At 61.8% G+C, this 57,671-nt stretch carries 50 protein-coding genes (2 of these 50 running past the window's edge); 35 read left to right on the top strand and 15 right to left on the bottom strand.

The genetic code is table 11. The annotated features are described in order from the left end of the window. Window positions 1-228: the final stretch of a helix-turn-helix domain-containing protein gene (locus ACQUSW_RS05355; protein WP_428931197.1), read on the top strand. 633 nt of this gene lie to the left of the window's left edge; the window shows 228 of its 861 coding nt (coding positions 634-861); the start codon falls outside the window, past its left edge; it ends in the stop codon at window positions 226-228. Here the strand turns inward: ACQUSW_RS05355 and ACQUSW_RS05350 are convergent. Continuing rightward, the gene (locus tag ACQUSW_RS05350; RefSeq protein WP_428931196.1) at window positions 203-1,252 is read right to left on the bottom strand and encodes a MauE/DoxX family redox-associated membrane protein; all 1,050 of its coding nucleotides are present in this window, start codon (window positions 1,250-1,252) and stop codon (window positions 203-205) included. The two genes, ACQUSW_RS05355 and ACQUSW_RS05350, sit on opposite strands and share 26 nt — an antisense overlap. Window positions 1,253-1,494: 242 nt before the next feature. Between ACQUSW_RS05350 and ACQUSW_RS05345 the strand changes: the two genes are divergently transcribed. The 3 genes from ACQUSW_RS05345 to ACQUSW_RS05335 all read left to right on the top strand — a co-directional run bounded on the left by ACQUSW_RS05345 (window position 1,495) and on the right by ACQUSW_RS05335 (window position 4,888). After that, on the top strand, window positions 1,495-2,118 hold the full coding sequence (locus tag ACQUSW_RS05345; protein ID WP_428931195.1) for a hypothetical protein: 624 nt from the start codon (window positions 1,495-1,497) through the stop codon (window positions 2,116-2,118). A gap of 233 nt (window positions 2,119-2,351) precedes the next feature. Next, entirely contained in the window at window positions 2,352-3,815 is a 1,464-nt protein-coding gene (locus tag ACQUSW_RS05340; protein WP_428931194.1) for a tyrosine-protein kinase domain-containing protein, read from the top strand. A gap of 5 nt (window positions 3,816-3,820) precedes the next feature. After that, window positions 3,821-4,888 carry a hypothetical protein gene (locus tag ACQUSW_RS05335; protein ID WP_428931193.1) on the top strand — a complete coding sequence of 356 codons (1,068 nt, stop codon included), beginning with the start codon at window positions 3,821-3,823 and terminating at the stop codon, window positions 4,886-4,888. 6 nt (window positions 4,889-4,894) lie between these two features. Here ACQUSW_RS05335 and ACQUSW_RS05330 read toward each other — a convergent pair whose 3' ends face one another. After that, window positions 4,895-5,872: a helix-turn-helix domain-containing protein gene (locus tag ACQUSW_RS05330; protein WP_428931192.1), complete on the bottom strand. Its 978-nt coding sequence runs from the start codon at window positions 5,870-5,872 to the stop codon at window positions 4,895-4,897. Window positions 5,873-5,944: 72 nt separating this feature from the next. Next, the gene (locus ACQUSW_RS05325; protein WP_428931191.1) at window positions 5,945-6,883 is read right to left on the bottom strand and encodes an arsenate reductase/protein-tyrosine-phosphatase family protein; all 939 of its coding nucleotides are present in this window, start codon (window positions 6,881-6,883) and stop codon (window positions 5,945-5,947) included. A gap of 32 nt (window positions 6,884-6,915) precedes the next feature. On the opposite strand from ACQUSW_RS05325, the gene coaA reads away from it, so the two are divergent. Both coaA and glmS read left to right on the top strand, forming a co-directional pair. Further along, window positions 6,916-7,866, top strand: a complete 951-nt coding sequence (coaA, locus tag ACQUSW_RS05320) for a type I pantothenate kinase (protein WP_428931301.1) — start codon at window positions 6,916-6,918, stop codon at window positions 7,864-7,866. Window positions 7,867-8,343: 477 nt separating this feature from the next. Next, window positions 8,344-10,263 carry a glutamine--fructose-6-phosphate transaminase (isomerizing) gene (gene glmS, locus ACQUSW_RS05315; protein ID WP_428931300.1) on the top strand — a complete coding sequence of 640 codons (1,920 nt, stop codon included), beginning with the start codon at window positions 8,344-8,346 and terminating at the stop codon, window positions 10,261-10,263. Between the two features lie 386 nt (window positions 10,264-10,649). Here the strand turns inward: glmS and ACQUSW_RS05310 are convergent, their stop codons facing one another. Further along, window positions 10,650-11,495, bottom strand: coding sequence for a DUF559 domain-containing protein (locus tag ACQUSW_RS05310; protein WP_428931190.1), 846 nt, complete (start codon window positions 11,493-11,495; stop codon window positions 10,650-10,652). A gap of 565 nt (window positions 11,496-12,060) precedes the next feature. Between ACQUSW_RS05310 and ACQUSW_RS05305 the strand changes: the two genes are divergently transcribed. Genes ACQUSW_RS05305 through ACQUSW_RS05275 form a run of 7 tightly spaced genes read left to right on the top strand, consistent with a single transcriptional unit; the run spans window position 12,061 to window position 16,839 of the window. Continuing rightward, window positions 12,061-12,420: a holo-ACP synthase gene (locus tag ACQUSW_RS05305; protein WP_428931189.1), complete on the top strand. Its 360-nt coding sequence runs from the start codon at window positions 12,061-12,063 to the stop codon at window positions 12,418-12,420. Further along, on the top strand, window positions 12,417-13,550 hold the full coding sequence (alr, locus tag ACQUSW_RS05300; protein ID WP_428931188.1) for an alanine racemase: 1,134 nt from the start codon (window positions 12,417-12,419) through the stop codon (window positions 13,548-13,550). Before ACQUSW_RS05305 ends, alr begins: the two co-directional genes overlap by 4 nt. Further along, entirely contained in the window at window positions 13,550-14,146 is a 597-nt protein-coding gene (gene tsaE / locus ACQUSW_RS05295; RefSeq protein ID WP_428931187.1) for a tRNA (adenosine(37)-N6)-threonylcarbamoyltransferase complex ATPase subunit type 1 TsaE, read from the top strand. The genes alr and tsaE overlap by 1 nt, the downstream gene beginning before the upstream one ends. Before the next feature lie 57 nt (window positions 14,147-14,203). Continuing rightward, a complete protein-coding gene (gene tsaB, locus ACQUSW_RS05290) occupies window positions 14,204-14,836 on the top strand; it encodes a tRNA (adenosine(37)-N6)-threonylcarbamoyltransferase complex dimerization subunit type 1 TsaB (RefSeq protein WP_428931186.1) in 633 nt (210 codons plus the stop codon). Further along, a complete protein-coding gene (rimI, locus tag ACQUSW_RS05285) occupies window positions 14,833-15,306 on the top strand; it encodes a ribosomal protein S18-alanine N-acetyltransferase (RefSeq protein WP_428931185.1) in 474 nt (157 codons plus the stop codon). Before tsaB ends, rimI begins: the two co-directional genes overlap by 4 nt. Continuing rightward, window positions 15,303-16,370 (top strand): tRNA (adenosine(37)-N6)-threonylcarbamoyltransferase complex transferase subunit TsaD, encoded by a 1,068-nt coding sequence (gene tsaD, locus ACQUSW_RS05280; RefSeq protein ID WP_428931184.1) that lies wholly within the window; start codon window positions 15,303-15,305, stop codon window positions 16,368-16,370. Before rimI ends, tsaD begins: the two co-directional genes overlap by 4 nt. After that, window positions 16,363-16,839: a hypothetical protein gene (locus ACQUSW_RS05275; RefSeq protein WP_428931183.1), complete on the top strand. Its 477-nt coding sequence runs from the start codon at window positions 16,363-16,365 to the stop codon at window positions 16,837-16,839. Before tsaD ends, ACQUSW_RS05275 begins: the two co-directional genes overlap by 8 nt. On the opposite strand, the gene ACQUSW_RS05270 is transcribed toward ACQUSW_RS05275, so the two are convergent. The 3 genes from ACQUSW_RS05270 to ACQUSW_RS05260 all read right to left on the bottom strand — a co-directional run bounded on the left by ACQUSW_RS05270 (window position 16,832) and on the right by ACQUSW_RS05260 (window position 19,180). Beyond that, entirely contained in the window at window positions 16,832-18,076 is a 1,245-nt protein-coding gene (locus ACQUSW_RS05270; RefSeq protein WP_428931182.1) for a class I SAM-dependent methyltransferase, read from the bottom strand. The two genes, ACQUSW_RS05275 and ACQUSW_RS05270, sit on opposite strands and share 8 nt — an antisense overlap. Window positions 18,077-18,115: 39 nt before the next feature. Beyond that, window positions 18,116-18,328: a hypothetical protein gene (locus ACQUSW_RS05265; protein ID WP_428931181.1), complete on the bottom strand. Its 213-nt coding sequence runs from the start codon at window positions 18,326-18,328 to the stop codon at window positions 18,116-18,118. Between the two features lie 306 nt (window positions 18,329-18,634). Then, on the bottom strand, window positions 18,635-19,180 hold the full coding sequence (locus tag ACQUSW_RS05260; protein ID WP_428931180.1) for a hypothetical protein: 546 nt from the start codon (window positions 19,178-19,180) through the stop codon (window positions 18,635-18,637). 422 nt (window positions 19,181-19,602) lie between these two features. Between ACQUSW_RS05260 and groES the strand changes: the two genes are divergently transcribed. From groES to ACQUSW_RS05245, 3 genes are all read left to right on the top strand, one after another. Next, the gene (gene groES / locus ACQUSW_RS05255) at window positions 19,603-19,899 is read left to right on the top strand and encodes a co-chaperone GroES (RefSeq protein WP_378831166.1); all 297 of its coding nucleotides are present in this window, start codon (window positions 19,603-19,605) and stop codon (window positions 19,897-19,899) included. Between the two features lie 661 nt (window positions 19,900-20,560). Beyond that, on the top strand, window positions 20,561-21,544 hold the full coding sequence (rarD, locus tag ACQUSW_RS05250) for an EamA family transporter RarD (RefSeq protein WP_428931299.1): 984 nt from the start codon (window positions 20,561-20,563) through the stop codon (window positions 21,542-21,544). 112 nt (window positions 21,545-21,656) lie between these two features. Next, window positions 21,657-22,916, top strand: a complete 1,260-nt coding sequence (locus ACQUSW_RS05245) for an ABC transporter substrate-binding protein (RefSeq protein WP_428931179.1) — start codon at window positions 21,657-21,659, stop codon at window positions 22,914-22,916. 600 nt (window positions 22,917-23,516) lie between these two features. Here the strand turns inward: ACQUSW_RS05245 and ACQUSW_RS05240 are convergent. The 4 genes from ACQUSW_RS05240 to ACQUSW_RS05225 form a co-directional block, all read right to left on the bottom strand. After that, a complete protein-coding gene (locus ACQUSW_RS05240; RefSeq protein ID WP_428931298.1) occupies window positions 23,517-24,239 on the bottom strand; it encodes an ABC transporter ATP-binding protein in 723 nt (240 codons plus the stop codon). 83 nt (window positions 24,240-24,322) lie between these two features. Beyond that, window positions 24,323-25,270 carry an ABC transporter ATP-binding protein gene (locus ACQUSW_RS05235; protein ID WP_428931297.1) on the bottom strand — a complete coding sequence of 316 codons (948 nt, stop codon included), beginning with the start codon at window positions 25,268-25,270 and terminating at the stop codon, window positions 24,323-24,325. A gap of 70 nt (window positions 25,271-25,340) precedes the next feature. Beyond that, window positions 25,341-26,318 carry a branched-chain amino acid ABC transporter permease gene (locus ACQUSW_RS05230; protein WP_428931178.1) on the bottom strand — a complete coding sequence of 326 codons (978 nt, stop codon included), beginning with the start codon at window positions 26,316-26,318 and terminating at the stop codon, window positions 25,341-25,343. A gap of 3 nt (window positions 26,319-26,321) precedes the next feature. Then, on the bottom strand, window positions 26,322-27,629 hold the full coding sequence (locus ACQUSW_RS05225; RefSeq protein ID WP_428931177.1) for an ABC transporter permease subunit: 1,308 nt from the start codon (window positions 27,627-27,629) through the stop codon (window positions 26,322-26,324). Between the two features lie 363 nt (window positions 27,630-27,992). Between ACQUSW_RS05225 and guaB the strand changes: the two genes are divergently transcribed. The 8 genes from guaB to guaA all read left to right on the top strand — a co-directional run bounded on the left by guaB (window position 27,993) and on the right by guaA (window position 39,626). After that, the gene (gene guaB / locus ACQUSW_RS05220) at window positions 27,993-29,495 is read left to right on the top strand and encodes an IMP dehydrogenase (RefSeq protein WP_428931176.1); all 1,503 of its coding nucleotides are present in this window, start codon (window positions 27,993-27,995) and stop codon (window positions 29,493-29,495) included. A gap of 90 nt (window positions 29,496-29,585) precedes the next feature. After that, window positions 29,586-31,079 (top strand): MFS transporter, encoded by a 1,494-nt coding sequence (locus ACQUSW_RS05215; protein WP_428931175.1) that lies wholly within the window; start codon window positions 29,586-29,588, stop codon window positions 31,077-31,079. Continuing rightward, the gene (locus ACQUSW_RS05210; protein WP_428931174.1) at window positions 31,076-32,542 is read left to right on the top strand and encodes a pyridoxal phosphate-dependent decarboxylase family protein; all 1,467 of its coding nucleotides are present in this window, start codon (window positions 31,076-31,078) and stop codon (window positions 32,540-32,542) included. Before ACQUSW_RS05215 ends, ACQUSW_RS05210 begins: the two co-directional genes overlap by 4 nt. A 38-nt stretch (window positions 32,543-32,580) precedes the next feature. After that, window positions 32,581-33,699, top strand: coding sequence for a GuaB3 family IMP dehydrogenase-related protein (locus ACQUSW_RS05205; RefSeq protein WP_428931296.1), 1,119 nt, complete (start codon window positions 32,581-32,583; stop codon window positions 33,697-33,699). A gap of 81 nt (window positions 33,700-33,780) precedes the next feature. Continuing rightward, a complete protein-coding gene (locus ACQUSW_RS05200; RefSeq protein ID WP_428931295.1) occupies window positions 33,781-34,560 on the top strand; it encodes an SURF1 family protein in 780 nt (259 codons plus the stop codon). 190 nt (window positions 34,561-34,750) lie between these two features. Continuing rightward, complete coding sequence (locus ACQUSW_RS05195; RefSeq protein WP_428931173.1) at window positions 34,751-37,156, top strand: 5'-nucleotidase C-terminal domain-containing protein; 2,406 nt, start codon at window positions 34,751-34,753, stop codon at window positions 37,154-37,156. A gap of 332 nt (window positions 37,157-37,488) precedes the next feature. Beyond that, on the top strand, window positions 37,489-38,031 hold the full coding sequence (locus tag ACQUSW_RS05190; protein ID WP_428931172.1) for a DUF3817 domain-containing protein: 543 nt from the start codon (window positions 37,489-37,491) through the stop codon (window positions 38,029-38,031). Then, window positions 38,028-39,626, top strand: a complete 1,599-nt coding sequence (guaA, locus tag ACQUSW_RS05185) for a glutamine-hydrolyzing GMP synthase (protein WP_428931171.1) — start codon at window positions 38,028-38,030, stop codon at window positions 39,624-39,626. The genes ACQUSW_RS05190 and guaA overlap by 4 nt, the downstream gene beginning before the upstream one ends. Before the next feature lie 374 nt (window positions 39,627-40,000). Here the strand turns inward: guaA and ACQUSW_RS05180 are convergent, their stop codons facing one another. Further along, window positions 40,001-40,918 carry a Bax inhibitor-1/YccA family protein gene (locus ACQUSW_RS05180; protein ID WP_428931170.1) on the bottom strand — a complete coding sequence of 306 codons (918 nt, stop codon included), beginning with the start codon at window positions 40,916-40,918 and terminating at the stop codon, window positions 40,001-40,003. Between the two features lie 88 nt (window positions 40,919-41,006). Between ACQUSW_RS05180 and ACQUSW_RS05175 the strand changes: the two genes are divergently transcribed. From ACQUSW_RS05175 to ACQUSW_RS05155, 5 genes are all read left to right on the top strand, one after another. Further along, window positions 41,007-42,029 carry a glycerophosphodiester phosphodiesterase family protein gene (locus ACQUSW_RS05175; RefSeq protein WP_428931169.1) on the top strand — a complete coding sequence of 341 codons (1,023 nt, stop codon included), beginning with the start codon at window positions 41,007-41,009 and terminating at the stop codon, window positions 42,027-42,029. 4 nt (window positions 42,030-42,033) lie between these two features. Further along, a complete protein-coding gene (locus ACQUSW_RS05170) occupies window positions 42,034-43,050 on the top strand; it encodes an ABC transporter ATP-binding protein (protein WP_428931168.1) in 1,017 nt (338 codons plus the stop codon). Beyond that, window positions 43,047-44,072, top strand: a complete 1,026-nt coding sequence (locus tag ACQUSW_RS05165; protein ID WP_428931167.1) for an ABC transporter permease — start codon at window positions 43,047-43,049, stop codon at window positions 44,070-44,072. Before ACQUSW_RS05170 ends, ACQUSW_RS05165 begins: the two co-directional genes overlap by 4 nt. Before the next feature lie 126 nt (window positions 44,073-44,198). Beyond that, the gene (locus ACQUSW_RS05160) at window positions 44,199-46,679 is read left to right on the top strand and encodes an ATP-dependent helicase (protein WP_428931166.1); all 2,481 of its coding nucleotides are present in this window, start codon (window positions 44,199-44,201) and stop codon (window positions 46,677-46,679) included. 66 nt (window positions 46,680-46,745) lie between these two features. Then, window positions 46,746-47,981: an SseB family protein gene (locus ACQUSW_RS05155; RefSeq protein WP_428931165.1), complete on the top strand. Its 1,236-nt coding sequence runs from the start codon at window positions 46,746-46,748 to the stop codon at window positions 47,979-47,981. Between the two features lie 483 nt (window positions 47,982-48,464). Here ACQUSW_RS05155 and ACQUSW_RS05150 read toward each other — a convergent pair whose 3' ends face one another. The 3 genes from ACQUSW_RS05150 to ACQUSW_RS05140 form a co-directional block, all read right to left on the bottom strand. Next, window positions 48,465-49,079, bottom strand: a complete 615-nt coding sequence (locus ACQUSW_RS05150; RefSeq protein WP_428931164.1) for a MarR family winged helix-turn-helix transcriptional regulator — start codon at window positions 49,077-49,079, stop codon at window positions 48,465-48,467. After that, window positions 49,072-50,922, bottom strand: coding sequence for an MDR family MFS transporter (locus ACQUSW_RS05145; RefSeq protein WP_428931163.1), 1,851 nt, complete (start codon window positions 50,920-50,922; stop codon window positions 49,072-49,074). The genes ACQUSW_RS05150 and ACQUSW_RS05145 overlap by 8 nt, the downstream gene beginning before the upstream one ends. 130 nt (window positions 50,923-51,052) lie before the next feature. Then, window positions 51,053-51,733, bottom strand: a complete 681-nt coding sequence (locus ACQUSW_RS05140; RefSeq protein ID WP_428931294.1) for a YqaJ viral recombinase family protein — start codon at window positions 51,731-51,733, stop codon at window positions 51,053-51,055. 331 nt (window positions 51,734-52,064) lie between these two features. On the opposite strand from ACQUSW_RS05140, the gene rplJ reads away from it, so the two are divergent. The 6 genes from rplJ to ACQUSW_RS05110 form a co-directional block, all read left to right on the top strand. Beyond that, the gene (gene rplJ / locus ACQUSW_RS05135; protein ID WP_428931162.1) at window positions 52,065-52,580 is read left to right on the top strand and encodes a 50S ribosomal protein L10; all 516 of its coding nucleotides are present in this window, start codon (window positions 52,065-52,067) and stop codon (window positions 52,578-52,580) included. 51 nt (window positions 52,581-52,631) lie between these two features. Continuing rightward, window positions 52,632-53,024, top strand: coding sequence for a 50S ribosomal protein L7/L12 (gene rplL, locus ACQUSW_RS05130; RefSeq protein WP_428931161.1), 393 nt, complete (start codon window positions 52,632-52,634; stop codon window positions 53,022-53,024). Window positions 53,025-53,346: 322 nt separating this feature from the next. Beyond that, a complete protein-coding gene (locus tag ACQUSW_RS05125) occupies window positions 53,347-54,675 on the top strand; it encodes an ABC transporter substrate-binding protein (protein ID WP_428931160.1) in 1,329 nt (442 codons plus the stop codon). Window positions 54,676-54,844: 169 nt separating this feature from the next. After that, entirely contained in the window at window positions 54,845-55,978 is a 1,134-nt protein-coding gene (locus tag ACQUSW_RS05120) for a carbohydrate ABC transporter permease (RefSeq protein ID WP_428931159.1), read from the top strand. After that, window positions 55,975-56,949, top strand: coding sequence for a carbohydrate ABC transporter permease (locus ACQUSW_RS05115; protein ID WP_428931158.1), 975 nt, complete (start codon window positions 55,975-55,977; stop codon window positions 56,947-56,949). The genes ACQUSW_RS05120 and ACQUSW_RS05115 overlap by 4 nt, the downstream gene beginning before the upstream one ends. Before the next feature lie 152 nt (window positions 56,950-57,101). Next, window positions 57,102-57,671: the start of a multidrug effflux MFS transporter gene (locus ACQUSW_RS05110; protein ID WP_428931293.1), read on the top strand. 720 nt of this gene lie beyond the right edge of the window; only the first 570 of its 1,290 coding nucleotides appear in the window; its start codon is at window positions 57,102-57,104; the stop codon falls past the right edge of the window.

Genomic DNA, 57,671 nt, shown 5'->3' with positions numbered 1-57,671 from the left:
ATCTCACGCCGTCAACTGCAGCGCCTGTTCGCCGCAGAAGACAGCTCGCCCGCCGACGAACTACGCCGCATGCGCGTCGACCTGGCGCGAGAACTGCTCGCCGACGCAACCTTCAGCCCGCTGTCGATCGAAGCGATAGCCGGTCACGCCGGGTTCCGTACCGCGGCAGGGCTGCGCCGCGCCTTCTCGGCCTACGGCCTGCCTAACCCTCGCGTGGTTCGAAAGTAGGCGCGGCAGCGGCCACAGCATCAATAAGCTCGGCAATCTCATCGGCACCCTGCGCGACGGGCTGTACCACCGAGCCATCGGTCGCCAACAGCACACCCTGCGGGCGCCGCGAACCCAGCCCCAACTGGCGAGCCGAAGCATTCGCCGGGTCGAGCGTCGTCAACCGCTCGTCACCGCCCGTCGCCTCAGTACCCGAACGACCCGGCCACACACCCGCCACCACCGAAAGCTCGGCAACCTGCTCTACCGCATCGCGGGCCTCAGCAACCTTCGCCAACACCTGCTGACACGAGCCGCACCCCGCCTGCACAAACAACACCAGCTGAGCCTTTTGCCGTGCCTGCATCGTTAGATCGCGAGCCACCCCGGTGGCTGCATCGAGCACCGGCAGCGGGCCCAGAGCAGGGGAGGGGTTCGCGGCATCCGAAACCCCCGAATGCCCCGGATGCTCCGGATGCTCCCGATCTGCCGGCTGCACGCGGCCCGCCCACTCGGCCGCAAAAACACTCACCGCCAACGCCGCCAACACAACCGCCGCGACAAGAGGTAACCACCCCGACAGCGGATCATTCGACACCTGCAACGCCCGCACAAACCACACCACGTTCAGCGGCGACACAAACGTCAACGCCACAAGCGCGGCCGTCGTTGCCACCAGCACCGCATTGCGCACAATCAGCCACGGCCCCACCCGCGCAGAACTGGCACCAAAACACCCGCACTCATCGGCCGAACCCAGCCGATACGCCCGCACCACCAGCACGAGAAACACTGCAGCACACACGAACGCCGCAATCGCCGCACCCTGCACAACCACACCGTTGCCCAAAAGCGCGACAGCAATCAGCACCTCGACGCAGGCAAAAATAACCACCGCAAACCCTGGCACCCACGCCGGCAGCCGCAGCGCAGTAATCGTCGACTCAGCCGACCGCCAATGACGCAATTTGCCCACACCACTCCGCGCAAAAAGCACGGAAAGCGCCAGCGACAACAGCACAGCAGACTGCAATATCCCCAGCATCCGAAGCCCCTCTCCCCGGCGACGCGCCACCGCACCCGCCCCACGTTCACGTTAGCGCGATGGGGCCCGCATCGCGTCAAGTAACACTTTGCGACACGTTTGCGCACAAAAGCGACATTGCCATTTTCTCGCCCCCGACCAGCAACGCACCATGTGTGTGGCCCGCAAACGAGCCACTCGGCGCATCATGCGCAGGCCACGGCACAGTTCGTGGCCATCTGGGGAAACACACTGGGAGAAAAATGACCGATAACAAACGCACCATCGATGGTGCGGGCCTCGACCGCCGCACCGTACTCCGCGGAGCAGCATGGTCGGCACCCGTGATCGCCGCCGCTGTCGCGATGCCACTGGCCGCAGCCAGCGATAACCAGGCAAACATCACCATCGACTCCGGCTGCCTCCAGGTGTTCGGAGGCAGCGTGCTGCCCGGCTTCACCGTGCGCAACAACGGCACCGACGCCTACTCGGGCACCATCACCATCGTCGAAACCATCGACCTCAGCTCGATCGGCCTCTCTGCCGCGCGCAGCCTCCTGTGGGCAGGAATTGGCCTCGGAAGCCTCGGCGGCATCCTCGAAGGCCACGATCGCGGCGTAACAGTGGGTCGCTGGCAGGGCTCTGGCGGAAGCGGCTGGCTCGGCGACGGCATCTTCTTTAAGTCGCACACGAAGGCAACCCGCACCATCACAATCACCGTGCCCCTCGACGCCGGTGCACGCAAACACTGGGGCCAACTCGTACAGATCAACATCTCACAGCTGCTGGGCGGTTCATGGACGGCCGTCATCACCGACCCGAGCGGAAACCCGCCCGTTAGCAAGTCGGCCGCCAACCTCCCATTCCAAATCATCGGCGGCTGCTGATCCTCCCTCACTAACGGGACGGAAATAGGGGACGCACCCTTCCACGTGGGTGCGTCCCCTATTTTTTGTGTCTTTATATGTATTTGTCGCTCACCATCTCCGGTGGGGGAGAGACGAGCCCGAACACGGCGAATATAGACAAAGCATCCGCCATTGTCGGATGCGCACTGTAGTAATCTCATAGGGTTGAGTAACGGCCCGAACGGCGGGGAACTCTAGGGGGAAACAAATCGATGGAACTTCGTGAATACCTGCGCGTATTTCGAGCGCACTGGTTGGGAATGATTCTCATCACCCTCGCCGGAATTGGCCTGGCATTCGGATGGGCCACCATTCAGCCCAAAGTTTATGCCGCCGACGCCTCGGCCGTCGTGCAAGCAACCCGCACCAGCGACGACCTCGGAAGCGCCATGGTCGGCAACCAACTCGCGTCGTCGCGCGTAAAAACCTACGTGGTGCTGGGCCAATCGCGGTCGGTCGCCGAACGCGTAATTGAAGAACTCGGCCTCGACACCTCGCCCGAAAGCCTTGTGCGCCGCATCACGGTCACCAACCCCATCGACACCCTCTCGCTGCAGGTAACAGCGCGCGCTGGCACCCCCGAAGCCGCACGCGACGTGGCAGAAGCCTGGGTGCGCGCCATGGCCGCCGAAGTCGACGCTACCGAAAGCGACGACCCCGAAGTGCGCGGTCCCGTCTACCTCAGCCCCGTCGACTCCGCACGCCTACCCTCCAGCCCCGCATCACCCAACATGCGCCTTGCCCTGGCAATCGGTGCCCTCGCGGGCCTGGCCGTCGCGGTCGGCTACGGGCTACTGCGCTACACGCTTGACCGCCGCATCCGGTCAGTGGAACAGGTCGAAAAAGAAACGGGCGTTGCCGTCGTCGGCACAATTCCCGAAGAAAAGACTTTCACACTCGAAAACCGTCTCATTCCTTTTGACGGCGGCAATACGTCGGGCAGCAAACACGCACACCTCTTTGCTATTGCCGAATCGATGCGAGAACTGCGCACCAACATTCAGTTCCTCGACGTCGACAACCCACCGCGCATGATCGTCATCACCAGCCCGCTGCCCGGCGACGGAAAATCAACCGTCGCCTCCAACCTGGCCATCACACTGGCCGCCAGCGGACAACACGTCGTACTCATCGACGGCGACCTCCGCCGTCCCATGATCAGCACCATCTTTGGCCTGGCAAAGGGCGCCGGAGTCTCTGACGTACTCGCCGGCCGCGCCAGCATCTCTGACGTCGCCCAACGCTTCGGCAACGGCAACCTGTTCGTAGTCGGCGCAGGCAAAATTCCACCGAACCCCAGCGAAGTGCTCGGCTCAGAGCGCATGCGCACCCTCATGAACTCGATCGCCCGCGAAGCGATCGTCATCATCGACGCCCCGCCGCTCATCCCCGTCACCGACGCCGCCGTGCTGGCACACAGCGCCGACGGTGCGATCGTTGTATCAACCGTCGGCAAAACCACCTACGAAGTGCTCGGCAAAGCCCTCGGCAACATCGAACGTGCCAACGGCCGCGCACTCGGCCTCGTGCTCAACCGCGTGCCCCGCCGCGGAAGCGGATCGGTGTACTACGGCTACCAGTACCACGGCGAATATTATCGCCGCGACGACGAAGAGCCCGCCGACCAAGAACAACCCGGTTGGCTGAAGCGGATGCGCATCAGCGAACAGGCCTGAGCGCCATGAAAGCACCACTCACTGTCGCCGCGCTCGGCACCACCGTCACCATCACGTTCGCCGATGATGTACCCGAAACGCTCATCACCAGCATCCGGAACGCCTGGGCCGACGCCACCGTCACAACGCCCACGCCAACACCCAGCGACGCTCTACCCGTCACCGCCGTGCACAGCGCAGAAAAGCTGCTCGAAGGACTCTCGGGCAGCATCACCCTGCACGCCATCAGGCAGCAACGCGGCACCCTCGCCATGTTCCACGCCGCAGGAGTCGCCGACGAACACGGACGCGTGGCAGCATTCGTCGGACCATCGGGCCGCGGCAAAACCACACTCAGCCGTGTGCTCGGCCAACACCACGGCTACGTCAGCGACGAAACAGTTGCCGTCGCACTCGACGGCAGCCTGACCGTGCACCCGTACCGCAAACCGCTATCTGTTGTGCGCGCCGGGGCACCCAAAGAACAAGTCGCGCCGAGCGCGGCAGGACTGCAACCCCTGCCCAACACCGACCTAAAACTCGCAGCCATCGTGCTGCTCGAACGCGACACCAGCGCTCAAGAAATAACCCTCGAGCGCATCGGACTCGCCGAGTGCATCAACGACCTCGTACCGCAAACCAGCTATCTCGGCGACTTTGAGCACCCACTGCGCATGCTCGCCGAACTGGCACAAAACATCGGCGGGTTCATTAAACTCACCTACCCCGACGCCACCGATATCGCCAACATCGTTCCCGCCATCTTCAACGCACCCCCGGCCACTATCGACTGGCAACCGGCCGTTAAGGCCGTCGACACCGGCAGCTTCACACCCGGTGCCCTCATCGACGCCATCGAGGTTGACGACCGCATAATCGTGATGCACGGCAGTCTCGTACACGTACTCGACGGTATCGCCCCCGCCATCTGGCGCTCAGCCTGCAACGGCAACAACCTCGAAGGCATTACCCAAGACGTTATTGCTCTGCACGGCAACCCACCCGACGCCGACGCCACCGAACTAGTCGACGCAGCACTCACCGAACTCATCAGCGCCGGGCTACTCGTGCCCCGCGAACCGCGACATAGCTAGGCCGGGCTACGAAGGCTGACCCGTTGACGAGGGCTGACCCGTTGACGAGGGCTGAAACGACCCGTCGTCAAGCCCCACACGCTGGCGAATAACCGTCGGGCTCTCACGGCCCTCAGCTTTCAACGCACGTCGCAACTGCAAAGAATTCGAAAAGCCCGAATACCGAGCAAGGTCTTCAATAGACAGCATCCGGTACTTAGGGTTCTGCAACATCGATTCAGCAAGCTCCACCCGCAGCTGCCGCAAAACATCACCCGGAGTAGTCGACGCGCGAGCAAACGTACGCTGCAACTGCCGCACCGACACATTCAACTCAGCCGCCAACTGGCCCGTCGTAAATTCAGGATTCTCGCGGTTCAACAGCATGATCGACCGCGCCGTATCGAGCAAAGACGGCGACGTCAGCGTCGAAGGATCAGGCGTTGCCTGCTCAAGTTTCGTACCAAACATCATCTCGAGCAGAAGACGCTCGATCACATAGTGCGAAACAGACGATCCCGCATCAGTCGTGCGCGACATCGCATAGGAAAAAGCTCGAAACCCCTGCGCCAATGGCGTATCACTAAACGCCGTCGGCTCGAGCATCGCGTCATCCGAAAACTCCATCAACGCAAACTCAGGAGCCCAAACAATAAGAATCTCGGCCTCTTGTGACCACCGAATAGTCGACTCGCCACTGCACGGCAACATCAAACCCACAGCCGGGCCGCGCGCCGGAACAAAATCGCCCGAGATCGGAAGAGGCGTGCTGTCACTAGAAAAAATAACGGCCGCATGTTTCTCATGTTCAGCGACCGTATTATTCCACTCCCAAATTCCTGAGTGCACCAGATGGCGAGACACAGCAACAGAACGGAAGGTGCGGCTCGTCAGAAGCCCGGCACCATGGGCATCCAGCGCAAGATGCGTAGACAAAAGTCGAGAAAGAGAGGTCGGCACGAGACTCGTTGTGGTCGAGGCGAGCAGCAGCTGGGGGCGCTGCATCCGGTGGGAGATCGGATGCCGTTACCTTACCAAAAACGACACCCCTCTAGCGCCGCAACGACAAGAAAAGTCTCACGTTGGCCATACGAAAGCCGGAGGCGACACAACCGCCGACTCAACCACACGAACCACCTGATCGAGAGCCGGAACCAACTCGCTCGCCGACTGCTCATAAATTTGCCACGAACGGCGGAACGGGTCGATCACATCGTCGTTGCCATCGCCGCGCACCAGCCCGCGCTGCTGCGCCACTCGCCGCGCCACCAACTGCAAACGCACACCCGCGTCATTACCGCCCGCAGCCGCAGCCTGCCGCAACTCATCATCAGAAAGAGTCGCCGCCAAACGCGCAAAAACCCGCACCGGAAAAGTCTGCTGCAAACGACTCGGCGCCAACTCGACAGCAAAAGTGCTGTGCTCGGTCGCCATCGCCAACACCAAATCAGACTCCGCCAACAAATGCTCATTCAACAACCGACCCGCATGCCCGGCAGCCACAGCAGCCTCACCACCATGCGTTACCGCCAACTGCTGAGCCTCCTTCGGCATACCCTTACCCACCAGCGCATGCGTGCCCGCACTATGAATCCGCACACCCAACTTCTCTAACCGCTGCCGCAACAACACCTCGGCCAACGCCGAACGACAAATATTGCCCGTGCACACCGTAAGAATCGTTGGCACACCCGTGCCCTGCTGCTGTTGGGACCGCGACCGGCGCCGCAACGGAACCTGGCCGGCAGAGGCATCCGGATGCCGCGACCCAGCCAGCATCGACGGAACCTGCGCGCCATCGTGCAAGAACTGCGGCGACTGGACTGGTTGTTGCTCGTGTTGCTGTTGCTGTTGCTGTTGCTGTTGCTGTTGCTGTTGTTGTGGGTGCTGCTCGTGTTGTTGCTGTTGTTGCTCGCGGAGGCGACGGAGCTCGCGCCGCGTCAATGGCACACCACCCGACCGCTGCGCATCACGCGACCCCTCAAACCCCTGCATACGGTTCAGCATAGGGCGCATGGCTGACAGCATGCACAGCGGTGCCCGATACCATGGATTCTGTGACCGTCGACACCGAACCTGCGCGCTCCCTCTACCGCCGCATCGACCGTGCCGAATGGGCGCGACTAGCAGCCGACCTCGACCAACCACTGAGCGAAACCGAAGTCGTCGAACTACGAGGTATCGGCGACCGCCTCGACAGCACCGAAGTCGACGAAGTGTACCTGCCGCTCAGCCGCATGCTCAGCCTGTACGCCACCGCCGCCAAAAACCTTGGCGCAGCAACCAGCGACTTTCTCCACACCGAAGACACCACGACCCCATTCGTCGTAGGAGTTGCCGGATCAGTCGCCGTCGGCAAATCGACCATCGCCCGGCTTTTGCGCGAACTCATGTCACGCTGGCCCGCCACACCTCGCGTCGAACTCGTCACCACCGACGGTTTCTTATATCCCAATGCCGAACTCGAACGTCGCGGACTCATGGACCGCAAAGGATTCCCCGAGTCCTACGACCGCCGAGCACTCGTTGACTTTCTCACCGAAGTAAAAAGCGGCGCCCCCGAAGTACGCGCACCGTTCTACTCACACATGCGCTACGACATCGTGCCCGACGCCAACGTCGTCGTGCGCCGGCCCGACGTTGTCATTGTCGAAGGCCTCAACGTACTGCAACCCCCACCAGCACCTAACGACGTCGCCGTCAGCGACCTCTTCGACTTCTCCGTCTACGTCGACGCCGCACCCGAATCAATCCGCACCTGGTATGTCGACCGGTTCCTCGCCCTCCGCAAAGGCGCATTCCGCAACCCGTCGTCATACTTCAACGTGTTCGCCCACCTCACCGACGACGAAGCCCGCACCACAGCCCTCGGCTACTGGAACGACATCAACCTCCCCAATCTCACCGAAAACATCGCCCCCACCCGCCACCGCGCCACCCTCGTCCTCAACAAAGGCGCCAACCACGACGTCGAAAGCGTGCTGCTGCGCAAAGTATGACGGCGCGGGGCCGCGGGCTGGGGTCTCGAGCCCGTCACTTGTCCGACAGATTTGCGTCTGTCTGACAGATTTGGCCGTTTTTGTCAGACGTTTGGGAATCTGTCTGACAAATGACGGGGTGCCGGATGCTGCGGGGTGCCGGACGCTGCGGGGTGCCGGGTGTCGGGTGCCAGGTGCCGGATGCTGTGCGAGTGCCGGGTACTGCGTTCTCGAACCCGTCACTTGTCCGACAGATTTGCATCTGTCTGACAGATTTGGCCATTTTTGTCTGACGTTTGGGAATCTGTCTGACAAGTGACGGGGTGCCGGATGCTAGGTGCCGGATGCCGGATACTGCGCACGAGCCGGGCTGGCGCGTGGCATCCGGAATTGGCTGGGGTGTGGCATCCGGGGGCTGTTGGATTGCAGCATCCGGAGCCAAAAGGCCCACGTTTTTGTGCATACGCCTCGCAAAATGTTGGGTTTACTCTTACTTTTATGTGCGGAATTGTGGGATACGCGGGAGCGCGCGACAGCGCATCGATCATCATGGCAGGCCTGGCGCGCCTGGAATATCGCGGATACGACTCAGCGGGCATTGCGACCGTCGGCGAACACGGGCTGGCGATGCGCAAAAAATCAGGCAAACTCGCCGCGCTGCACGAGAGTCTCGCCGACGCGCCCCTTCCCGCAGCGCCAACCGGAATCGGCCACACCCGGTGGGCGACCCACGGTGCACCCACCGACGAAAATGCGCACCCGCACCTGGCCGATAGCGGCAGGTTGGCGCTGATCCACAACGGAATAATCGAGAACTATGGCGAACTGCGGCGGGAACTCGAAAGCGACGGCGTCGCATTTGCCAGCGAAACCGACAGTGAAGTCGCCGCGGCCCTGATTGGCCGCGAATATGAACGCACCGGCGACCTCGAACAGGCTTTTCGTGCAGTGCTGCCGCGGCTCGAAGGCGCATTCACCCTGCTCGCAGTACACGCCAACCAGCCCGGTATCATCGTCGCAGCCCGCCGCAACTCGCCGCTTGTTATCGGACTCGGCGACGGCGAAAACTATCTCGGATCCGACGTCGCCGCGTTCGTTGAACACACCCGCCGAGCCGTAGCGATCGGCCAAGACAACATTGTGACTGTCACACCAGCATCCGTCACCATCACCGACTTCGCTGGAACTGCCGTCGCCGCCGAACCCTTCGACGTGTCGTGGGATGCCGCAGCCGCCGACAAAGGCGGATGGCCCAGTTTTATGGCAAAAGAAGTTGCCGAAGAACCCGAAGCAGTCGCGAACACGCTGCGCGGGCGAGTGCGCGGCGAGGTTGGCAGTGGGGTGGGCCGTGGCGTCGGTGCGGTCGGCGGCGGTGCGGGCGGCGGCGGTGGTGTCGGCGGCGAAGTGCACATCCCCGAACTTGACGGCCACGACGACCTCTTCGTTGACGCCGAACGCATCGTTATTGTCGCTTGCGGCACCGCATCGTATGCGGCCCTGGTCGGCAAATATGCGCTCGAAAACTGGGCGCGCATTCCGGTCGACGTCGAACTTGCCCACGAGTTTCGCTACCGCGACCCGATCATCGGCCCGCGCACACTCGTCGTATCGATCAGCCAGTCGGGCGAAACGATGGACACCCTCATGGCCGTGCGTTTTGCACGCGAAAAAGGTGCCCGTACTCTGGCCATTTGCAATACGCAGGGGGCCACAATTCCACGAGAGTCGGATGCTGTGATCTACACGCACGCCGGACCCGAAGTCGCCGTTGCATCGACCAAAGCGTTCGTCGCGCAAATCACCGCCCTCATGCTCGTAGCGTTGCACACCGGTCGTCTGCGCGGAACCCTCGACCCGCAAACCGGGCGGCTCGAAACCGCTGCGCTGCAAGACATTCCCGATCACATTGCGACAGTGCTCGCGCAAGAAACCGACCGCATCACCGAACTCGCCCACTGGATGGCCGACACTCGATCGGTGCTTTTCCTAGGGCGGCACGTCGGCTACCCGATCGCACTCGAAGGTGCCCTGAAACTCAAAGAAATCTCGTACATTCATGCCGAAGGCTTCGCCGCCGGAGAACTCAAACACGGGCCCATCGCGCTTATCGAACCCGGCCAACCCGTCTTCGTCATCGTGCCCTCACCACGCCACTCGGCCCTGCTGCACGCCAAAGTCGTATCGAACATCCAAGAAATACGTGCCCGCGGCGCGCGCGTTATCGCCATCGCCGAAGAAGGAGACGCGGCCGTACTACCCCACGCCGACGAAGTTATTCGCATTCCCCTCACCACCGCCCTCCTCGAACCCTTACTCACCGTTGTTCCTCTCCAAATCTTCGCCATGGCCCTCGCCACCGCCAAAGGCCTCGACGTCGACCAGCCCCGCAACCTCGCCAAATCGGTGACCGTCGAGTAGCGGCCGCCCGCTTCGGGTGTTGGGTGCCGAGGTGCCGCGGGACGGCGGTTCTGGTTGCCGAGAACAGGAAAATTACCGAGAACAGGCAGTTGGTGGCCTCGGGCGCGGGTATTGGTTGCCGAAAACAGGAAGTTTGCCGAAAACAGGCAGATTGGGCGCTGCGCGGTTGCCGAAAACAGGAAAATTGCCGGATGGAGGACGATTTCGCGCAAATCATGCGCCCCTCGGCAATTTTCCTGTTTTCGGCAACAGCGAGTCGGCAACAGTGAGTGGGGCCGGGTGGGCAACGCGGCAGGGCGGGCAGCATCGAGTCGGTAGGCAACAGAGAGCCTGCAACAGCGAGTCGGCGACCGTGAGTGGTGCCGAGCATGCGGACGAGACCTCACTCACCGGGCCCGGTGCAGTTGCTGCGCCATCGCTGTGCGGACTGTCTCTTGTACGGCCTTGCCTTCAAAGAACAGTTGCCGGTAGTCGAATCGAAGAACGGTGTATCCGGCGGCGGCTAGCCGCGCATCATGCCGTAGGTCTCGACGGCGGTCGCGTGGGGTGGAGTGGTGAGCGAACCCATCAAGTTGAATCACAAGATATTCACCAATCAGGCCGTCAACGGCATGGCCCGCGATGCGAACCTGTTGCCTCACGGTGACACCGATCTCACGCATGAGCATAAGAAAACGCGTCTCTGTTCCAGCATCCGAAAGCTCCGAAACAACCTGCGCAAGAAGATTGCCGGATGCCGCACGCCACCGCACGCGCCGAAGCTCGTCACGTGTCACATGCCCCTGCCGCACTGCCGATTCCCACACAGCGAGCGCCTCAGCAAAGGGCAAACATTGGGCGACGTGATGCAAAACATTTAACAGGGGCTCGTCGGTTTCGTACCGCCCAACAGGAGCTGGCCCGGGCGACCAATGCGCATGAACCGCCGCCCGATCGATACGCGACGCACCACGACGCACCGCAATATGTGTGCGATCAGGAACAGACTGCACCCACAGACCATGTTGCTGCGCAGCCGACACACACGTCAGCCGACCACCCTCTGCCACCGCATGTTTCCGCGGCTGCGCACAATCAGGCACGGCAATCCACGACCGCCGGATACGCTCACACTCACCTTCATTCACCGCCCGCGCAACAACATGTTTCGCGAAGCCCGCAGCATAAAGCGTTGAGGTGTGCGCTATGCCGTGGTGTTCGCGAATCCATGCAGTCAGGCCAGAAAAGTTCACACTGCGAGTGTGCCGAACTGGGTGTGGGTGTGGCATCCGGATGCTGCATTCTGGCGACAACTCGTGCGCCTTGGCGTGTGGGGAGGAATCGCGCCGGTGGGGGCGTGGGTGGGGTCCGGTGCTGGTGCTGGTGATGTTGCCAGTGCTGGAGCTGGTGTCTGTGCTGATGCTGGAGCTGGAGTCTGTGCTGATGCTGGTGATGGTGCGCGTGCCCGTGCCGTGCTGTTGCTGGTGCTGGCGCGAGTGCCCGCGCCTGTCTTGTTGCCGAGAACAGGGCGATTGGACGCCGCGCGGTTGCCAAAAACAGGAAAATTGCCGGATGGAGGACGATTTGGCGCAAATCATGCGTCCGTCGGCGATTTTCCTGTTTTCGGCAACGAGGGCGGGGCGGCAACGAGGGCGGGGCGGCAACGAGGGCGGGGCGGCAACGAGGGCGGGGCGGCAACGAGGGGGGAGGGCGCAGGGCCGGGGCGGGCGAAGACCAGTAGGGCAACGGCAGTTGGTGCTGCGGTAATAGGGCGGGCCCCGGATGCTGCGTGTCGGAGGTGCCGGGTAGGCTAAAAATGTGATTATCGGTACGGGCATCGACATTGTCGACATTGCGCGGTTTGAGCGTGCAGTCACTCGCACGCCGCGCCTGAAAGAGCGGCTGTTTGCGCCCGCCGAGCGTGGCATGAAGTTGTCGTCGCTTGCGGCACGGTACGCCGCAAAAGAGGCGTTGATTAAGGCGCTGGGTGGTTCGGATGGCGTGTATTGGACCGACATTGAGGTTGCTTCAGAGGCATCCGGCAAACCTATTTTTGCGTTGAGTGGTTCGACGCAGCAGGTGGTTGATGAACGTGGGATCAGCCGGCTGCATTTGAGTATGAGCCACGATGCGGGGTTGGCGACCGCGTTTGTTGTTGCCGAGGGGAGCTTCGCATGACCACTCTCACCACTACGAGGCAGGCGCTGATCGATCTCGCGGCCGTCGACCATAATGTGCGGCATATTGCGGCGACAACGGGGGTTCCGGTCATCGCGGTTGTTAAAGCGAACGGTTATGGGCACGGGGCATTTGCTGTTGCCGAGACAGCGGTCGCGGCGGGAGCAGCGCGCATAGGCGTTGCCACCATCGACGAAGCGGTTTACCTGCGACAGCAAGGGTTGCGCGCGCCGCTCATGGCGTGGCTGCACGGCCCCTCGCAGCGGTTTGATCAGGTGATCGACCTCGATATCGAAGTGGGCGTGTCGTCGTTCGAGCAGTTGCAGTCGGTCGCCGAAGCATCACGCAACCGTGCCGCCGGAGCCACCCCGACCGGTATTCACCTCAAACTCGACACGGGCCTCTCACGCAACGGCATCGCACCCGCCGACTGGGAACGCGCCTTCGCCGAAACGGCGCGCCTCGTCGACGCCGGCCACCTGCGCATCATCGGAATCTTCACGCACCTGTCGGGCACCAGCGTCAACGACGACACCCAACAATTACACCGGATGCTTGACGCCTGCGCGCTCGCCGAAAGCCTCGGCCTGCACCCCAAAATACGCCACATCGCCGCGACCGCCGCAGCCCTCAGCCTGCCCGAAGCACGCCTCGACGCAGTGCGGATCGGCATCGGCCTCTACGGCCTCTCACCCTTCGACGACTACACCAGCGCCGACCTCGGGCTCCGCCCCGCCATGACCCTGCGCGCCCAAGTCGCCGCCGTCCGCCGCGTACCCGCCGGAGCCGGAATCTCCTACGGATTCGACTACCGCACCGACCGCGAAACAACTCTCGCACTCATACCACTCGGCTACGCCGACGGTGTGCCACGACAAGCATCCGGCCGCGGCCCCGTCACCATCAACGGGCGCACCTTCACCGTCGCCGGGCGCATCGCCATGGACCAATTCGTCGTCGACGTAGGCGAACACACCGTCGCAGTCGGCGACACCGCAACCCTCTTCGGTGACCCAGCCCGAGGCGTGCCCTCGGCCACCGACTGGGCCGACGCCGCAGGCACCATCAACTACGAAATCGTCACCCGCATTGGCGCCCGAGTGCCACGAGTGATCGGCGGTGACCACTAGTGCCCCTCAGCAACACACTCCTTGGCCAACGCACCATCGCTACCGCCGACGACATGCACGAGTTCGGCCGCACGATCGGGTCGCAACTTGTTGCCGGAGACGTCATCATTCTTACCGGCCCACTCGGCGCAGGAAAAACCACCTTCACTCGTGGCCTAGCCGAGGGGCTCGGCGTGCGCGGCCCCATCCAAAGCCCCACATTCGTTATCGCCCGCACCCACCCCTCACTCACCGGTCGCGCGCCGCTCGTGCACATGGACGCCTACCGGCTCGGCTCAGCAGCCGAACTCGACGACCTCGACATCGCCGTCGAACGCTCCGTCGTTGTCGTTGAATGGGGAAGAGGACTCGCAGAAGACCTCGCCGACACCTGGTGGGATATCGAATTCGAGCGCCCCATCGGTGGCGTGCCCGATGACGCGAACGGTAGCGTGCATGGTGTCGCGCACGGTGACGAGAACGATGTCGCGCACGGTGTCCCACACGGCGACGCAAGCGGCGACGCGGGCAGCAATGCGGGCGACTTCGCCATCGACGCGAGTGACCTCGACGCCGATGCCCCGCGCATCGTCACGGTCACACGCGAAAGCCGCTAAACACACCACGCACCACCACCCGGCTCTCATGCAGCGCCAGCCCAGTACCCTGGAAGAGTGATTCTCGCCGTCGACACATCTCTTGGCTCGGCTGCCGCGCTCATCAACGCCGAAGGAGCGACGCTGGCCGAAGCATCGAGCAGCGACCCATTGGGCCATGCCGAAGTGATCGGCCAGCTCATACAATCTGTACTCGACAGTACCCCCGACACCTCTACCATCACCCACGTGGTGGCGGGCATGGGCCCCGGCCCCTTCACCGGCCTGCGCATTGGCATCGCCGCGGCGCGCGCCTTCGCTCTCGCCCGCAAAATTCCTGTCATCGCCGTGCCCAGCCACTGGGGCGCAGCCCTTGATGCCATGACAAGAGAGCCGGATGCTACAGCCCGGCCATTCGCTGTCATTACCGACGCTCGCCGCCGCGAAGCAGCCGTCACCATATTCGAAGGCCTCGATAACGAGGGCCTTCCCGCGGCGGTCGTTGACACGGTACTCGTGCCGCGTGCCGAAGTAGAAACACGTTTGGGAGGCATCCGGGGCATCGAAACTACCGAGCTCTCGGCCGCAGCGCTCGCTCGCGTAGGGCAACGCGCAGCCGCCGCAGAACGCACGCTGTGCGGCCCCGAACCGTTATACCTGCGTGAACCCGACGCGCGTCAACCCGTGCCACCCAAGAGAGTCGCACAGTGATCCGCACCGCCACACCCCACGATCTCGACGGCATTATGGTCCTCGAACAACGGTGTTTTATTGACGATGCATGGCAGCGCGACACCATGCATGCAGAACTTGCTTCGCCCCACAACCACTACATTGTCGACGATATAGACGGCACCATCTGCGGTTATGCCGGCTTACGGGCGCTCGCCGGTGCGCGCGACAGCGACATACAAACCATCGCGCTCGACCCCGACATGCGCGGCACGGGGCGCGGCCGGGCCATGCTGCGCCACCTGTTGCGCGAGGCGATACAGCGCGGTGCACACGAAACGTTTCTCGACGTGCGGGCCGACAACACCCCGGCAATCAGCCTGTACACATCAGAAGGCTTCACCGAAATCGGCCGCCGACCCCGCTACTACCGGCCTGACGGCACCGACGCGATCGTCATGCGTCTGGGCCTTCACCACTGGGCACAACCGAAAGAACCACAGCTATGACCGAACCTCTCGTGCTTGGCATCGAAACTAGCTGCGACGAAACCGGCATCGGCATCGTACGTGGCCGCACACTGCTGTCGAACACCATCGCGTCGAGCATGAACGAACACGCCCGCTACGGTGGCGTCGTACCCGAAGTGGCCGCCCGAGCCCACCTTGAAGCACTCCAACCCTCCATCGAAAAGGCACTCGAAGAAGCAAAGGTGAGCCTTCACGACCTCGATGCGGTTGCCGTCACCAGCGGGCCTGGGCTTGCCGGTGCACTCATGGTCGGTATCGGCGCAGGCAAAGGTCTTGCCGTCTCTCTCGGCAAACCTCTCTACGCCGTCAACCATCTTGTCGGTCACATCGCCGCCGACATACTCACCCCCGACACTCCGCCACTCGAATACCCGACGATTGCGCTGCTCGTCAGCGGCGGGCACACCTCACTGCTGCACGTACGCGACCTCACCACCGATGTCGAAATGCTCGGTGAAACCATGGACGACGCAGCCGGTGAGGCCTTCGATAAAGTGGCGCGACTGTTGGGCCTGCCCTACCCTGGCGGACCAGAAATCGACCGGGCAGCAGCATCCGGCAACCCCCACGCCATCAATTTTCCTCGCGGACTCTCACGAGCCAGCGACATGGCCAAACACCGCTACGACTACTCATTTTCGGGCCTAAAAACGGCTGTAGCCCGGTGGGTGGAACGCTGCGAAGCCGCAGGAGAACCCGTACCGGTTGCCGATGTTGCCGCGAGCTTCCGCGAAGCAGTCGTCGACGTGCTCGTGACGAAAGCGCTCGCAGCATGCAAAGACCGCGGCGTACCGCGCCTGTTGCTGGGCGGGGGAGTGATCGCCAACAAGCGACTGCGCGATGTCGCCCTCGAACGCGCCACCGCAGCAGGCGTCGACGTGCGCATTCCGCCGCTGAGCTTGTGCACCGATAACGGCGCCATGATCGCTGCGCTCGCCGCCGAACTCATTGCTTCGGGGCGACGCCCATCCACGCTCAACTTCGGTGCCGACTCGACACTGCCGGTCACCGAAATTCAGGTAGCTGAGACTCGCGATGACTAGCGACGAGCCAGACACCCCGCCGCGCAAGGAGCCCGTATTCGACGGTCTCCTGCATGTGACCGACCCCGCACGAATACCGGGCCGCTCCAAACCCGGCTACCAGTCGTTACCGACCGGACCGACCGCCATCACGGTGCACAGTGGCCCCGGCGTCAACGAAGAAGAATGGTCGCCCATAGACGAAGACGACGCCGAACCATGGAAACCCGACGACACCCCCATCGTCGAACCCGCACAACTGGCACCGTGGGCGCTCACCGCCGCGATCGTCGCCTTCGTTTCGTCACTGTTCGTAGCGTGGGGGCTACCACTGGCCGTGCTCGCACTGCTGGCCAGCATCATGTGCTTACGGCGCTCCAACGAAAGTCGCCTTATGAGTGCATGGTCGCTCATACTCAGCATTACCGCCACCGTCTACAGTGCCGGATGGCTCGTGTGGACCGCGATCGCTCTGCGCTGGATCAATTAGCGGTTGAGACGCGGTCGGCGAGAATCGCCACGCGCTCATCGCCAATGCGCGTCAGTATTACAGTGGCACCGTGTGGCCCACGCAGCTTAAGCTGTGTGCGCAACTGAGCGGGATCAATATCAACACCGCGTTTTTTAATCTCGAGCCGACCAATATTCTCGGCACGCAGTTCGCGTGCCAAGGCTTTCACCTGCAAGGGCAACACCCGCCGCACTCGGAACGCCTGCGCAAACGGCGAATCGACGTGTTCATCGCTTGTAAAGTACGCGACGTGCGCATCGAGCATTCCTGCCCGCGCACACCGGGCAACCTCACCGATAAGTCGGGCCCGAATCACAGCACCATCCGGCTCATACACATACGCACCCAGATCGCGCACCGGTGCATCAGGCGCGTCAGCGGCTGCAGTGAGCTCGTGCTGCACACCATCGCGAACCACAAGAGCAGCACGACCGACACCGGGGCGGGCAAGCTCTCGCGTCCACACAACAAGTTCCACCACCTGCCCCTGCACGCTCACCCACTGCGTTTCGGCATGCTCGGGCAGCGCGTCACGATCATGGCCGGGCCCCAACTTGATCCCCGCCGGGTAACGCGCAGCCTGCTCAAAAACCCAGTCCAACGCCGGAGAATAGTCGGCCGTCGTCACCCGGCGGGTTTCCTTGTGGCCCGCCGTGCGCCGCGCCGGATCAAACCACAGTGCACATCTCGCGTCGGAAGCATCCGGATGCTGCGCCACCCCCGCCGTTTTCCACCGCGAGGCCAGATACTCTTCGGCCGTCGCATGCACCACTTCGGTCCGGTCGCTCCACGGCAAAAGATTGTGCGCAGCCAGCAATGCCGTGACCTCATCGGCCTCCACGGCCGTCACACTCATACCCTCTTCGGCAAAGCGAACACTGTCGCCGCCCAACCCGCACCCCAGATCAATGACGCGCGAAAAGCCCGCAGCATGCATCCGGTTCGCGTGATAGCGGGCAGCATCGGCACGCGTGGCTTGCTCGAGGCCGGCGCGCGTCAGCAGCATCCGAAGCGCCCCATCACCAAACTTTGCGCGAGCCTGCGCTCGCAGCAGCGCCTGCTCAGCCGCAACCGCCACAAGGTCGGCGTTGTACCCCTGTTTACGCAAACGATTCACCGCAGCCACGGCATCGTCGCGCGAAGTGACAGGCGTGATGCGCTGCAGTAAATCGTGGCCCGCGGGCGAGGTTAACAGGGCAAAGTCATCACGGCGCACTCGTCCAGCCTATTGCTCATGACGAAAGTGAGGCGGCTGTCATGCGCGCTTCTTAGGCGGATAACCCCAGCGCCACACAAAAAGACCGATAGTGGCAAGCCCGCCGCCCATCACTACCGCCCACCACGGAAAGCCCGGAATATCTGGCGCGTGCGTCGAATCAGCAACGTCCTGTGGCGGCGTCTGCATCACCCGTTCACCCGTCACGAGAATCCGATGCGAGTTAACCCCGAGCGGCGAGCCTTCGCCCATATAGCCGTGCGTTGTTTTCGATGCAATCGGTTACGACAACCCCCTCTGGGCCGATACCCGGGCTCGGCCGGGTCGCTAAAAAGCCCTGACTTACCGGGAATCTCAATCCACTTCGCGGTGTTCAAGAACGAATAGTCCTGAGGGACTTCGTCCTGGCGGATCCGATAACGGTTGCTGCCTTGACCGTATGACCGTTAAATTCCTTGACGAGAAACTCTCCCGGGTCGGGATCCAGATCTGGCCCTGAACACGGTGCTTGGGTGCAGTCAGCCACTTCGAATGACGAGCTAGGCCACGATAACTGGTTCAAGAAGTTAGATGTCGCTGGGCCATTGATCTGAAAAGTGGCGCCGCCAACGAGATCCCTGAAGGATCATGCTTAACTGTCCAGCGCACGTACGGAGGCTGGATACCGTCAGGGCCGACTGCAAACGGAGTAACGACCGGGGTTGGAGCATCCGGAATAGGAAGATCACTGTCGTTTTCACTGTCGCTCTCAGAGATCTCTTCGGCTGGCGGCGCACCGTCGTCCTCAGGAGACAGAGTGGGCGCACTATCATCAGCGCCTTCGTCGGGCGCTGGGCTCTCATCAACCGGCGCTGGTATTTCGTCATCGGGCGCTGCCGTAACGTCAATCGGGTCCGGAGTCTGCGTAGGGTCGGAGCTTTCTTGGTCGCCCGCCGGAGAGTGGCTGGCAACGGGATCAGGCGTATCGGCCAACGCCGGCGCAATGGCGCCGAAGCTGAGCACTACGGCTACAGCTCCGGCGACCGCTGCCGGGATCGCGCGACCGCGTTTACGCGCGTTTTCACGATGCGTGATCTTACGGGTTCCCCAAATACCGCTTCGCACTTGCTCTCCCCAAAGCCGTGACTATCGCAAACGCCAAAGCCCCTGCGACACTCCCCAGAATGCGCACGAAACACTCAATGTTGTCCGAGCATGACTGCCGTTTCGGTACGAGTCCCCAAGACTCCGGCATGGGATCAGTCGGGCCTGATCCGTAGTGCGTGGTGTCACTCTAAGTTCAGTTTTTCTATCCGTCAGTAGTCTGATTGGAAAAACTCAACATTTTTTGATATGAGACCTTCGTGCAGCACTGTGATGGGTGCGGCGCGGGTCGGTGAGCAGTGAGAAACAATGTGCGATCGTGGCATGAAATTGGCACTCGCATTGCGTGAGTGCCAATTGACCTAATACACTGTAGTTAGCACTCTCGACGTGAGAGTGCGAACGAGTCTTTTGTCTCACCGTCAAGAAAGCAGAGGTAGACCGTGTCGGTTTCCATCAAGCCGCTCGAGGACCGCATCGTCATCCAGCAGGTCGAGGCCGAGCAGACCACCGCCAGTGGACTGGTCATCCCCGACACCGCTAAAGAGAAGCCCCAGGAGGGCGAGGTTGTGGCCGTAGGCCCCGGCCGTATCGACGATAACGGTAACCGTGTTCCGCTCGACGTCGCCGTGGGCGACCGCGTTCTCTACAGCAAGTACGGCGGCACCGAGGTGAAGTTCGGCGCCGAGGAGTACCTCGTGCTGTCGGCTCGCGACGTACTGGCTGTCGTCGTCCGCTAAGCAACACCCGCCGCCCACCTTCGCGGGGGCGACCGGCAAAAGAGGCTCGAACGTTCCCCGTTCGGGCCTCTTTCGCGTCCCGCGGCCGTTCCCCTTTGCGGTTCGGTCGTTGCGTGGCGGTCGTTCCCCTTTACGGTTCGGTTCCCCTTTTCGGTTCGCTCGTGGTCTCGCCGCCGTTCCTCTTTACGGTTCGGTTCCCCTTTTCGGTTCGCTCGTGGTCTCGCCGCCGTTCCTCTTCTCCCCGCCGTTCCCCTTCTCCCCGCGACCGGGCACAACACGCCGTTGGGTGCGCGGGTGCTGCGGCGTGTCGTGTCCGGTTGCGGTAGAGGGAAAAGGTGCGCCGGTGGTGGCGCAGGGCCGTGGTTCGCTGTTATGCGCCGTTTTCTTTTTCGCGACCGGGCACAACACGCCGTTGGGTCTGCGGATGTTGCGGCATGTCGTGCCCGGTGGCGGCGACAACGTGCCCGGTGGCGGTAGAGGGCGTGAGTTCACGTGTTGCGGCCGGTCGCGACATGCCGTGTGGTGCGCGGGTGCTACGGCGTGTTGTGCCCGGTGGCGCGAAATGGGGCCCGGTCGGGCTTAGGGTTGTGCCGTGGGTTCTCGTGCGGTGGCCGGGGTGCAGCATCCGGGTGGTGATTCTCGTTCTGTTGGGGCGGGGGTCATGGCGGCGACGACGGCGTATGTGCTGTGGGGTGTGCTGCCGCTGTACTTTTTGTTGCTGCTGCCGACGGGGCCGTGGGAGCTTGTGGCGTGGCGGGTGCTGCTTTCGCTCGTGTTTTGTGTGGTGATTTTGGCGGTGACGCGGGCGTGGCGGCCGTTGCGGGCGATTGTGCGCAACAGGCGGTTAATGCTGTTGACGGCGCTGGCCGGTGTGCTCATTTACGTCAACTGGCAGGTGTTTGTTGTCGCGGCGCTCACGGGGCACGTGGTCGAGACGAGTCTCGGATATTTTATTAACCCGATCACGACGGTGTTGTTGGGTGTGTTTGTTTTGAAGGAGCGTATTCGTCGCACGCAGTGGGCGGCGATTGCGGTGGCCGGTGTTGCTGTTGTGACGATTATTGTGGCGTACGGCAGTGTGCCGTGGATTGCTCTTGCGCTCACGGCGTCGTTTGGTTGCTACGGGCTGGTGAAGAAGAACATCGGGCCGTCGGTGGATGCAATGAGCGGCCTCACGTTTGAAACGTTTTGGTTGGTGCCGATCGCCGTTATTCAACTGATCATTGTCGGCGCAACCACCGGGATCACGTGGGGCGCACACGGGCCCACGCACACGATTCTTGTGGCATTCGCAGGGGTGGCCACCGCCATACCACTACTGCTGTTCGCTACCGGAACCCGCCGCATCAGCCTCGCCGCCGTCGGCATGCTGCAATTCATCACACCCGTCATGCAATTCTTGGTCGGCTGGCTACTGCTCGGCGAACCCATGCCGCCCGAACGCTGGGCCGGTTTCATTCTCGTGTGGATCGCGATCACCATATTTATTGCCGACCTGCTCGCGCACACACGCCGCACCCGCAAAACTCGCCGCAGTGTCAAGCATCCGGATGCCACAACCCCACCGGCACCCGAACCCGGCACAAACACCACAAATCCGCCAAAAAACGATGACGATCCGCAGATCGTTAGCGCACTGAGATAGAACTGGCACCCACGGGGTGCGTCAACCGATTATGGTGAGGAACACCCGAAGAAGGGTCGTCCACGTTCATTGACGCAAGGGAGCTTTCATGAACGGTCCGAACGATAAGCGAATGGCGAAGATTGTCGCCGGAATCGCACTAGCCAGCGTGTCAGCGCTCATACTCGCAGGATGCTCGAGCACCCCTGCAGAAACACCCGAAAAGCCTGACGCAACCGACGACAAACCCGTAGCGATCGACCTTGACGTCACGCTCGGTTCACTCCTGCCGCAGACCGGTTCGCTTGCGTTCCTTGGTCCGCCCATGGAGGCAGCCGTTGGCCTGGCGACAGAAGAAATTAACGCCGCTGACGCAGGAATCACCGTCACCATGATGTCGGAAGACGAAGGTGACAGCGACACGAAAGCCTACGAAACCTCGGTCACCAAACTGCAAAACGCCGGGGTAGCCGGAATGGTGGGGGCCGCGGCATCCGGTGTCTCAAAGATCATTCTTGACGGCAACGTCAGCAAGGGCATCATCACGATTTCGCCATCGAACACTTCGCCCGACTTCACCGAACTGTCAGAACAGGGCGTGACACAGGGACTGTACTTCCGTACCGCACCCAGCGACCTGCTGCAGGGCGAAGTGCTCGGCAACCTGATGGCCGAAGACGGACGCAAAACGCTCGGCGTCATCTACCAAAACGACCCCTACGGCACAGGTCTGTTCGACGCGATCAAAACAACATTCGAAGCCGCCGGTGGCGAAGTTGTCGCCGACGCCTCGTTCAACGTTGGTGACGCACAGTTCGACGCGCAGGTAGAAACAATTAAAGCCGCCAACCCCGACGCCGTTGCTGTCGTATCGTTTGACCAGTTCAAAACCATCGCACCACTGCTCGTCAACGCTGGCATTAAGGGCGACCAGTTCTACATGGTCGACGGAAACGTCTCGCAGTACGGCGACGAAATGCCCGTCTCACTAGAAGGCGCACAGGGAACCAAACCCGGCCCCGCCCTCGAAGACGACTTCACCGACCGCCTACAGGCATACTGGACCGGCCTCGGCAACAGCGAAGTGAAAGACTTCACCTACGCCGCCGAATCGTACGACGCCGTGATCTTGATGGCGCTCGCCGCGATGGCCGCCAACTCGACCGAAGGCACCGACATCGCCGCAAAGATGCAAGAAGTGTCCGGCGGATCCGGCGACGGTACCCCCTGCACCAGCTTCGCTGACTGCGCGCAGATCATCGTCGACGGAGGCACAGCCGACTACAACGGATACTCCGGCGACGTCACCTTCAACGAACACGGTGACCCGAACGGTGCCGCCATCGGCCTGTTCAAGTACGGCGCCGACAACATGTACGAGCGCGTGGGGTAAGCAGCTCGAACAGAGGGCAGGCCCCGGATGCTGCGGCATCCGGGGTCTGCCCTTGTCTGTTCCCGGATGCTGGTGAGGGGCGTTTCTGCCGCCGCCGTTCGGTTGCCCGCCGGTCGCCCCTGTTGCCGCCGTTCTGTTCTCACCCCTGCCGCCACTTTTCTGTTGCTGGAAACAGGAAATTTGCCGGATGTCGGATGATTCGGGCTGAATCGTGTAGTTCTCGGCGTTTTTGCTGTTCTCGGCGATGGGGAGGCAGGGCATGGCGTGACATGCGGGGTTCAGGTGGGTCGAGGCTGCACTCTTTTTGCCTCTGTCCTCTGTTGCCGCTGCCACTTTGTTGCTGGAAACAGGAAAATTGCCGGATGTCGGATGATTTGGGCCGAATCGTGTAGTTCTCGGCGTTTTTGCTGTTCTCGGCAACGGGAGCGGCGCGGTCGGGGCTGGCCAGGCCGCGGCAGGTGGGGAACGGCGGCCGGGGCCGGGGCACCGGATGCTGCGCAGCATCCGGCAACTCGCGAGAAAGTGACCGGAGTGAGGCTAGGCCCCGCCCCACCCCGGTCTGTCTGGAGGATTAATGGCCCAGATCAGGCAGAACAGGTGTCAGGCGGCATCGGCGCCGAGGGTGCCGAGGTAGAGGCCGATGACTTTGGGGTCTTCGAGCAGGGCGCGGCCGGTTCCTTCGTATGCGTCGCGGCCCTGGTCGAGCACGTAGCCGCGGTCGCAGATTTGTAGACAGCGGCGCGCGTTCTGTTCGACCATGATGGTGGTGACTCCGGCCTTGTTGATGTCGCTCACGCGAATGAAGGCGTCGTCTTGGCGTACGGGGGAGAGGCCGGCCGAGGGTTCGTCGAGCAGTAGCACGGCCGGGTCCATCATGAGTGCTCGCGACATGGCGACCATTTGCCGTTCACCACCCGAGAGTGACCCGGCGCGCTGTTTGAGGCGCGTGCCGAGTTCAGCAAAAATGCTGGTGACAAATTCCAGACGCTCAGGATAGATTTTGGGGTTTTGGAAGAGACCCATCTGCAGATTCTCTTCGATGGTCAATGACGGAAAAACGTTGTTCGTCTGCGGTACAAAAGCAACGCCGCGCTGCACAAGCCGATCAGCTTTTAACCCGACGATGCTTTCGCCGTTGACAGTGATGTCGCCGGACCGCACTTTGACCAGACCAAAAATCGCCTTCAGCAGGGTTGATTTACCGGCACCGTTCGGGCCAATAATTCCGATTAACTCACCCTGTCGAGCTACGAGATTTGCGCCGTTCAAAATGTTCACGCCGGGTAGGTAACCAGCATGCACATCGGCCAGTTCAACAACCACATCCGCGCCAGCAGCCGCGTCCGCGTCAGCAACATCGTTCACGCCGACAACATCGTCCGCGCCAGCAACATCATCTGTGGTGTTCACGACTGCTCCTCTTCTTCGAGTTCGGCCTCGGCGGCTTCTTCGATGCGTTCGCGTACTTGGGCGGCGAGCGCTGCCTCTTTTTCGTCGACGACGCTGATGCGTCCGGTAACAACACCGAGGTCGACGTCTTGGTGGGCGCCGAGGTATGCGTCGACGACGGCTTGGTCTTCCATAACAGTGTCGGGTGGGCCTTCGGCTACGACGCGACCCTCGGCCATAACGACGACCCAGTCGGCAATGTGGCGAACCATGTGCATGTCGTGCTCAACAAACAACACGGTCATGCCGAGTTCTTTGAGGTCGAGAATGTGGTCGAGCAGCGACTGCGTCAACGCCGGGTTCACACCCGCCATGGGCTCGTCGAGCATCACCAGGTTCGGGTCGCTCATGAGTGCGCGCGCCATTTCGAGCAGTTTGCGTTGTCCGCCCGAAAGTGATGCGGCAAAGTCGGACTCTTTCGCGTCGAGCTTGAAGCGCACCAGGAGGTCGCGCGCTTTCGCTTCGATCCGCTGTTCTTGTTTGCGCCACAGGGGCGGGAGCAGGCTGGCCCAAAACTTTTCGCCGGCCTGGTGGGGTGCACCGAGTTTCATGTTCTCGAGCACGGTCAGCAGCGATAACGCTTTTGTGAGCTGGAAGGTGCGCACTTGGCCGAGCCGTGCCACTTTAAACGACGGCACTCCGGCGAGGCTTGTGCCGTCATACGACCAGGTTCCGGTGTTGGGTTTGTCGAAGCCGCACAGCAGGTTAAACAGCGTGGTTTTGCCGGCACCGTTGGGGCCGATGAGGGCAGTGATCGCGCCGCGGGGAATTTCGAGGTGGTCGACATCGACCGCGACGAGTCCGCCGAAGCGCCGCTGCACAGCATCCGCAATCAAAATGGGGTCGACTTTGGCGACGCCGGGGGCAGCTGGTCCTTTCGCAAGCCCCGTTGTTTTGGTACGAATTTTCGCGGGCGTGGCGGGCGTCGCGGGCTCTGCGGGCGTCGCGGGCGTCGCAGGCGTGGTTTCGGGAATGTTATTGGACAAAGGTCATCTCCCTCTTGTCGCCGAGTAGGCCCTGCGGCCGGAATATCACCAGCAGCATGAGCGCGAGTCCTACCAGCACGAACCGGATGGTGCCCGCCTGGGTGTCGCTCATGGGCAGGTATCCGGCTTTTGCCAGGTCGGGAAGAATATTGCCGAGCAGGGCGAAGACGAGCCAGAACAGTACGGCGCCCAGGGTGGGCCCGAAGACGGTTGCGGCTCCGCCGAGGAGCAGGATGGTCCACAGGAAGAATGTGAGCGACGTGGAGTAACTGTTGGGTACGACGGCCGAGGGCAGCACGAAAACGATGCCGCCCATCGCGCCGATAACTCCGCCGATCACCAGCGCTTGCATCTTGTAGCTAAAAACGTTTTTGCCCAGCGACCGCACGGCGTCTTCGTCTTCCCGGATGCCTTTGAGCACGCGGCCCCAGGGGCTGCGCATGAGTGCCCATACGAGCAGTAGCGAGAGTGCAAGCATGGCGATACCGAAGATGCGGTTCCACAGGTCGTTTTCGTTGAATATCCAGGGCCCGAATCCGTAGGTTCCGGGTGGGATGGGGTTGGCGGAGCGGAACCCGCCGTGGTATCCGGCTAGGCCACCGGCCGAGTTGGTCCACTTGTGAAACAGTTCGGTCGTAAAGAGCAGCCGCACAATTTCACCCGCGGCGATCGTGGCGATGGCGAGGTAGTCGGCACGCAGGCGCAGCGTGGGTATTCCGAGCAGCAGGGCGAACAGTGCGCCGCCGCCGAGGCCCACGAGCATGCCGATCCACCAGGGCAGACCAAAGCTCAGCACCGAGATGGCGTAACCGTAGCCACCGATGGCCATGAACGCGGCCATACCGAAGTTCAACAGCCCCGCATAACCGAAGTGCACGGCCAGGCCGGTGGCCGCGAGGGCATAGGCGATGGTGACGGGGCTGAACAGGTATGCAGCGGTGTTATTAAAAATGCTTCCGAAATCCATGAATCAGCCCAACCTCTCTTTGCGGCCCAGCAGACCCTGCGGGCGCACGAGCAGAATGATGATGAGGGCGGCGAGTGCACTGGCGAACTTCAGGTCGGAGGGAATCCACAGTGTCGATACTTCGACGGCTATTCCGACGATGAGTGAACCAATGATGGCGCCGAATGCTGTGCCGAGGCCGCCGAGGGTCATGGCGCAGAAGATCAGCAGCAGCATTCCGGTACCCATGTCCCATTTCACGCCGGGCCGGAAATAGGCCCACAGAATGCCCGAGATTGCGGCGAGCACACCGGCAAGAATCCATACCAACCGGATGACTTTGTCGACGTCGATTCCGGTGGCCGCAGCCAGTTGCGGGTTATCGGAGATGGCGCGGGTGGCTTTTCCGATGCGGGTGCGGGTAAGAAAAATGGTGACGGCAATGATGACTACGAGACTCACGGCCATGCTGGTGATGTCGATGTGCGAGAGGGTCACGGGCCCGAAGCGCATCGGTTCGGGGCTTGCGCCGGGCAGCTGGTAGGTGCCTCCGCCAATAACAAACTGGTAGGCGTATCGCAGTGTGAGCGAGAGCCCGATGCTCACGATGAGTAGCGGCACAATACTCATGCCTCGTCTTCGTAGCGGTGCCCACAGCACGACGTCGAGTCCCCACCCCAGCAGCGCGCCACCGGCAACAGCACCAATGACTCCGAGCCACAGGGGCAGGTGCCAGAACGTTGTAAACAGCAGGGCAACGAGGCCACCCCACGTGACCATTTCGGCGTGCGCGAAGTTGCCCAGCCGCGTCGTGCCGTAGATCAACGCCGCACCCATTGATGCGAGGGCCAGCAGCAGACCAAAGTTTATGCCGTTGACTGTGCGCGAAAGAATCTGTGCCGCGAGTGACTCGGTTTCGCGGTGCCCCTCACCTAAAAACAGGTTGATGATTTTGGTGCCGGTCAGCCCGAATTCCACCTCTTGGCTGGCTGATTCTCCCTCAACAATCACGCCCTCGGGCAGGGTCGATTCGTCGACCGTGAGTGTATAGCTGGCTTTTTCGGGCACATACAGCCGCCACTTGCCATCGGCGTCGGTTACTGTTTCGGCTCGGAAGCCGTTGCCATCTACGCCGACTGTTACGTCGGGCACAGGTTCGTCGTCGAAGGTGATGACGCCCGCAAAATAAAAATCGGTCTTGTCTTGGTCGTCACCGGCCGCAGCAAACGCTAACGGCGACTGCAGAATGACAAAAACTGCGGCGATGAGCACCCCAATGACGGCGATGATTCCCGGTCGGGTATGACGGGGCGTCGTTGCTCTGGTTCCCACGCAACCTCCTCGTTGTGTGTGAGCGTCCGCAGTACTGCATCGCGCAGATCCGCGTGTGGACGACGATATGAGCGTAGCGGCAAATAAGCGCAACACGTATCACGGGCACCGAAAGCTGTGGATCGAATGCACAGATGTTGCACGATCGTTGCCATATGAATGCGCTCGCATACGACGCCGCGTAGCGAAGTCACGCCAAAGACAGGCATCCGGATGCTGCTGCACAGCCGCGTTGTCTGGGAATGACACGCCCGCACGCGGCGTTTAGAATAGGAGCGTCGGGATTCCTCCCGCGTACGGCCGCAGTAGTCCCCCCTTTGGCGCGTCAGCGCACGACCGCGCTACGGCGCGAGAGGAGTAATCATGGAGCAGCACGACCCGTTCGGATTTGTCGGACTCACTTACGATGATGTGCTGCTGCTGCCCGGGCATACCGACGTTATTCCTAGCGAGGCCGATACGTCGTCGCGGGTGACGCGTCGTATTTCTGTGGCGACGCCGCTGCTGTCGAGCGCTATGGACACCGTGACCGAGGCGCGCATGGCGATTGCTATTGCTCGCGAGGGCGGGATTGGTATTTTGCACCGCAACCTGTCAGTGGCTGATCAGGCCGCGCACGTCGACCGCGTAAAACGTAGTGAGTCGGGCATGATCACCGACCCGATTACGACGCATCCTGAAGCGACTGTCGAAGAGGTCGATTCGCTGTGCGCCAAGTACCGTATTTCTGGGCTGCCGGTTGTTGACGAAGAAAACCATCTGCTGGGCATTATCACTAACCGTGACATGCGGTTTGTCACTGGGCTGGATCGCCAGACCACCAAGGTGCGCGACGTGATGACGAGCGAAAACCTGGTGACGGCGCGCGTGGGTGTTGCGGCAGCCGATGTGATCGCGCTGTTCGCGAAGCACCGTGTAGAGAAGCTGCCACTGTTGGATGACAGCGGCAAACTGGCCGGACTCATCACGATTAAAGACTTTGATAAGAGCGAGAAGTATCCGCTGGCCACAAAAGACGAGCAGGGTCGCCTGCGGGTTGGCGCGGCAATCGGCTTCTTTGGTGACGCATGGGAGCGCGCCGAAGCCCTGCGTGATGTCGGCGTCGATGTGCTCGTGGTTGACACCGCCAACGGCCAGTCGCAGGGTGTTATCGACCTGGTTCGTCGCTTGAAAGCCGATGAGTCGTTCGCCAATATCGACGTCATTGGTGGCAACATTGCTACCCGCGAGGGCGCGCAGGCGCTGATCGATGCGGGCGTCGATGCAGTGAAGGTGGGCGTGGGGCCCGGCTCTATCTGCACCACGCGCGTTATTGCCGGTGTGGGCGTGCCGCAGGTGACCGCTATTTATGAGGCATCGCTGGCTGCTCGCCCCGCGGGCGTGCCCGTGATTGCCGACGGTGGGCTGCAGTATTCGGGTGATATCGCCAAGGCGCTGGTTGCCGGTGCCGACGCCGTCATGCTCGGTTCGCTTCTTGCCGGTACCGACGAGTCGCCGGGCGAGATCGTTTTTCAGGCCGGCAAGCAGTTTAAGCAGTACCGCGGCATGGGGTCACTGGGTGCTATGCAGACGCGCGGCAAACAGACCTCGTACTCAAAAGACCGCTATTTTCAGGCCGATGTCCCCAGCGACGACAAACTGATTCCCGAGGGAATCGAGGGCCAGGTGCCCTACCGCGGCCCCGTTTCGGCGGTGGCCTACCAGCTGATCGGTGGTCTGCGGCAGTCAATGTTCTATGTGGGTGCGCGCACCGTCGAAGAGCTGAAGACCCGCGGCAAGTTTGTGCGCATCACCTCGGCCGGTTTGAAAGAGTCGCACCCGCACGACGTGCAGATCGTGGTCGAAGCACCCAACTACAAGAAGTAGCGGCGCGAATTCCGGCGCAACCGCCGGCGCGAACCGCGGCGTGAACCTTAGCGCCGACCCAATGTCGGTGGTCGGCGATACAGTAGCGGCATGGGTTCACCGCCGAATTCACCAGCATCCGGGTCGCAGGCTCCCGGGTCACGATCGTCCCGGATGCCTGCCGCCAGCGTGCTCACAAAAAACCAGGTCGTTCGCTACGCGGCCGGGTCACTGGGTACGGGCGGTTTTGCGACGCTTCCCGGCCTCGTACTCGTCTATTACCTGACCGATTCGCTCGGAGTAACAGCGCTCGCCGCCGGCGCGGTGGTGACCCTCGCCAAAATTTGGGACGTACTGATCGACCCCGTCATCGGCGGGTTGAGCGACCGCTCTTTTGCTCGCACAGGTTCGCGCCGCCGATTCATGCTGATCGGTGCGCTGGGCCTGCCGGTGGCGTTCACAATAACTTTTGCGGTGCCCGGAACACTCGGCCCACTACCTGCCGCAGTCTGGGTGCTCATTGCTTTTATTGCCTCAGCGACATTTTTTAGCCTCTTCCAAGTGCCGTACATTGCGCTACCCGCCGAGCTCACCGACGGCTACCGCGAACGTACCCGGCTGCTCACATGGCGGGTTGTTGCGCTCACCGCGGCGATTCTGCTGTTCGGTGCCGGTGGCCCCGAACTCCGCGGGCTCTTTCCGGGCGACCCGCTGCTCGGCTACCTGGTTATGGCGGTGGTTGTCGCGGTGGTGATCGGCGTGGGCATGGTTATTGCTGCCACGGTCGCGCCACGCGAAGCACCGCATCCGGTGGTTGAAACACTCACTATTGGTGCTCATTATCGCGCCGGGGTGCTTGTTTTACGGCAGAGTCAACCGTTCCGGATGCTGCTGGCCACCTTTATGCTGCAGGGTTTAGCCACCGGCCTCATGCTCGCCGCCGCGCAGTATGTGGCGCGCTGGATGCTGCACGACGAAAACGCGCTCACCCCGCTGTTTCTCTCGCTCATTGGGCCCGCGCTGCTCATGGCTCCCGTGTGGCAAAAAGTTGCCGACAGAGTGGGTAAAGAGCGTGCTTTTCGGCTGGCAAGCTTCGTATTTTTGATCGCCGTGATCGTGCTGGCCGGCTCGATCCTGTGGCCAGGGTGGTGGATTATTGCACCGGTAGCCCTCGCGGGGGCCGCCTATGCCGGTATGCAAACTCTGCCGATGGCGATGCTGCCCGATGTGATCGCGGTCGACGCCGCCCAGTACCCGCGCACCGACCGCGTGACAAGCCATGCTGGTGGCCGGGCAGGAGTCTTTAGCGGCGTGTGGACGGCCGGTGAAACCACCGGCATGGCACTGGGCGCAACCGTGCTGGCACTCGTGCTTGCCGCTACCGGTTATATCGAGTCGGTGGCCGGGCAAATAACGACACAACCGGATGCCGCCATTACCGGAATCGCCATATCGTTCAGCCTGATCCCCGCCATTCTTATGGTGCTCAGCATCGTCACACTCGCGCGGTATCGTCTACGCGAAGCCGACGTCAACAGTGCTCGCGACGGCATGAGCGCGCGTGCCGACGAAGAAGCACCCCGTGACGGAGAAGAAAACCTATGACTCCCGGTCGTACAGTAAGCGACATCCTGACGCGCCTAAAAACTTTGCGCGCCGCCGACGCCCCCACGCAGGGCGGGCGCGTTTTAGCGTATGTGTACGATTCGGGGCGCGAACGGGTCGACTTTCTCGCCGCCGAAGCCGCCGAAATCACGCGTCCCCTCAACGGACTCGACCCGACCGTGTTCCCTTCCGTCGCGACGATGGAACGTGAACTGATCGGCTTCGTACGCCGCAACGTGCACGGCAACCGTCACGTATACGGCACGGTAACCAGCGGCGGCACCGAAAGCTGTCTGCTCGCCGTCAAAACTGCGCGCGACCTGTGGCGGCGCGAGAACCCGGACGCAGCGGCCACCACCCGCCCGCGTCTTGTAGCACCCGACACGGCACACGCCGCATTCCGCAAAGCTGCCGGGCTCTTCGACCTCGAGTGGGACCCGGTGCCGTGCGGGCCCGACGGAACCGCGCACGCGGAAGACATCATCGACCATCTTGATTCTGATGTGGCGCTCGTGGTTGTTTCGGCGCCGTCGTATCCGACAGGAACCATCGACCCCATCGCCGAGGTCGCGGCCGCCGCGGCCGCACGCGGTATTCGCTGCCACGTTGACGCGTGTTTCGGTGGCCTCGTGCTGCCGTGGTGGCCGGGCGTGCCCGACTGGGACTTTCGTGTGCGAGGAGTCACAAGCATTTCCGCCGACCTCCACAAGTTCGGTTATGCGCCCAAGGGCGTTTCGGTGCTGCTGCACCGCGGCAGGCGGCAGCATCGCGCACAGTTCTTTGCCACGGCGCGTTGGCCGGGATATCCGGTTGTGAACCCCACGCTGCTCGGGTCGCGCTCGGTGTCTCCACTCGCGGCCGGATGGGCGATCACCCAGTATCTCGGCGACGACGGTTTTGCTGAACTGACCGCCACGATCGCACGTGTGGCGCAGGCGATTGTGGCCGAGGTCGCCAGCATCCGGGGGCTTATGGTGCTCGGCAACCCGGTCGGCCCAGCGATAACCGTGGCCGCCGACACACACCTGCATGTTGCCGAACGCGTTGACCCGCACCGGTTGGCCGATGAGCTTGGCCGTTTTGGTTGGCGTATTCAACATCAGCCCGGGTTCACGCAGAGTGACGGTACGCGGATTCCGCGCAGCGCCCACCTCACACTCACACCCGTATTAGAAGAGTCGCTGCCCGAATTTTTGACCGCCCTGGTGGCCGCGGCCGACAGTGTGCGCGGCAAACCCCCGGCATCCGGAGCCCTCGGCGCCTTTGCGCTGCGCGCCCTCGGCTACAGCGAAAACCGGGTACCCAGCCCCCGCGCAGCCGCCATACTGTTGCGCCTCGCCGGAGCCGGAACCGTACGACCCAACCAGCCCATGGCCGGGCTGATGGCACTCATAGAAGAACTACCGGCACCCGTTGCCGAAGTGCTCCTGATCGAGGTGCTCGCCCAATTAACCGAGCCGTGAGCGAGTGCGCCCGTGCCAGGTAGGCTGGGAGGGTGACTATGGAGATCGAGCTAGGCCGCAGCAAGCGTGCTCGCCGCGCATATACGTTTGACGACATCGCGGTAGTACCCTCGCGACGCACACGCAACCCCGAAGACGTTTCGACAACGTGGGCGATTGACGCTTTCCCGTTCGAGATTCCTGTTCTCGGTGCGCCGATGGACTCCGTCGTGAGCCCACGCACGGCCATCATGCTCGGTCAACTCGGTGGCCTGGGTGTTCTCGACCTCGAAGGGCTGTGGACACGCTACGAGAACCCCGAAGCGCTGCTCGAAGAGATCGCCCAGCTCGATGAGAGCGAAGCCACCGTGCGTATGCAGCAGCTGTACGCCGCGCCGATTGTGCCCGAGCTGATCAAACAGCGCCTCGCCGAGATTCGCGAGGCGGGCGTGACCGTTGCCGGCTCGCTCACACCACAGCGCACACAAGACCTGTACGAGACGGTCGTTGCCGCCGGTGTCGACCTGTTCGTCATCCGCGGCACGACCGTGTCGGCCGAGCACGTTGCCAGCGGCGCTGAACCCCTCAACCTCAAAAAGTTTATTTACGACCTCGACGTGCCCGTCATCGTCGGTGGTGCCGCCACCTACACGGCCGCACTGCACCTCATGCGCACAGGGGCGGCCGGGGTTCTCGTCGGATTCGGTGGCGGTGCCGCATCGACCACGCGCGCAACGCTCGGCATCCACGCGCCCATGGCCACCGCTGTATCGGATGTCGCTGCTGCCCGCCGCGACTACCTCGACGAATCAGGCGGCCGCTACGTGCATGTCATCGCCGACGGGGGAGTAGGCACCTCGGGCGACGTCGTGAAAGCCCTCGCCATGGGCGCCGACGCCGTCATGCTCGGTGTCGCCCTTGCACGCGCCACCGATGCGCCCGGCCTCGGCTACCACTGGGGTGCCGAAGCTCACCACCCGCAACTGCCACGAGGGCGTCGCGTCAAGGTCGACCAGGTCGCCACCCTCGAGGAAATCCTGTACGGCCCGGCACCGGTCGCCGACGGCACGACCAACCTGATCGGCGCGCTGCGCAAATCGATGGCCACCACCGGCTACTCCGATCTCAAAGAATTCCAGCGCGTCGAAGTCGTGCTCGCACCCTACGCCAACTTCTAGCGCTTATCCTCTCGGCACGACTCCACCACAGTGACACAACCCTCCCCGCTCCCCATCTTTCCGCCCACGCTGCGCGAAGTCATGCTGCGCACGCGGTGGATCGGTGTGCTGCTCGCGTGCCTCGCCGTCGCCGGAATCTTCGCCTGGCTCGGACAATGGCAGTTAGCGCGCGCCATCGACACCAACCCACCGCCACCCGGCATGACCGAAAACGTGCAACCCCTCGAATCAGTGGTTCAGCCCGGCCAATACCTGCCCGAACCCTACGTCGGACAAAAAGTAGAAACCGAAGGCACCTGGGTGCCCGACGACTTCATCATCGTCTCTGACCGCTACAACGACGGCACACTCGGCTACTGGGTCACCGGCCAACTGCGCCTGACCGACACCACCGAACCCACCTCGATCGCGGTCGCTATCGGCTGGGCCAACAACCGCGACGACGCCGAAGCCAGCATCCGGCAACTGAACACAATCGGCACCGACCCGGTCACCGTCACCGGGCGTGTTATCTCCGACGAAGGCACAGCAGTACCACCGCGCGGCGAACCCGACACCATAAGCCGGATGTCGCCCGCCATGCTGCTCGGCCGCTGGCACGACACCGAACAGCTCAACGTCTACCGCCCCTACCTGGCCTCGAGCCAACCCGAGGGCGGCCTTGTCGCGATCTCATCACCCGCACCCGAAGAACCCGCTACCGTCAACTGGCTCAACATGTTCTACGCCGCTGAATGGATCGTCTTCGCAGGATTCGCGTTTTACCTGTGGTACCGGCTGGCTAAAGACGCGTGGGAACGCGAAGTAGAAGAGATCGAAGACGCACAAGCCGCAGGCGAAACAGCAGCATCCGGCACATAAAACCCCCAAAAAAGGCGTCCGGATGCAACAAAACCTGAGAAGGTCTTGAGAATTACCTCCCATTCTCAATAGGCTTCCCTGCGAGTGCGTTAACAGCCCACCCGATTGCTGAACCCTCAGCAGCGGCACGTGACCGGGCACCAGAACGCAAAAAATACGGCCTCGCCGAACCAACATCAGGAGACTGAACGTGAAGCAACCCGTCACGCCACGAGCGGCGCACACACCTCGGCGGCTCGCCGCTCTCTCGCTCGTTACAGGAACGGCGCTCGCTCTCGGCGGCGCCATCACCACGCCCGCCTATGCGGCACCCGAAGACCCTGTGACGATCGACGTCGTCACCGTCAACGACTTCCACGGACGCATTGAAGCCGACGGCGCAGCCGCCGGAGCAGCAGTGCTCGCCGGTGCCGTACAGTCGGTGCGCGCCGAAAACCCCAACACGGTGTTTGCAGCCGCCGGAGACCTCGTCGGTGCATCGACATTCACGTCGTTCATCGCCGACGACAACCCCACGATCGACGCACTCAATGCCGCGGGCCTCGAAGTGAGCGCCACCGGCAACCACGAATTTGACCAGGGCTGGGACGACCTGCGCGACCGCATTATTCCCCGCGCCGACTGGGAATACATTTCGGCCAACGTCTTCCTCGCAGAGACCGAAGCTACCGCCGTAGCGCCCTCGTGGGTGACCGAATTCGACGGAGTCAGCATCGGGTTCATCGGCGCAGTCACAGAAGACCTGCACACACTCGTACCCACCGAAGGCATCGCCGACCTCGACATTCGCGACATCCCCGAATCAGTCAACGCCGCAGCCGACGCGCTCACCGACGGCGACCCCGCCAACGGCGAAGCCGACGTGATCATTCTGCTCGTGCACGAAGGCGCCGCAACAACCAGCGTCGACTCGATCACTCCCGAATCGCCGCTCGGACTCATCGTCAACGGAGTCAGCGACAAAGTATCGGCCATCGTCTCGGCCCACACCCACCTGGCCTACAACCACGTGATCGACGGCCGCCCCGTCGTTTCGGCAGGCCAATACGGGCAGAGCTACGGTCGCATGACCATCGAAGTCGACCCCGACACCAAAGAACTCCTCTCGATCAACAACCAGATTTTCAACCTCGCCGAAAAACAGGCCGATGGTTCGTACATCGGCCTCTACCCGGCCGACCCCGCCGTGCAGCAGATCGTTGACGACGCCGTCGCCGAAGCCGACGTGCTCGGTGCAGTAGAAGTCGGCGAAGTCACCGCTGACATCACACGGGCCGTGCAAAGCGACGGCGCAGAAAACCGTGGCGGAGAATCAACCCTCGGAAACTTTATTGCCGACATTCACCGCTGGACCACCAACGCCGACATCGGTGTTATTAACCCGGGTGGCATCCGGACCGATCTTCTCTACGGCGACGACGGCAGCATCACCTACCGCGAAGCAGCCTCAGTGCAACCCTTCGCTAACACCATGATGACCGTTGACCTCACCGGTCGCCAGGTTGTGCGCCTGCTCGAACAGCAGTGGCAGCCGAGCAACCCTTCGCGCCCGTTCCTCAAGCTGGGTGTGTCGTCGAACCTGTTCTACACCTACGACAACACTGCCCCCGCTGACGCACCGCGCATCTCGCAGGTGCTGCTCGACGGCCAGCCCATCGACCCCGAAGCGTACTACACTGTGGGCGCCAACGCCTTCCTCGCAACGGGTGGCGACAGCTTTACCGTATTCAGCGAAGGCGTGAACGCCGTCGACACCGGTTCTGTCGACCTGCAGTCGATGGTCGACTGGTTTAGCGAATTCACCACCGCGACACCGGATGAAGCACAGCGCGCGGTCGGTCTGTCAATCACGAGCCCCGGCAGCGCCGGATACCCCACCGGCAGCGACGTGACACTCGCACTGTCGTCACTCGTGTTTAGCCAGGGAGCCGACATTCCGTCGACCGTGAGCGTCTCGCTTGCAGGCGAAGAAGTTGCCGTTGGCGAGATCGACCCGGCCATCGTCGATACCTTCGACGAGAGCGGTCAGGCAGAAGTCACCTTCACTGTCCCCGAAGGCCTCGACGGAGCACAAGAGCTCACGATCACAGCCGGAGCCACCGTATTCTCGGTGCCTTTCCCCGTCGACGGTGAAGTAGCGCCCACGCCCACCATCACCCTCGACCCCGAGACCGTCGCCGCCGGTGACACCGTCACGGTCAACGGCACCGGGTTCGGGCCCTTCGACATCGTCGACCTCGACCTGCGCACCTACATCAGCAGCACGCTCGGCGGAGTAGACCTCGGCCAGGTAGAAGCCGACGGCAACGGTGCATTCACCGCCACCGTCACCATCCCCGCCGACACGGCAGCCGGCGCCTACCTGATCGGTGCCACCAGCCTCGAAGGCAACAACGAAACCACGGCGCCACTCACCGTCACCGGAAACGATGACGGCGGCGACGACAATGGCGACGGCGGCCCCGGTGACGGCGACCCCGGAGACGGCGACCTGCCTCAGACCGGTGCCGACCCGACCATGCCCCTGCTGGGCGGACTCTTCCTTCTCCTCGCCGGAGCAGGAGTACTGGCAGCACGTCGCATGCGCCGCGCCTAACCCGGCAACGCTGCTCGGCTGAGCGCTCCGGCGCAGCAGCCTAGCGAACAACGCACGGCGGCCCATCCTCACACTCGAGGGTGGGCCGCCGTTGTTGCTGCGCCGTTCTCCTCGCCTTTCCCCGCGCCGTTTCGCGCTGTTTTCTTCGCGACCGGTCGCGACATGCCGTGTGGTGTGTGGGTGGTGCGGCGTGTTGCGCCCGGTGGCGGAAGGAGGAATGGCGAGAACGTCCCGCGAACCCCGAGAACGTCCCGCGAACCCCGCGAACGCTGCGAACGGGGTGCGTGTGCTCTCAGCAGAACCTGGGTGAACGCGCCGGTAGAATAGACGTCATGCCCGAACCAAAAGTCGCCACTTTTCCGGCGATCCGCGGCGCACTGAAGTTTTATCAGATCGCATCGGTGATCACCGGTGTTATGCTGCTTCTTCTGCTGGCCGAGATGATTCTGAAGTACACGCCTATTCACCTTGAGCTTTTTGCGGGTGGTTCGGGGGGTGCGCTCTGGTTTGCGCCCGTGATTGTGGGCGAGGGTTGCCAATGGTTTTCGCTGTTCGTGCCGGGGGGCTTGGGCTGCGAAATGACGTCGGTTGGCGATGGTCTTAACCTGTCACTTCTTATTCTTATGGCGCACGGCTGGTTTTATGTCGTCTATCTTTTCGCCTGTTTTCGGGTGTGGAGTTTGATGCGTTGGCCGTTCCGCCGTTTTATCATGCTTGCTCTGGGGGGTGTGGTTCCGCTGTTGTCATTCTTTATGGAGATTCGGGTGGCACGCGAGATTCGTACATACCTTGTTGACCGGGAGCAGGCAGAAGCATTGCATCCGGATGCTGCACCCACCACCTCTACACGCACCTCTACGGAAGGTACCCGGTGACCGAAAACACTCCTGCGCCGTCGCATGACACCGAGCAGCGGCCCACGCTCGTTGTTGATTTCGGTGCCCAGTATGCCCAGTTGATTGCTCGCCGGGTGCGAGAAGCGGGTGTGTATAGCGAGATTGTGCCGCACACGGTGACGGCAGAAGAGATCGCGGCGCGTAATCCGGTGGCGGTGATTCTTTCGGGTGGGCCGTCGTCGGTGTATGCCGATGAGGCTCCGGGGATGGATCGCGCGATTTTTGACCTGGGTATTCCGATGCTGGGTATTTGCTACGGCTTCCAGGTGATGGCCAAAGCCCTCGGCGGCGAGGTTGCGAGCACGGATGCGCGCGAATATGGTGCGACGCAGGCCACGGTGAAGGGCGATGGCGGCACGCTGCTGCAGGGTCAGCCCGAGACGCAGAGCGTGTGGATGAGCCACGGTGACCAGGTTGTGCGCGCACCCGAGGGTTTTGATGTTCTGGCGTCGACAAGCCTCACGCCGGTAGCGGCATTCGCTGATGAAGAGCGGCGGCTTTACGGTGTGCAGTGGCATCCGGAAGTGAAGCATTCCGAGTATGGTCAGCTGGTTATTGAAGGCTTTTTGCACCGTGGTGCGGGGCTTGCCGCTGATTGGAACAGCGAGAGTGTGATTGTTGAGCAGATCGCGCGCATTCGTGAACAGGTGGGCGACGCGCGGGTGATTTCGGCGCTGTCGGGCGGGGTTGATTCGGCTGTGTCAACGGCGCTTGTGCACCGTGCGATTGGCGACCAGTTGACGGCTGTTTTTGTTGACCATGGGCTGCTGCGTAAGGGTGAGCGCGAACAGGTTGAGCGTGACTATGTTGCGTCGACCGGCGTGCGTCTTATTACTGTTGATGCGGCCGACACTTTTTTGCATCATCTTGCCGGGGTGACCGATCCGGAGCAGAAACGCAAGATTATTGGTCGCGAATTTATTCGCACTTTTGAGAAAGTGCAGCGCGAGCTCGTTGAAGAGTCGAAGGCAGATGGCCGCCCGATCAAGTTTTTGGTGCAGGGCACGCTGTATCCGGATGTCGTTGAATCGGGTGGTGGTGCTGGCACGGCCAACATCAAATCGCACCACAACGTGGGCGGGCTACCCGACGACCTCGATTTTGAGCTGATTGAACCCCTGAGGGCGCTCTTTAAAGACGAGGTGCGTGCGGTCGGCCGCGAACTGGGTATTCCTGAACCGATTGTTGCTCGGCAGCCCTTCCCGGGCCCCGGGCTCGGCATTCGTATTATTGGTGAGGTCACTCGTGAGCGTCTCGAGATTCTGCGTGAGGCTGATGCGATCGCTCGTGAAGAGCTCAGCAACGCCGGCCAAGACGACCATATTTGGCAGTGCCCCGTCGTGCTCCTCGCCGATGTGCGTTCGGTAGGTGTGCAGGGAGACGGCCGTACCTACGGGCATCCGATTGTGTTGCGTCCGGTATCGAGCGAGGATGCGATGACCGCGGACTGGTCGCGTCTGCCGTACGATGTGCTGGCACGCATCTCTAATCGCATCACGAATGAGGTGCGCGATATTAACCGGGTCGTGCTTGATGTGACGTCGAAGCCGCCGGCAACCATCGAGTGGGAGTAGCCTCCCGCCTGGGGCAGCACGAATCAGGCAGTCGAGGCATGAATTACGTCGCCGAGGCGCGAACCACGCAGCCGCGGCGCGAGACACACAGCTGCGGTGCCCCGTCGCGGCAGCGGCAAAGGGTAGCCGCGCGACTGGGGGACCGGCCAGGGGGAGGAAATCCCAGAACCAGTCGCACGGCTGCTTTCATCTTCGACCCCCAGCATGTGCGGTTACTGAGAACACCTATGTGCCGTCTGATAACGCACGCGCCGGTAACACGCCCGGTGAAACACACGCCCGGTGAAACACGGGCCGGGTAAAACACTTTCCGGATAGCAAACGGCGGCCGCACCCGTAAGGGGCGGCCGCCGTTTGTGGTTAAGCTGTGGCGGTTAGTCGCCGCGTGCGATCGCGATAATGCGCAGGATCTCGACGTACAGCCATACGACGGTGACCATGATGCCGAAGCCACCCAGCCAGCCGTACTTGCGCGGGGCGCCGTTGCGTACGCCCTGTTGGATGTGGTCGAAGTCGATCACGAGCGAGTAGGCGGCCATGAAGACGACGAGCACGCCGATGATCAGGCCGAGCGGGATACCCATGATCTTGGCACTGAACATTCCAAACGCCTGACCTTCGGGCAGAACGTTCGTCCACATCAGCACCAGGTTGAGCAGGGAGAAGACCAGGTAACCGATCATGGCGATCATGAATACCTTCGTCATTTTGGCCGAGGCGCGCACCTTGCCCGAGGCGAACAGTGCCAGCGTGACGCCGACGACTGCCAGGGTGGCCAGGGTGGCCTGCATGACAATGCCGGGCCACATCACTTCGAAGAATGCTGAGATACCACCGACGAAGAGCCCTTCGAAAGCGGCATAGGTGACGATGAGCGCAGGGCGAACCTTCTTGCGCGACGTGAACGTGATCACCATCGCGAGCACGAAACCACCGAGGGCACCGATGATCCACGGCATCATCGATACGGCCGGTGCAAAGGTTGGAACCTGCACGCCACCGAGGGTCCAGACCCAGCCGACGACCGCTGTGACCAGCAGCACGCCAAAAAGCGCCACCGTCTTCCAGACTGTGTCTTCGACCGTCATCCGGTCGGTTTCGATGGCACCGGCGGGCGGTGCGGTGTACATGCCCTCAAGCTGGGCATTGACCGCGGCGTTCATTGCTGCGTGGTTGACGGCAGCGGACTGTGCAGGCGGCTGTGCGGTGGCCTGCGGCGAACCCGGATAGGTAGCGACGTTGCGCGGGTCGGCAGGCTGAAACGCTGGGTTGTTAAACGCGAAGTTGCTCATGTGTGGCCTCACTCGAAGGGTGTGTGGTCATCGCTATAGATAACGATAGTCGGGCGCGCCTGTGTGTGCGCTGTTCTACGCTGAAAGCGTGACGAAAAGACCGCCCCTTGTTATCGGACACCGTGGTGCGCCCGGATATCGTCCGGAACACAGTCGATCATCGTACGAACTGGCGTTTGAAATGGGGGTTGATGCGGTCGAACCCGATGTGGTCGCCACGGCCGATGGGGTGCTTGTTGTTCGCCACGAGAACGAAATTTCGACCACCACCGATATCGCCGAGCGCCCCGAGTTTGCCGACCGCAAAACAACCCGCACTATTGACGGGCAGAAGCTGACCGGCTGGTTTACCGAAGATTTTACGTGGAACGAGCTTTCTACACTGCGCTGCCGTGAGAGGCTCCCGCAATTGCGGCCGTCAAGTGCAAGTTTCAATGACATGCAGCCGATGATGCGGTTCACCGATCTGCTCGACGCTGTGCGTGAGGCATCGCTTGTACGAGGGCGCGAGATTGGCGTGGTTCTCGAGGTTAAGCACGCCCACTATTTTTCGAGCATCGGTCTCGATCTCGCACCGCTCGTCGAGCGCGATCTGCGCGAACGGGGCTGGGCTGATGGCGAGTGGCCGTTGACGATCGAATCGTTCGAAGGCACAGTTTTGGGTGATGTGCGGCAGCGCGGCATCCGGGCTCTGTATGTTTACTTGCTCGAATCGAAAGGTAAACCTGCCGATTTGGTTGCTGCTGTGGGGGTGCACGCACCCACCTATGCACGCCAGCTCACTCCCGCGGGGCTCGACGAACTCGCCGGACAATTTGATGGCATTAGTGTGTCGAAGTCGCTGCTGGTTGATCGCAACGGCACAGAACTGGTGACGGCCGCGCATGCCCGCGACTTGCGTGTTTTTACGTGGACGTGCCGACCCGAAAATGCGTTTCTTGCCCCAAAAAACAGGGGGCCAGGTGGGCGTGCTGCCTTTGGTGACTGGCAGGCGGAGTGGCGTCATATTGCGCGTACGGGCGTTGACGGCGTGTTTGTTGATCATCCCGACCTGGGGGTCGACCTGTTTCGTGAGCGCCTTCGCGTTCATTCGCCGCGCGCAATAGGCTAAAAAGATGGACGGCATAATCGTCGAAGGCGTCAAACGGTCATTCGGTAGCGTGCACGCCGTGCGCGACGCCACTTTTCACGCTCATGCGGGCAAGATAACGGGTCTTGTGGGGCCCAATGGTGCCGGTAAAACGACACTGCTGCTCATGTTGGCGTCGCTGTTAGCCCCGGATGCTGGCACTATTCGGCTTGCCGGTGTCGACCCGGTTGCCGACCCGGCCTCTGCCCGCCGGATGCTGGGTTGGATGCCCGATTCGCTGGGTGCGTGGCCGTCGTTGACAGCCCACGAAAGCGTTGAAGTGGCCGCGCGGCTCTACGGAATGACAGCGAGCCAGGCTTCGCAGCGGGCTGATCAGCTTTTAGCGCAGGTGGGTTTGCACGAGTTGGCGGCAACACCGGCGAGGGTGCTTTCGCGGGGTCAAAAGCAGAAGCTCGGCCTTGCGCGTGCGCTTGTTCACGACCCGCGCGTGCTTCTGCTCGACGAGCCAGCATCCGGTCTCGACCCTCGCGCCCGCATTGAGCTGCGCGAGTTGCTGCGCGATCTTGCCGCCCGCGGTTGTACCGTATTGCTCTCGAGCCACGTGCTGTCAGAGCTTGATGAGATGGCTGATGACGCCGTTTTTCTTGTTGACGGTGCGGTAGTGACCTCCGACACCAGCCGTGTGCGGCATCGGTACCGCATCCGGATGCTGGCCGATCCAGCCGTGCCGCACAGCCGAAATCAACCCGGTAGCCCCCACGATGTCGCAGAGGTTGCGCGCGTGCTGGGCCAACCCGCAGCAGCAGGCCAGAGCGGTTCGGTCACTGTTGATTTTGCCGACGACCATGAGGCTGCCGTAGCCCTTCGCACACTCGTGCAGGCGGGGGTTGCCGTCACAGAATTTAGCCCGGCAGGAAACCGACTCGAAGACACGTTTATGGCGCTACAGAGCAGCGCGAGCCCGCGACAAGAGTCCGGCGATCAGCCCGGCCAGCAGCTCGGCCAGCATGTGGCCGCCACCGATGAAGAGGTACAGAAGTGAACCTGAAACGCATCGGCGTTATCACCCGCCTCGAACTCACCCAGCGGCTGCGTAGCCCCGGCTGGTATGTGCTTCTGGGCATATTTTTAGCCGTACTGCTAGGCGTCACCGTACTGGCGTTTATGGGATATTCGTACACCAGCACAGATGTTGGCGTGGGCGTGTATGCCGTGATCGTCAACATTGTGCTGCTGTTGGTGGTGTTGGTGTCGCCCACACTGTCGGGCACGAGTATTAATGGTGATCGAGAAGCAGCAACACTCGCGCCGGTACAGGTGACGCTGGCCACCACGGGCGACATTATGCTGGGCAAACTTTTTGCCGCAGTAATTACCGGGCTCGCTTTTGTTGTTGTTGCCGTGCCGTTTTTGGTCGTGTCGATCGTGGGTGGGGCCCGCGCGCCACTGACCCTGTTGGTGTCGCTGGCAATACTGATCCTTGAAATCGTTGTTGTCGCGGCGATCGGTGTGGGGCTGAGTGGGCTCATCGCCCGGCCGCTGTTTTCTGTGGCGGCAACCTATCTGGTGATCGCAGCGCTCGTGATTGGTACACCCATCGCCTTCATGCTGGCAGGCACCGCGATTCGCACCGATGTGACCAGTCACAGTCGGCCCTACGATGCCAACGGTGAGCCGGTCTGCGACCGGTGGGATTCACACACATACGAAACCATGCGAGGAGACCTCGTGTGGGGCGTGCTGGCAGCAAACCCGTTCGTGGTGCTCGCCGATGCCACGCCCGTCACCTTCGATGACAACGGTTGGCCGGTCGATATTTTCGGGTCGATGAAGTTCGGTGTACGGCAGTTGCAGCAGGCGCCGCAAGATACGTGGTGGGACGACTGCGCGGTGGAGAACAGCGTCGACGACGTGCGCCCGCAAGAAGTCATCGAATCGACGACACCGCTGTGGGCGGTCGGCCTAGGAATCCACGTCGTGTTAGCCGGGTCGCTCTTTGCCGGAGCGTGGCGGCGCACGCGCACGCCGGCACACCGGATGCCGCCCGGCACGCGAATCTCATAGCGCAGCGGCGTGCGCGGCGCAGTGGCATCCGGGGAGTGTAAAGAGGCGTGTTTCCGCGGCGTGTATCGGGGTGAGCGAGACGGTCTGGCCCGCAGTGTCGGTAGTCGCGCCTAGACTCGAAGTGCCATGACCGACGCGCCTCTTATTGTTCCTCCCTCGGGCTCTGCTCGCTCGAGCTCCACCCACCCCGCCGACCCATTTACCGCCAACTCTGCCGGGCCCGGCTCCGACGACAGCGCCTTGCTCGAGGGGCTTAATCCGCAGCAGCGCGAGGCTGTGCTGTGGCGCGGATCAGCCCTGCTTATTGTTGCGGGCGCTGGGTCAGGAAAAACCAGTGTGCTCACGCGACGTATCGCCCTGCTGCTGCAGCGCCGAGAGGCATGGCCGAGCCAAATACTCGCGATCACATTCACCAATAAAGCCGCCGGCGAAATGCGTGAGCGCGTCGAGGCCATTGTCGGCGACGCCGCGAAGGGCATGTGGATTTCGACGTTCCACTCGGCGTGCGTGCGTATTCTGCGCCGCGAAGCGAAACAGTTCGGCTTCACACCCACTTTTACTATTTACGACTCGGGTGACTCACGGGCACTGCTCAAAAGGCTTGTCAAAGAGCACCAGGCCGATGCCTACGGGCTCACCCCGGCCGGTGTGCAGTCACGCATCTCTAAAGTGAAAAATGAGCTGCACGATGCCGAATCGTACGCGCGCGATGCAGCCATGAACGACCCGGCCGAGCGCAAGTTTGTTGAAGTCTTTGCCGACTATCAGCGGCAGCTACGCAAAGCCAACGCCTTCGACTTCGATGACCTCATCGCACAGACGGTATTCCTGTTTCGGGCATTCCCGCACGTGGCCGACACCTATCGCCAGCGCTTTCGCCACATTCTGGTCGATGAGTACCAAGACACCAACCATGCACAGTATGCACTCATTCATGAACTGACCCGGCCCGTCTCGGGCACCGCCTCCGACCCGCTCGGTGAGCACGACGGGATGATGATTTTCGATGCGCCCGCCGAACAGCGGGCCGACGGCGCATCGCTGACCGTCGTGGGCGACTCCGACCAGTCGATCTATGCGTTCCGTGGCGCTGATATTCGCAACATCAGTGAGTTTGAGCGTGATTTTCCGGGCGCACAGGTCATTCTGCTCGAACAGAACTACCGCTCAACACAAAACATTCTGACCGCTGCCAATGCGGTCATCGGCAACAACTTCGACCGCAAAGAAAAGAAACTGTGGAGCGACCGCGGCGACGGCGAGCTTCTCATCGGCTTTACCGGCTACTCGCAGCACGACGAGGCACAGTTCATTGCCGACGAAATTGAACAACTGCGCGACTCGGGTGTTCCCTACGCCGAAATGGCCGTGTTTTACCGCACCAACTCACAGTCGCGTGCCCTCGAAGAAATTTTCATCCGATCGGCTGTGCCCTACCGCATCATGGGCGGCACCAAGTTCTATGAGCGCGCAGAGATTAAAGACGCCCTCGCCTACCTCATCGCGGTCGCCAACCCGGCTGACGATATGGCCGTGCGCCGCATTCTCAACCGACCTCGTCGCGGCATCGGTAACGTCACCGAGACATCCATCGCACAGTTCGCCGAACGTGAAGGCATGTCATTCCGGGAGGCCCTGGCGCACCCGAGCCAGTTGGGTGTCGGGCCGAAGATACAAGCGGCAATCAGCAAACTCGACGCCGTGCTCAACGAGGCATCCGAAATTCTCTTGCCATCATCAGGAGAAGTACCGCCACCGACCTCTGTTGCGCAGGGGCTCGAAGTTCTTCTCGACCACAGCGGCTATTTTGAGTCGCTGCGCGTCAGCCGCGACCCACAAGACGAAGCACGGCTAGAAAACCTCGACGAATTGATCGCTGTCACACGAGAATTTGCTCGCAACAACCCCAGCGGAACAATCGTCGATTTTCTTACCGATGTGGCCCTCGTCTCTGACGCCGATGACCTCGACGACGAAAGCGGATCCGTGTCGCTCATGACACTGCACACCGCCAAGGGGCTCGAATACGATGCCGTGTTTCTTACCGGCGTCGAAGAAGACCTCCTCCCGCACCGCATTTCGGCGGGAGAACCCGGCGGCCCACAAGAAGAACGCCGCCTCTTCTATGTCGGTATCACCCGCGCCCGCAAACGATTGCACCTCTCGCTGGCGATGACCCGCGCGCAGTTCGGCGAAATATCGGTCACCGTGCCCAGCCGTTTCTTGCAAGAGATACCCGCCGAGCTGATCGACTGGCGACAGACCCCGGATGCCGTGCGCCAAGTATCAGGCTCACGCAGCGGCGGCCGTGCAGGCTGGGGTGGCAGTGCTCAACGTTTTGGCACACCGCCATCGCTGCCACGCAAAGAACAACTCGCGCCGCTGGCAACCAACGCCGATAAATTCCCCAACCGAGTCACCGCAAAAATGCGCGACAACGGCGACCTAGAACTGGCATCCGGCGACCGCATCCGCCACGACGACTTTGGTGAGGGCCGCGTAGAAGCAGTGACAGGCGAGGGCGCGAAGCGCATTGCACACGTAAAATTTGATGCCGGCAGCCTGAAAAAGCTTCTCATCAAGGTCGCGCCCATTACAAAAATCTGAACGTATTCATGGCCCATCTTTCGGTGAAAAACGATGCGGCCACGCGGACACCGTTAGGCTGGCACAATGGCCCTTTTCTCTCGCCGCAAGAAAAATGCGACCACACCCACCCCCGATGACGCCACAGCCGCACCGGTAACACCGCAGACCGAAGAGCCGGATGCCGCGCCCGCAGCGCACAACACCGGTGCTGGTGCTGGTGCTGTTGCTGGTGCTGGTGATGCTGGTCCCGGCGCGGGTGCTGATGGTGCTGCAGGTGCGGGGGAGACCCCGGCTGCTGAGCCACTGCCCGAAGGTTTCGGTATTTCGGTGGAGGCATACCGTGGGGTTGGCGCGCCTTCGGCTCCTGCCCGCCCGCAGGTAGCACCCGAGACGCGGCTGGGCGCTGAAAATGTGGGCCCACGTATTTCTTCGACCAAGCGTGAACTGCCTCTGGCTCCCCACGACCCGCCCGCACAGACCGAGACGGTCGAGGGCATGAAAGATAATGTTCTGCTGCGCGAGGCGCTGGCACAGTTGACGGCGGAACCCACGAACGAACAGCTCTTGGGCGTGCTGCGCCAGGCGCTGCAGGGTCACCTGTATTTGCGGGTGCACGGCGATGCCCGCGAACAGCTGAGTTCTGGTGAACCACTGTCGATCGGTGTGCTGCGTGAGGGTGAACGCACGTTTATTTTGGCGTACAGTTCGGCCGGTTCGCTGCGCGAATCAGTGCAGCGCGAATCGAATCCCGAACAAACTTCGGCGATGGCTCAACCCGCACAGGGTGTGTTTCGCCAGGTGCTTGATAGTGACTTCAGCGGAGTTATTCTCGACGCAGCCTCAGCACCACGCCGAGCAGTTTTTCCTCGCGAAGTACTCGAACGCGCGATGGAACAGGCCGACCCGGAGTTCCGCCTCAAAGCACTTCTGGCACAACCTCGCGAAGCCGACAGTATCGCCAAGGCCGTAGAAATCATCGGCGACTCGCGCCTGTGGGTTGCTGTGAGCGATGCACAAAGCGAAGGCCAATTCGGGATCGCCGAAGCACAGATGGCCGACGGCTCACGCTACCTGCAACTGTTCACCCACCCGCTCGAGATCGTCGCGATGGGCAGGCAAGAACGCCCCATGCCCTTCACCGCCGACATGATCGGGCGAGTCATGGGCAGCCACGACTCGCTCTCGGGAGTGATCGTCGACACAGCCGGACCCACCATGATCATTCCGCGGGATGCGCTACAAACACTCATCGACAGTGCAGCGGCCGCGGCAGAAGCATCCGGAACCGAAAACCCGGGCGCCGCCGACGAAACCGTGTGACCCGGCACAACCGGGTGGCGGGGCGGCGGGCTGTGTGGCCGGGCCCAACCCGAGCTCTAGGGCAGTTGTGACCGGGCACAACCGAGCGCGGCACTGCGTGGCAGAACCCCGGGGCAGTTGTGACCGGTCTCGGGACTGTGTGACCTAGCCCGAGGCAGGCGTGGCCGGTCCGAATCGGTGGCTAGGGCGCGTGTGACCGGTCTCGGGACTGTGTGACCTGGCCCGAGCCGGTTGTGACCGGACACAGAACTTGTGTGACCGGACACAACCGGCTCGGCTGGGTCGCTCCCAAACAGCATTTGACCGAGAAAAGGAAAATTGCCGAAAGGCGCATGATTGTGCGGAAATCGTGCTGTTTTCGGCAATTTTCCTGTTTTCGGCAACGGTATGCCGGGATGGGTGGTGCCGGGGCAAGGCAGTGCCGAGTCAGGTGGTGCCGGGCCGGGTGTGCTGGGTGAGGCAGCCCAGCGAGGCAATGCCGAGTCAGGGAGTGTCGGGGCCGGCCGGGGGTTCGGGCGCGGCGGCAATCACCTGAGCAAGAGCCCCCAGCATGTGGGTGAGTTGCCGGATGTCACTCAGCGACCAATCATCGAGAGCACGAATCATGCGCTCGGCATCGACCTCGCGAGAGTGCTTGATGCGCCGGACACCCTCATCGGTGGTTGTGAGAAGAAAAGAGCGGCGATCATGAGGATCGGGTTCACGCTGCACCAGGCCATGGTTCTCGAGTTCTCGAATAGCACGGCTTACCTGTGACCGGTCAGACAGCGTGCGTTCGGCAAGGTCAGACGGAGTCACCGGCGCGCGCCACGTGATCATTCCCAAAAGTTTGTACGCCCCAGGCGAGAGCCCCGGTGCCACACGTTCGGCCCCATCAAGATAAAGACGACGCACGCGAGAGAAAAGTTCACCAAACTCCGCCTCTAAAGCACCCACGGCTTCGGCACGTTCGGAGTCAGAAATTCGCGACGACATCGCCGACCGAGCGGCACGAGGCTCATCTCGGTGGTCACTATCGCTACCCTCGACATGGCTCGGCGACGCACCGTTGTCGGCTGCATTGCCGCTTGTTGCGTTGCGGTGTGCGGGCTCAGTCATTATCGGCCTCTGGAGAGCGCGGCGCGGGGTGTCGGGGCACGCGCGATGCAGATTGCGGTGCAGAGCGCGGTGTAGGTTGCGGCGCGGGCCGCGAAGCATCCGGATGCTGGCGACGATCCGCCACGCCGGCGTCACTAACCCCAGCGCCACCCGCGCCTGCGTCACTAACCCCAGCGCTACCCACCCCAGCACCGGCGTCGTCGACGACGGTCACGGGGCCGGTTGCCATGATGGCATCCATTCCTTCTTGTGAGGCGACGGTGGCAAGGTCTGCTTCGCCTGCCTGCAGTCGTTCCTGCGTGGTCATGCGGGTGAGTGGCACGTTGGGGAGGAACAGTATTGCTACCAGGCTTATGACCGCGAGTGGTACGCCGATGAGGAAGGCGGAGGAGATTCCTTGGGCGTAAATGTCTTCGACGATGGTGCGGATGGGTTCGGGTAGCGAGAAGACTTCGGGCAGTGTTCCCGACATGAGTTGTTCGCCGAGCTGCTGGCCTTTTTCGCCGAGGGTTGCGAGGGCGGCGGCGACTTCGTTGCGTTTGGTGAGAAAAAGGTCGGTGACGGTGCCTGCGAGCACGGCACCCATGACGGAGACGCCGACGGTTCCGCCCAGGCTGCGGAAGAAGGTGACGCCGGCGCTTGCCGCACCGATGTCTTCGGGGCGGGTGGTGTTTTGTACGATGAGCACCAGGTTTTGCATCGTCATACCTACGCCTGAGCCGAGCATGAGCATGTAGAGCGAGACGAGCACAAAGTTGGTGTCGTATTCGAGGGTCGACAGCATGACTGATCCGGCAATGAGCAGAATCGAACCGGTAAGAAGAAAACCTTTCCAGCGGCCAAATTTGCTGATGAGTGCTCCGACGGTGATCGACGAGATGAGTAGGCCACCGATCATCGGTAGCGTCATGAGCCCGGCCTGGGTGGGGGTGGCTCCGCGAGCCATCTGCATGTATTGGCTGAGAAAAACGGATGTGCCAAACATGGCAATACCGATGGAGATGGAGGCGATGACCGACAGGGTGAAGGTGCGGTCGCGGAACATGCGCAGCGGCACGAGGGGTTCGGGCACCCGCAGTTCGACGATCACGAATGCGACGGCGGCAAGCACTGCGATACCGAGCATGACGACGGTTTGCACGCTCCACCAGTCGAATGATGTGCCTGCGCTGGTAGTCCAGATAAGCAACAGTGCGGTTGAGGTGGCAAGAAGCACAGCGCCCGCGTAGTCGATGCGTACGACATCGCGGGTGCGCGGCGGTGCCTTGAGTGTCAGTTGCAAGATGATGATGGCGGCGACTGCGAAGGGCAGGGCTACGTAGAAGTTCCAACGCCACGTGAAGGTGTCGGTGATGAAACCGCCCAGAAGTGGTCCGCCGACTGTGGCAACAGCCATGACGGCACCGAAGAGTCCCATGTATTTGCCGCGCTCGCGGGGGCTAATAATGTCGGCCATGATGATCTGGCTGAGTGCGGCGAGACCACCGGCACCGATGCCCTGTACGGCACGGCAGGCGATGAGCATTTCGGATGTCTGTGAAAAGCCGGCTACTGCTGTCGCACCAACAAAGATGACCAGGGCGAGTTGGATGAGCAGTTTGCGGTTAAAGAGGTCGGCGAGTTTTCCCCATACCGGTGTTGCGATTGCTGTTGTGAGTAGCGTTGCGGTCACCACCCAGGTGAACGCGTTTTGGTCGCCGTTGAGGTCGTGCACGATGACCGGTAGTGAGGTGGAAACCACGGTGCCGGCCAGCATGGAAACGAACATTCCCAGCAGAAGCCCGGAGAGGGCTTCGAGTACTTGGCGGCGTGACATGGTGGGCGTCGAAGAAGACGAAGACATGAAACTCCCGATAATTGATCAACGTCAACTATAGGGTGATGATTGACGAACGTCAACTATGTCGAGATGCGCGAAAACATGCGTGCGGGTGCGCGCCTGCGCGCTGACAAGCAGATTCCGGATGCTGGTGCTAATCCAGTAGCGCTAGCGCCCGAAACATATCGCGCTCACGCAGTTCTTCTCTTCGGCTCTGCGGCTCCGCCGAAGGCGACCGTTGGCCTGCGCTGCCGGTGGTGCGGCGATACAGCTCGTCAATCAGGTCGGTTGCTAGGCGCACAAGACGGGTGATTTCGCGGTCGTCGCGGTCAATCCACACCGACTGCGGTTCGTCGTGGACGGGGCGGAAGTTGTCGTGTTCTTCCCACACGAACAGCGTGCGTTCGGCGCCGAGTACGTGCTGTTGCCACCACACCTGTCGCAGGTAGTTACGGGGGATGGTGCGCCACGACCGGTTGGTGGTTTTAATTTCTGCCAGGAGCACGCGGCCCTGGTCGTCGACGCATACGCCGTCGGGCGTAGCTAGGTGGCGATGCTCGATCTCGGCGCGAAAGAGTGATGATGACGGCAGAATGCCGTGCGTGGTTTCTACCCATGCGGCAATCTCGGGTTCGCGCCTGCGCCCATGATCGGTGTAGGCGTTGCCAGAAAACCGCGGGCCGTGCCCCAGTTTGCTGTCGGCGGCGCGGCTGATCGACGCCGGCGTGCTGAGTCCCGCCACATCGGTTGCGGTGATGCCGCGCGAGCGTGCTCGCAACCAGGCTGCGCGGTCGCGAGAGTCGGCAACAATTCGCGCAGCAAGTTCGGGAGTCACGGCTCCCAGGGTAGCGCGTTGATGGGCGAGGGTAAGAAGGCCCGCCGAGCCTGGGTAGAGCAGCATCCGGCGATTTGGCGCATGCCGATGCATGACGTATTCTTGAACTAACCAAAGACCGCCGGTCGTTGCTGAGCACGAAAGTGCGAAGGCAATCGAAGCACTGTAGTAACAGAGGGCCCGCGCAGGTGACACGATATTTACTTCAACTTGTTTGAGTTTTGCTCCGTGCGCTTGCGCCGGAGCTTTTTTATTGCCCAGAGCTGAACACACCGAGGTCCAGGCTGGTGACTCACCTCCGTGAGTTACCTCGTATACACAAGGAGTGGCCATGGCGCAGAAGGAAGCATCGGTCGCCGAGCTCACGAAGCAGTTCGAGAGCTCGACCGCCGTTCTGCTCACCGAGTACCGCGGTCTGACGGTGGGCGAGCTCAAAGAGCTTCGCACCAGCATCCGTCAAGACGCGGAATACGCCGTGGTAAAGAACACGCTGACCAAGATTGCTGCCAACAACGCAGGAATCACAGCACTGGACGACGACCTCAAGGGTCCGTCGGCTATTGCCTTCGTGCACGGCGACCCCGTCGCTGTTGCCAAGGGTCTGCGTGCCTTTGCCAAGGCACACCCTCTTCTCGTGATCAAGGGCGGTTACTTCGACGGTAACCCCCTCAGTGCCGAAGAAGTCAGCAAGCTTGCTGACCTCGAGAGCCGTGAAGTCCTGCTGGCGAAGCTCGCCGGTGCGATGAAGGCATCGATGTCGAAGGCTGCCGCTCTCTTCCAGGCGCCGCTGTCGAAGACCGTTCGCACGGTTGAGGCACTGCGTGAGAAGCAGGATGCCGCAGCCTAACGGCCGCGGTTCAGGAACCCCTCGTACCACTAAACAAGCAGGAGAATAATCATGGCGAAGCTCAGCACTGAAGAGCTGCTCGACGCGTTCAAGGAGCTCACCCTCATCGAGCTCAGCGAGTTCGTAAAGGCCTTCGAAGAGACCTTCGACGTTACCGCTGCAGCTCCGGTTGCCGTTGCCGCTGCAGGCGCACCCGCAGCTGGTGGCGACGGTGGCGCAGCCGCTGAAGAGAAGGACGAATTTGACGTCATTCTTGAAGCAGCTGGCGACAAGAAGATCCAGGTCATCAAGGTTGTGCGTGAGCTGACCTCGCTGGGTCTTGGCGACGCAAAGGGCCTCGTTGACGGCGCACCCAAGGCTGTCAAGGAAGGCGTCAACAAGGAAGAAGCAGAGAAGGCTAAGGCTGCTCTGGAAGAGGCTGGCGCAACCGTCACCCTCAAGTAATCTTCTTCGCCACGCACCCACGCGGTGCATGTGCGACAACGAAAGCTCCGCGGCCAGCAGGTCGTGGAGCTTTCGTCGTTAAGGCGCAGCATCCGGAACACAATGCGCAGCATCCGGGGCACTACGCGTCAGCGATACCCCACAACGATCATCAGAGTGCACAAAGGTTAGAAGGTTGTGATGCACAAATCGTTGTGCTGGTGCGCTGGAGCCGAGTAGGTTGGGCCACACATCGGTGTTGTCCCATGCTTCGCGGAATGCACACCACAACCGCGAACAGGCACCGATTTGATGAACCGTGTACTCGAAGAGGAGAAATCACATGGGTCTTTCACAGCGATTCCGTCTCGTAGCGCCGCTGGCATTACTGGGCGCTACAGGGGTAGTGCTTGCCGGTTGCGGTGCCCCGGGCGCACCCGGCGGAGGCGACACCGGAGGAGGAGACACGGATGCCGCTGGCGGTACCGTCACCGTTTACGGCACGATCGTCGACGACGAAGCCCGCCTCATGGAGGAGTCATGGGCAGACTGGGCCGAAGAAAACGACATCACGATCAAATATGAGGGCTCACAAGAGTTCGAAGCCCAGATCGGTACGCGAGCACAGGGTGGAAACCCACCCGACGTGGCCATCTTTCCGCAGCCCGGGCTCTTCGCCGAGTTCGCCAAGCGCGACTACCTCAAACCGGCACCCGAGGGCGTAGAGAGCAACGCCAACGAATACTGGTCGCAAGACTGGGTCGACTACGGCACGGTCGACGGCACTTTCTATGGTGCGCCGCTCATGGCGAACGTGAAGGGGTGGATCTGGTACCAGCCATCACAGTTTGACGAATGGGGTGTGACCCCGCCAGAAACCTGGGATGACCTTCTGGCACTGACCGCAACCATCCAAGAAAAAACTGGAAACCCGCCGTGGTGTGCCGGATTTGAATCGGGCGACGCTACCGGATGGCCGGGCACCGACTGGATCGAAGACTTCGTGATTCGTGACGCGGGCCCCGATGTCTACGACCAGTGGGTTGCTAACGAAGTGCCCTTCACCGACCCAGCCATCAAGGCAGCGTTTGACGAGGCGGGCAAGATTCTACTCAACCCCGACTACGTCAACGCAGGCTTCGGTGACGTGCGTTCCATCAACTCGACCGCATTCGGCGACGTTGCGACCAAGCTCGCTTCGGGCGAATGTGCACTCACTCACCAGGCATCGTTCCTTACCGGGTTCTTCCCCGAAGGTACGAGCTTTGCTGAAGACGGCGATGTGTGGGCGTTCATGATGCCGGGCAAGACCGCGGGCGAACTCAATGTGACCGGCGGTGGCGAAATCGTTGGTGCATTCAGCGACGACGCCGCAACGCAGGCATTCCTCGAATACCTGTCGAGCCCCGAATGGGCAAACTCGCGCGTGAAGCTCGGTGGCGTTACCAGCGCCAACAAGGGACTTGACCCGTCGAACGCGCAGAGTCCGATCCTTGAAGAATCGATCAAGATTCTGCAAGACGAAAACACCACGTTCCGTTTTGATGGCTCCGACCTCATGCCCGGTGCCGTGGGCGCCGGAACATTCTGGAAGGGCATGGTCGCCTGGATCAACGGCACATCGGTCGACGAAGTGCTCAAGCAGATCGAGGCCGGCTGGCCACAAGATTAATGATGGGGCCGGATGCTGCACACCAGCATCCGGCACTATCTTGTGGGGGCTGCCCCTGTGCGGCAGCCCTCACCCGGTGGCCACAAACACCCCTGCGCACATCAGGGCGTAGGCGGCGGCGGGTGTTGGCCCCGGCAACGACAACGGAGTCTGTTGTGAAGGGAACGCTGTGACCGCATTTTTTCAGTGGATCGGAACCATGCATCCGATCCTGCAGGCACTCGTGGTGGTGGCCGCATTCGCGGCCGTCGTCACATTGATCCTGCTACTTGTCGACATTGCACCGCGACGCGGTGCCGTATATACCGGCATCCGGTTAGCGATGTGTGTACTGATTCCGCTGACCGTCATGCTGCTGTTCAACAGCTACTACTGGGCGATGGGCGTTGCCGTCGCCGTCGGTGCGCTGTTCTTCTTGCTGGACTTTCGGGCGCGGCAGGGCACCGGCTACCTTATTCAGCTCGTCGCTTTTCTCACCCCCGCCATGCTGCTGCTGCTCGTGGGGCTCGTGCTACCCAGTCTGCAGACCATCGTGGCGTCATTCATGAACTCCTCGGGCAAAGGATTCGTGGGGCTTGCCAACTACGGCTGGATCTTTACCCAGCCCGCCGGGCTCCGAGTGGTACTCAACACGATCGTGTGGGTGCTGGTCGTGCCCACCGTATCGACCGCCGTCGGTCTTGCCTACGCCGTATTTATTGACCGCACACGCGGCGAAAAAATCTACAAGGTGCTCGTGTTCATGCCCATGGCAATCTCGTTCGTGGGCGCCAGCATCATCTGGAAATTCGTTTACGAATATCGCGGCGGACAATACAAACAAATCGGTCTGCTCAACCAGCTGGTGGTGTGGATGGGCGGCCAACCCCAACAGTGGCTGCTGAACACACCATGGAACACAGCGTTTCTCATCGTCGTGCTCATCTGGGTACAAACCGGTTTTGCGATGGTGGTGCTCTCGGCAGCCATCAAGGGAGTACCCGCAGAACTGCTCGAAGCCGCCGAACTTGACGGCACCAATGCATGGCAGCGGTTCTGGGCTGTGACGGTTCCGGGAATCAAACCAGCCCTCATCGTTGTGCTCACGACCATCTCGATCGCCTCACTGAAGGTCTTCGACATTGTTCGCACCATGACCGGTGGTAACTACGGCACCTCGGTGCTCGCCAACGAGATGTATACCCAGTTCACCAAGTTTGAAAACGGACGAAGCGCCGCACTCGCGGTCATCCTCTTCATTCTTGTTCTGCCGATTGTTGTTTACAACGCTCGCCAGATTCAGCAGCAGCGGGAGATCCGATGAGTACGACAGGCACCAGCCCCGTCTCGGGCGTTGAAAACCTCACGACACACGCTGTCGTCACCGGTGGCGGACTCAACGGAGCCGCAGGTCGCACCAAAAAGCGCCTCACCCGGCCCTGGGCATCCATCGCATCGATCATCATCGCCGCCGTATGGACAATCCCCACCCTCGGACTATTCATCTCATCCTTCCGGCCCCGCGACCAGATTCTGTCGAGCGGCTGGTGGGAGTTCTTTGTGAACCCCGAGGTGACCGGCGAAAACTACGTCACCGTGCTGCAAGCCGGCAACACCCAGTTGACCATGCTGCACTCGTTCATCAACTCGATTGCCATCACGATTCCCGCCACCTGTGTGCCACTCATGGTCGCAGCCATGGCGGCCTACGCTTTCGCATGGATCGACTTTAAAGGCCGCAACGCCCTGTTCATCTTTGTGTTCGCACTGCAAATCGTTCCCTTACAGATGGCGCTCGTGCCGCTGCTGAGCTCGTTCTCACGAGGAATCAACCTCTTCGGCCTGCAGGTCACACTGCCCCTGGGCGTCTCGGGCGGCTACGCCCAAGTATGGATCGCGCACTCCATGTTCGCGCTACCACTAGCCATCTACCTGCTGCACAACTTCATGTCAGAGATCCCCTCCGACATCATCGAGGCAGCACGCGTCGACGGCGCATCGCTCGGACAAATCTTCTTCCGTATTGTGCTGCCTCTCACGATGCCCGCCATCGCAGCGGTAGCCATCTTCCAGTTCTTGTGGGTATGGAACGACCTGCTCGTCGCCCTCGTCTTCGCCGACGGCGCAGTAGCACCCATCACCAAACTGCTGGCAGAGATCACCGGAACCCGAGGAAACGAATGGCACCTGCTCACCGCCGGAGCATTCGTATCGATCATCATTCCGCTCATCGTATTCTTCGCGCTCCAGCGCTACTTTGTGCGAGGCCTGCTCGCCGGATCAACGAAGGGATAAACGAAGGGACAAACGAAGGGACAAACGAGCAGCCCACGCAGTACGGCACACCCGGTGGGTAGGATGGCTCCAGCAATCCTGCCCACCAACCCCTCTTCGTCAGAAGGTTCTGCGTGCCTGAAGCACCCACACCCGCCACCGGCTCACTCCGCATCCCCAGCAGCACAGGCGCTATTCGCACGATTGGCTCCAACCCAGCAACAGCGCCGATTACGCTGCATCCGGGAGACGCGCTATCCACCGGCAGGAGGGTGCTGTACATCATTGTGCTCGGCGCGCTCACCGCACTCGGGCCATTCACCATCGACCTGTACTTGCCCGCGTTCCCGCAGCTCGAAGACGACTTTCACACCACCTCAGCCGCGATCCAACTGACCCTCACCGGCACGATGCTCGGCTTCGCCGTTGGCCAACTTTTGGTCGGCCCCCTGAGCGACAAAATCGGTCGCCGGGTACCACTCGTCGCCGTCACAAGTCTGCACGTGCTCTCCAGCATCGCCGCAGCACTGGCCCCCACGCTGCTACTACTGGGAGTCACTAGGGTCATTATGGGTTTTGGTGCCGCCGCAGGAGGCGTCGTTGCCATGGCCATCGTGCGCGACCTCTTTGGCGGCAAGCGCCTGGTCATCATGCTCTCGCGCCTCGCACTTGTCTCGGGAGTCGCACCCGTTGTTGCACCGATAATCGGTTCGGCACTGCTCACCGTCGTCTCGTGGCAGGGC

It is taken from the genome of Microbacterium luticellae, assembly GCF_050408645.1.
Lineage (GTDB): Bacteria > Actinomycetota > Actinomycetes > Actinomycetales > Microbacteriaceae > Microbacterium.
The sequence above is the reverse complement of the archived record's forward strand: the minus strand, read 5'-3'. Positions and strand labels throughout refer to the sequence as shown.

Bases quoted from the DNA above. Each gene is read 5' to 3' on its own strand.
- ACQUSW_RS05265 (WP_428931181.1), bottom strand. From the start codon at position 18,328: ATGGGCGAAGGCTCGCCGCTCGGGGTTAACTCGCATCGGATTCTCGTG.
- ACQUSW_RS05155 (WP_428931165.1), top strand. From the start codon at position 46,746: ATGGCCCTTTTCTCTCGCCGCAAGAAAAATGCGACCACACCCACCCCC.
- ACQUSW_RS05330 (WP_428931192.1), bottom strand. From the start codon at position 5,872: ATGCAGCGCCCCCAGCTGCTGCTCGCCTCGACCACAACGAGTCTCGTG.
- ACQUSW_RS05115 (WP_428931158.1), top strand. From the start codon at position 55,975: ATGAGTACGACAGGCACCAGCCCCGTCTCGGGCGTTGAAAACCTCACG.
- coaA (WP_428931301.1), top strand. From the start codon at position 6,916: ATGGATTCTGTGACCGTCGACACCGAACCTGCGCGCTCCCTCTACCGC.
- ACQUSW_RS05145 (WP_428931163.1), bottom strand. From the start codon at position 50,922: ATGTCTTCGTCTTCTTCGACGCCCACCATGTCACGCCGCCAAGTACTC.
- ACQUSW_RS05210 (WP_428931174.1), top strand. From the start codon at position 31,076: ATGACTCCCGGTCGTACAGTAAGCGACATCCTGACGCGCCTAAAAACT.
- ACQUSW_RS05170 (WP_428931168.1), top strand. From the start codon at position 42,034: ATGGACGGCATAATCGTCGAAGGCGTCAAACGGTCATTCGGTAGCGTG.
- rplJ (WP_428931162.1), top strand. From the start codon at position 52,065: ATGGCGCAGAAGGAAGCATCGGTCGCCGAGCTCACGAAGCAGTTCGAG.
- ACQUSW_RS05190 (WP_428931172.1), top strand. From the start codon at position 37,489: ATGCCCGAACCAAAAGTCGCCACTTTTCCGGCGATCCGCGGCGCACTG.
- rarD (WP_428931299.1), top strand. From the start codon at position 20,561: ATGGCGGCGACGACGGCGTATGTGCTGTGGGGTGTGCTGCCGCTGTAC.
- ACQUSW_RS05325 (WP_428931191.1), bottom strand. From the start codon at position 6,883: ATGCGCCCTATGCTGAACCGTATGCAGGGGTTTGAGGGGTCGCGTGAT.
- ACQUSW_RS05230 (WP_428931178.1), bottom strand. From the start codon at position 26,318: ATGGATTTCGGAAGCATTTTTAATAACACCGCTGCATACCTGTTCAGC.
- ACQUSW_RS05160 (WP_428931166.1), top strand. From the start codon at position 44,199: ATGACCGACGCGCCTCTTATTGTTCCTCCCTCGGGCTCTGCTCGCTCG.
- ACQUSW_RS05335 (WP_428931193.1), top strand. From the start codon at position 3,821: ATGAAAGCACCACTCACTGTCGCCGCGCTCGGCACCACCGTCACCATC.
- ACQUSW_RS05150 (WP_428931164.1), bottom strand. From the start codon at position 49,079: ATGACTGAGCCCGCACACCGCAACGCAACAAGCGGCAATGCAGCCGAC.
- glmS (WP_428931300.1), top strand. From the start codon at position 8,344: ATGTGCGGAATTGTGGGATACGCGGGAGCGCGCGACAGCGCATCGATC.
- ACQUSW_RS05205 (WP_428931296.1), top strand. From the start codon at position 32,581: ATGGAGATCGAGCTAGGCCGCAGCAAGCGTGCTCGCCGCGCATATACG.
- rplL (WP_428931161.1), top strand. From the start codon at position 52,632: ATGGCGAAGCTCAGCACTGAAGAGCTGCTCGACGCGTTCAAGGAGCTC.
- alr (WP_428931188.1), top strand. From the start codon at position 12,417: ATGACCACTCTCACCACTACGAGGCAGGCGCTGATCGATCTCGCGGCC.
- ACQUSW_RS05180 (WP_428931170.1), bottom strand. From the start codon at position 40,918: ATGAGCAACTTCGCGTTTAACAACCCAGCGTTTCAGCCTGCCGACCCG.
- ACQUSW_RS05340 (WP_428931194.1), top strand. From the start codon at position 2,352: ATGGAACTTCGTGAATACCTGCGCGTATTTCGAGCGCACTGGTTGGGA.
- tsaD (WP_428931184.1), top strand. From the start codon at position 15,303: ATGACCGAACCTCTCGTGCTTGGCATCGAAACTAGCTGCGACGAAACC.
- ACQUSW_RS05215 (WP_428931175.1), top strand. From the start codon at position 29,586: ATGGGTTCACCGCCGAATTCACCAGCATCCGGGTCGCAGGCTCCCGGG.
- ACQUSW_RS05350 (WP_428931196.1), bottom strand. From the start codon at position 1,252: ATGCTGGGGATATTGCAGTCTGCTGTGCTGTTGTCGCTGGCGCTTTCC.
- ACQUSW_RS05200 (WP_428931295.1), top strand. From the start codon at position 33,781: ATGCTGCGCACGCGGTGGATCGGTGTGCTGCTCGCGTGCCTCGCCGTC.
- guaB (WP_428931176.1), top strand. From the start codon at position 27,993: ATGGAGCAGCACGACCCGTTCGGATTTGTCGGACTCACTTACGATGAT.
- ACQUSW_RS05345 (WP_428931195.1), top strand. From the start codon at position 1,495: ATGACCGATAACAAACGCACCATCGATGGTGCGGGCCTCGACCGCCGC.
- ACQUSW_RS05125 (WP_428931160.1), top strand. From the start codon at position 53,347: ATGGGTCTTTCACAGCGATTCCGTCTCGTAGCGCCGCTGGCATTACTG.
- ACQUSW_RS05245 (WP_428931179.1), top strand. From the start codon at position 21,657: ATGGCGAAGATTGTCGCCGGAATCGCACTAGCCAGCGTGTCAGCGCTC.
- ACQUSW_RS05275 (WP_428931183.1), top strand. From the start codon at position 16,363: ATGACTAGCGACGAGCCAGACACCCCGCCGCGCAAGGAGCCCGTATTC.